The sequence below is a fragment of the Streptomyces sp. WG7 genome (assembly GCF_049975785.1).
Lineage (GTDB): Bacteria > Actinomycetota > Actinomycetes > Streptomycetales > Streptomycetaceae > Streptomyces.
In genome coordinates this window covers 1-57,076 of record NZ_JBNGGE010000009.1, presented here as the reverse complement: position 1 = coordinate 57,076, position 57,076 = coordinate 1, and the positions used below count along the sequence as shown (strand labels likewise).

The window sequence follows — 57,076 nt, the reverse complement described above, 5'->3', positions numbered from 1 at the left end:
CACGGCGATCTGCTTGATGTCGTCCCGGGAGCCGCGGAAGACGACGCGGCGGAAGACGGGGGCGGTGGCGTTGTACAGGTGGACGGTGGCCCGCCTGGCGCCCTGCAGGGACTCCACCGTGCGCTCGATCAGGTCCTCGCGGGCCTGGGTCAGTACGGAGATCGTCACGTCGTCCGGGATGGCGCCGGGCTCTTCGATGATGGAGCGCACGAAGTCGTAGTCGGTCTGGCCGGAGGCCGGGAAGCCGACTTCGATCTCCTTGTAGCCCATCTTGACCAGCAGGTCGAACATCGCGCGCTTGCGGGCGGGCGACATGGGGTCGATCAGCGCCTGGTTGCCGTCGCGCAGGTCGGTGGAGAGCCAGCGGGGGGCGGTGGTGATGCGCCGGCCCGGCCAGGTGCGGTCGGCGATGTCGACCTGCTCGTATCCGCGGTACTTGGCGGTCGGCATGGAACTGGGCTGCTGGCGGTTGGCCATGTTGCGTGGGCTCCTCGTGATGTCCGCGGTGTGCGGGACGTCCGCGACGTCCGCGTGTTCCGGAAGGACGGCCGACGGCACCACCAAGCTCCGCGGGGAGGGAGTCGGCCTCTTACAGGCCCTCGCCGCGGCAGCTAAGGAGAAGCAGCCCGAAACGCATGATGCCCAGCACCCTAGCCGAGCCACGCGGCGCGCGTGGGTCCGTATCAGTATGCGGGACCACGGAGGGAACCGGGACAAAAAGTGCCGTATACCACTCACCGGCGGCCGGGAGGGCTCCTTGGTGTCGCTTTTCACCAATCGTGGTTGCGGGGGGTGACAGTCGTGTCACGCAGTGCGATGGTTCCGGACATGACGACATCCGGGGGCTTCGAGCCCGTCTTCTGCACCATCGTGCCGCCCCACGTCCTCGACAAGCTCGCCCAGCACGACGACCCCGTGCTCGCCGGACCCGCCCGCCGGACCCTCCAGCGCGACGCCTTCGAGCGCACCCACCGCTCGCTGACCACGGTCATCGGCGCCCCCGCCGTCGCCCCGCGCGCCGACGCCGAGCCCGACAAGCCGCACCGCACGATCTACGACGCCCGGCACGGCACCGACCTGCCCGGCAGGAAGGTGCGCGGCGAGGGCGAGGAGCCCGGCCAGGACGCCACCGTGAACCGCGCCTACGCGGGACTCGGCGCCACCTTCGAGCACTTCCTCAAGATCTACGGACGCAACTCCATCGACGGCGGCGGGCTGCCGCTGGACGCGACCGTGCACTTCGACCGCGAGTACAACAACGCCTTCTGGAACGGCGAGCAGATGGTCTTCGGCGACGGGGACGGGGAGATCTTCCTCGACTTCACCATCCCCCTCGACGTGATCGGCCACGAGCTGACCCACGGCGTCACCCAGCACACCGCCAACCTGACCTACTACGGCCAGCCCGGCGCGCTCAACGAGTCGGTGTCCGACGTCTTCGGCGCCCTCATCAAGCAGTACTCGCTCGGCCAGACCGCCACCGAGGCCGACTGGCTGATCGGCGCCGGGCTGCTCGCCCCGCGCGTGACCGGGGTGGCGCTGCGCTCCATGAAGGCGCCGGGCACGGCGTACGACGACGACGTCCTCGGCAAGGACCCGCAGCCCGCGACGATGGACGACTACGTGCGCACCGGCCGCGACAACGGCGGCGTCCACATCAACTCCGGCATCCCCAACCACGCGTTCTACCTCGTCGCCACCGAGCTCGGCGGACACGCCTGGGAGCGGGCGGGGCAGGTCTGGTACGACGTGCTCACCGGTGGCGAGCTGGCGCAGGACGCGCTGTTCACGGACTTCGCGACGCTGACCGTGCGGGCCGCCCGGGAGCGCTACGGCGACGCCGACGAACTGGAGGCGGTGCGCAAGGCCTGGGAGCAGGTCGGGGTGCGCACGCTGTAGTTCCGTACTAGACACGGACCCATGCGGATTCAGGTGAGGCGCACAGGAGGCTTCGCGGGCATCGAACGCCACGCGGAGGTCGACACCACGGGACGCCCCGACGCGGCCGAGTGGCACGCCCTGGCGGAACGGGCGGTCGCCGACGGACGGGGCACGCCCCCCGTCGGGGTGCCGGACGGGTTCAGCTACCAGATCACCGTGGACGGGAGGACGGTGTACGCCGCCGATCCCCGGCTGACGGACGAACAGCGGAGGCTGATCTCGCGGGTGCTGAAGGAGGGGGCGTAACACCGCCCGGGCACGGGGGCGTTGACGTCCCTCACCGACGGTACGGATGATCCCCGGTCGCCGGACGGCTGCCTGTGGGGCGTGGGACGGACCACGGATCAGGGATCAAGGACCACGGATCACGGACGGTACGCGCGCCGGTTCGGGCCCGTGCACGTCGACTTCGGGACGCGCGGGCGCACGCCAAGGCGCCGTACCGCCGGTTCCGGGACGTGATCCGCGCGCAACGGTGAGTACCGGCCGGACGGGCGGGGAGTACCGGCCGGGCGGGCGGGAGGCACTGGCGGGGCGGGCGCGTGAGCATCGGCTGGGCAAGCGCGTCCGCACCGGCCGGGCAAGCGCGTCGGCACCGGTCGGATAAAAGGTCTCGGCGCTGTCGGCGGGGAGTCGTACGCTGGAGGAAGCAGACCACACCCGTCACGCGGCGCACGCCGCAGAGGAGGATGTGCAGGCCTCGAGCGCCGGCCCATGACTCAGACACCCTCAGCTCACACTCCCGCGCAGGGACAGGCGAGAGCACAGTTCACCGTCCCCGCCCAGCACCCCATGGTGACCGTGCTGGGATCAGGCGACTCCCTGTTGCGCGTGATCGAGAAGGCCTTCCCGGCGGCCGACATCCACGTCCGGGGAAACGAGATCAGCGCGGCCGGCGACAACCATGACGTCGCCCTCATACAGCGCGTGTTCGACGAGATGATGCTGGTGCTCCGCACCGGACAGCCGATGACGGAGGACGCAGTGGAACGCTCGATCGCCATGCTCAAGGCGAGCGAGAACGGGGAGAGCGACGGCCAGGAGACCCCGGCCGAGGTGCTCACGCAGAACATCCTGTCCTCGCGAGGCCGCACGATCCGCCCCAAGACGCTGAACCAGAAGCGGTACGTCGACGCGATCGACAAGCACACCATCGTCTTCGGCATCGGCCCCGCGGGCACCGGCAAGACCTACCTGGCGATGGCCAAGGCGGTGCAGGCCCTGCAGTCCAAGCAGGTCAACCGCATCATCCTGACCCGCCCGGCGGTCGAGGCCGGCGAGCGGCTCGGCTTCCTGCCGGGCACGCTCTACGAGAAGATCGACCCGTACCTGCGCCCGCTGTACGACGCGCTGCACGACATGCTCGACCCGGACTCGATCCCGCGGCTGATGGCGGCGGGGACGATCGAGGTGGCGCCGCTGGCGTACATGCGCGGCCGCACGCTGAACGATGCCTTCATCATCCTGGACGAGGCCCAGAACACCAGCCCCGAGCAGATGAAGATGTTCCTCACCCGCCTCGGCTTCGACTCGAAGATCGTGATCACGGGTGACGTGACGCAGGTCGACCTGCCCGGCGGCACGAAGTCCGGCCTGCGGCAGGTGCAGGACATCCTGGAGGGCGTCGACGACGTCCACTTCTCCCGGCTGTCGTCGCAGGACGTCGTCCGGCACAAGCTGGTGGGCCGTATCGTCGACGCGTACGAGCAGTACGACAGCAGGAACGGCACCGAGAACGGTGGTCACAAGGGCCACGGCAAACATGGTGCCAAGGCCAAGGGGAAGTAGACCAGCACGACCATGTCGATCGACGTCAACAACGAGTCCGGAACCGAGGTCGACGAGCAGGCGATCCTCGACATCGCCCGCTACGCGCTCGCGCGGATGCGCATCCACCCGCTCTCCGAGCTCTCGGTGATCGTCGTGGACGCCGACGCCATGGAGCAGCTCCACATCCAGTGGATGGACCTGCCGGGTCCGACGGACGTCATGTCCTTCCCGATGGACGAGCTGCGTCCGCCGGCGAAGGACGAGGACGAGCCGCCGCAGGGACTGCTCGGTGACATCGTGCTCTGCCCGGAGGTCGCCGCCAGGCAGGGCACCGAGGCACCGACGCGGCACTCCATGGACGAGGAGCTCCAGTTGCTCACCGTCCACGGGGTGCTGCACCTGCTCGGCTACGACCACGAGGAGCCGGACGAGAAGGCCGAGATGTTCGGCCTGCAGGCCGCCATCGTGGACGGCTGGCGTGCGGAGAAGGGCCTGACCGGCCCGTCCCCGGCCCCGACCGTCTCATGAGCCTCCCGCTCATCGCCGGCGCGGTCGCCCTGGTGGTGATCGCCTGGCTCGCCGCGTGCGCGGAGGCGGGGCTCGCGAGGGTCTCCAGCTTCCGCGCCGAGGAGGCCGTACGGTCCGGGCGGCGCGGCGCCGGGAAGCTGGCCAAGGTCGCCGCCGACCCGACGCGCTACCTCAACGTGGCGCTGCTGGTCCGCGTCGCCTGCGAGATGGCGGCCGCCGCGCTGGTCACGTACGCCTGTCTGAAGCAGTTCGACGGCACCGGCGAGGCGCTGGTGATCGCCATCGCGGTGATGGTGCTGCTGTCGTACGTGGCCGTCGGGGTCTCCCCGCGCACCATCGGACGCCAGCACCCGCTGAACACCGCGACCGCGGCGGCGTACGTCCTGGTGCCGCTGGACCGGATCATGGGCCCGATCCCGTCGCTGCTCATCCTCATCGGCAACGCCCTCACCCCCGGCAAGGGCTTCCGCCGCGGCCCCTTCGCCTCCGAGGCGGAGCTGCGCGCGCTGGTCGACTACGCCGAGAAGGAGTCCCTGATCGAGGCCGAGGAGCGCCGCATGGTGCACTCGGTGTTCGAACTGGGCGACACGCTCGTGAGGGAGGTCATGGTCCCGCGGACCGACCTCGTCGTCATCGAGCGCTACAAGACCATCCGGCAGGCGCTCACCCTCGCCCTGCGCTCCGGTTTCTCGCGGATACCGGTCACCGGTGACAGCGAGGACGACATCGTCGGCATCGTGTACCTGAAGGACCTGGTCCGCCGGACGCACATCAGCCGGGAGGCGGAGAGCGACCTCCTCTCCACGGCCATGCGGCCGGCGTTCTTCGTGCCCGACACCAAGAACGCCGGTGACCTGCTGCGCGAGATGCAGAAGGAGCGCAACCACGTCGCCGTCGTCATCGACGAGTACGGCGGCACCGCGGGCATCGTCACCATCGAGGACATCCTGGAGGAGATCGTCGGCGAGATCACCGACGAGTACGACCGGGAGCTCCCGCCGGTCGAGGAGCTGGGCGAGGACCGCTTCCGGGTCACCGCCCGCCTCGACATCGGCGACCTGGGTGAGCTGTACGGCCTGGAGGAGTTCGACGACGAGGACGTGGAGACCGTGGGCGGTCTGCTGGCGAAGGCGCTCGGCCGGGTGCCGATCGCCGGTGCCTCGTCGATCGTGGAACTGCCCGACGCCCGCGAACTGCGGCTGACGGCGGAGGCCGCGGCGGGCCGCCGGAACAAGATCGTGACGGTGCTGGTGGAGCCGGTGGGCACGGTGGAACCGGCGAAGGAGGCCGTGCCGGAATGACCCCCGGGCAGCTGCGCGACTTCTGCCTGTCCTTCAACGCCGCCGTGGAGGACTTCCCCTTCGGTCCGGAGATCTCGGTCTTCAAGGTGCTGGGCAAGATGTTCGCGCTGTCCTTCCTGGACGGGCGCCCGCTCACCGTCAATCTCAAGTGCGACCCGGACGACGCGATCCGGCTGCGCGCCGGCCACCCGGGACTGGTCGTCCCCGGCTGGCACATGAACAAGCGGCACTGGAACACGGTGACCGTGGACGGCGGGCTCCCGGACCGTGTCGTGCGGGAGCTGGTCGAGGACTCCTACGACCTGGTGGTCGCCGGACTGCCGCGCGCGGAACGGCTCCGGCTCGACCGGCCGTGACGGAGGCGCCGGGCCGGGAACGGGCGTCGTGCGCGGTGCCGGACGAGGGCCCCCGTGGCGGTGTCTCCCCGGCCCGGGGCGGGACCCCGTGGCGGTACGGGGGGCCGGCGGCTACGTATGCTCGGCCCATGACCGACACCAGCGCGCTCGACCCCGAGGACCGCAAGATCGTCACCCTGGCCCGTTCCGCGCGGGCCCGCAACGGCGTGCCCGAGGGGGCCGCCGTACGCGACGAGACCGGCCGTACCTACGTCGCCGGGACCGTCGACCTGGACTCCCTGAAGCTGAGCGCCCTGCGGACGGCGGTGGCGATGGCGGTGGCGTCCGGCGCGAAGTCACTGGAGGCGGCGGCCGTGGTGACGGAGGCGGAGTCGGCGTCGGCGGAGGACCTGGCGGCGGTACGGGACCTGGGTGGTTCCGGTACGCCGGTGCTGGTGGCCTCGCCCGACGGGACGGTGCGTGACACGGTGACCGCAGGCTGACCAAGGCCGTACACCTGCTTCTCGCGCCCGACGGACTGACCCGCTTTCCGGAGCGGGGCAGTCCGCGGTGTCGCGGTCAGTCCGCGATGTCGCGGTCGGTCCGGGACTCCGGCGTGACGAAACGCTGGTAGGCCAGAGCCCACACGCCGGTCTCGCGACGCACGGCCCTCATCGTGGAGAGCGGGTCATCGGCCCAGCCTTCGAGCAACGACTCGGTGGCCGCCTGGCACGACCGTTCGAAGGCCACGGCGCCCTGCGCACCGCCTGCTCCGGCTTCCAGGAAGCCGACCGTCTCCACGGCCCGTGCGGACATCTCCTCCCGGGACACGGCCTCGTGCCCGGCGAAACGGGCGAGCGCAGCGGCGGCGAGGGCGCGGTAGCCCCCGAGGAACCCCTCGGGGAGGCGGAGCGCCTGAGCCTGCTCGCCGAGCGCGCGGTTCGCGTCCTCGGCCTCCCGTACGACACCGGGATGGATGCCGGAACCGCGCAGGTGTCGCCACACGGCCCGCACGCCCCCGTCCACGCGGTAATGCAGGGACCGGATGCTGTCGTCCGGGCAGGCGGCGAAAACCGCGCCGCCGATCCTCAGGACGACGGAGGCGTCGAAGGCCAGGTCTGCGCCGCGGGCCGAACCCCGCACGTGCGTCTCCTTCCGTACGGCCGCGGTGGTGCGCGGCAGAGACGAAGCGTAGACGTCGGCTCCCCGACGCCCTGCCGTCGGCCCCGGCCACGGAGGTGGTACGGCGCGGCTCCGGGGATCAGGGACAATGGGCGCCATGAGCGTTCGTACCCAGTCATCCGAAGAGTCGGCCGAAGCTGTCCACAGGGCCGGTTTCGCCTGCTTCGTGGGCCGCCCCAACGCGGGCAAGTCCACCCTCACGAACGCTCTGGTCGGGCAGAAGGTGGCGATCACCTCGAACCGTCCGCAGACCACCCGGCACACCGTGCGGGGCATCGTGCACCGCCCGGAGGCGCAGCTGATCCTGGTGGACACCCCGGGGCTGCACAAGCCGCGCACGCTGCTGGGCGAGCGGCTCAACGACGTCGTGCGGACGACGTGGGCCGAGGTGGACGTCATCGGTTTCTGCCTGCCGGCGAACGAGAAGCTGGGCCCCGGTGACCGCTTCATCGCCAAGGAACTGGCCGGGATCAAGAAGACCCCGAAGGTCGCGATCGTCACCAAGACCGACCTGGTGGACTCCAAGACCCTGGCGGAGCAGCTGATCGCGATCGACCAGCTCGGCCAGGAGCTGGGGATCACCTGGGCGGAGATCGTCCCCGTGTCGGCCACCGGCAACCAGCAGGTGGACCTGCTCGCGGACCTGCTGACCCCGCTGCTGCCCGAGGGGCCCGCGCTCTACCCCGAGGGCGACCTGACCGACGAGCCCGAGCAGGTCATGGTCGCCGAGCTGATCCGGGAGGCCGCGCTGGAGGGCGTACGGGACGAGCTGCCGCACTCCATCGCGGTGGTCGTGGAGGAGATGCTCCCGCGCGAGGACCGCCCCGCCGACAAGCCGCTCCTGGACATCCACGCCAACGTCTTCATCGAGCGTCCCAGCCAGAAGGGCATCATCATCGGCCCCAAGGGCAAGCGCCTGAAGGACGTCGGCATCAAGTCCCGCAAGCAGATCGAGGCGCTGCTCGGCACGCCGGTCTTCCTGGACCTGCACGTGAAGGTCGCCAAGGACTGGCAGCGCGACCCGAAGCAGCTGCGGCGGCTCGGCTTCTGACCCGCCCCGGCAGCCCGGCCGAACGGACGGACACCCGGGGCCCCGCCCCGCACGCCTGCCACGCGGCGGCAGCCGCACACCGACACAGCCTGGACCTGCACGTGAAGGCCGCCAGGGACCGGCCGGGCGACCCGGAGCGACTTCGGCGGCTCGGGTTCTGACCCGGCCCGGCAGCCCGGCCGACCGGAGTACTCGGCTTCTGAGGGCCGCCCGCGGCCCGGCCGGTCAGGCCGGGGGGCGGAAGCCGATGGTCGGGACCGCGCGGCGCAGGGGCCACGAGCCGGGCAGGTCGTCCGGGACCAGGTCGGCCAGGAACGCGTAGCGGCTGAGGGCCGTCGGGTCCTGGCTATCGACCGACTGGACCTTGCGCCACCAGGTCGCGATCTCGCACCAGCCGGGCGCGGACAGGGAACCGCCGAACTCCTGGACCGAGAGGGCCGCGGTCAGACCGGCGAAGGCGAGGCGGTCGGCCAGCGGCCAGCCGGCCAGGGTGCCGGTGACGAAACCGGCGACGAAGACGTCCCCGGCGCCGGTCGGGTCCAGGGCCTCCACCTCGATGGCCGGGACCTCGGCGCTCTCCCCCGTACGCCGGTCCACCGCGTACGCGCCGTCCGCGCCGAGGGTGACCACGGCGAGCGGCACGTGCTCGGTCAGGGCGTGCGCGGCGGCGCGGGGGCAGCCGGCGCCCGTGTAGCGCATCGCCTCGGCCGCGTTCGGCAGGAAGGCCTCGCAGTGCGCGAGGTCGGGCAGCCCCGCCAGGTCCCAGGCGCCGGTGTCGTCCCAGCCGACGTCGGCGAAGACACGGGTGCCCCGCGCGGCGGCCTGGGCGATCCAGGGGGCGCGGACGCCGGGCGTGAGGGAGGCGACGGCGGCGCGGGCGCGGGGCGGGCAGGTGGGGGACGGTTCCTCCGGCGGCGGTTCGTGGCCGTGGGAGACCATCGTGCGCTCCCCCTCGTACGCCATCGAGACGGTCACCGGCGAGTGCCAGCCGGGCACGGTGCGCGAAGGGGTCAGGTCGATGCCCTCGCCCTGTGCGAGGGCGTCCCAGCAGTAGTCGCCGTAGTGGTCGTCGCCGAAGGCGGCCGCCAGCGAGGTGCGCAGGCCCAGGCGGGCCAGCGCGGTCGCCATGTTCGCCACGCCTCCCGGGCTCGACCCCATCCCGCGCGCCCAGGACTCGGTCCCGCGCACCGGGGCGGAGTCGAGCCCGGTGAAGACGACGTCGAGGAAGACGGTGCCGGTCAGGTACACGTCCCAGGGCGGGTCCTGCGGGGTGCGCAGGGCGGCGAGGGGATCGACGTGGGGGTGGTGGTGCGACGTCTCGTCCGGGACGTGGCGGTGTGTTCTCTCGTCGGCGGGCATGACGGGCATGGCCGGCACGCCGGAGTCGGTGGACGCGGCGGAGGCGGTGGACGCCGGTGCGGTGGGCGCGGTGGACGTCGGCGCGGTGGACGCGGTGGAGGCTGGCACGGTGCGCTCCCTGGCATGGTGCGGACCCCGCCAGTGTGCACCACGCCGCCGACCGTGCGACGGCGTTCGCACCGGGGTGCCAGGCGGCGGATCGTCGCGGGGACGCGGGAGATCAGGGCCGAGAGGGAGGCCGTGATTCCGGCCGGGGGCGGGCCGGTTCACTGGAAGTGGCGACTTCGGCTACCCAGGACTGAACCCAACAAACGCATATGTGATGTAGATCACATCTTCTCGTCTGTTTCGCGGCTCCCCGCGCTTGATACAAATTGCCCGCGCGTTCCGTTCGTCGACGGTCGTCGCCCCCTCCCCTCCCCACCCTCCTTCCGCATGCCCTGGGAACGCCCGTGTTCGCCCCCCGCACCGCACCCTGGCCCCTCGTCGCCCTTTTCACGGCCGGGTACCTTCCTCCGTATCTGCTGCCCACCACCGTCGGCAGACTCGACACCGGCCTCGCGCTGACCACCACACAGGCGGGTGCCGTCGGCAGTGCGCTGCTGCTGAGTTCGGCGACCGCGGGCCTGCTGCTCGCCTCCCGGGTGCAGCGGATCGGCGCCCGCACGCTGGCCCGGTTCGGCCTCGTCCTGGCCGCCCTCGGCTACGGCGCCGCCTCGCTGACCACCGCCGTGCCCGCCGTCGTCGCCGGCGCGGTCCTGGGCGGCTTCGGCTCCGGTACGGCCACCACGGTCGCCGCCACCCGGATCGCCGCCGAGCAGGATCCGCACCGCGCCTCCACGCTGGGGCTGCTGAGCGTGTCCGCGCTGGCCGGCGCGGTGTACCTGACGGTGCCGCAGCTCGGCCGGGCGCACGGACTGCCGCTGGCCGCGATCGCCCTGACCGCTCTCGCGGCATGGCCGCTGACCGGCCGGCTGCCGGGCGGGACCGCCACGTCACCGGCCGCGCCCGGCACCGGCACCACCGCCCCGCTCCCCCGCCGCCGCTCCGGGCTGGTCCTCGCCGCCACCGTGCTGTGCTGGTCCCTCGCGCAGAACTCCCTGTGGGGCGTCAGCGGCCGGATCGGGCTGACGCAGGCGCAGCTGGGCGACGCCGCCCTCGGGGTCGTCCTCGCCGCCGCGCTGGGCGCGGGACTCGTGGGCGTGCTGGTGGCGGGTGCGCTCGGGCCGCGGCTGGGGCGTGCGATGCCCATCGGGGCCGGGACCGTGGTCATCGCCGGCTGCATCGTCCTGACCGCGTCCGCGACCACCCCCACCGCCTTCGCGGCCGGGGAGATCGCCTGGAACACGCTGTACCCGGTGGTCCTGTCGTACCTGATCGGCCTCGCCGCCTCGCTCGACCCGCGCGGCCGCTGGGCGGTCCTCGTCGGGTCGGCGTCCTCGCTGGGCACGGCGGCCGGGCCGCTGACCGGCACCGCGCTGTCGGCGCAGGCCGGGTATCCGGTCATGGGCCTGGTCCTCGGCGCCGGTCTGCTGCTGGTCGCCGCGCCGATGACCGCCGTCGCCCTGCACACCGGCGGGCGTCCGCTGCTGCCCGGCGCGATCCGCCGCCGCGGTGGCGCCCCGGCCGCCCTGGTCGCCGCCGCCACCGGCACGCCCAGCGGTGCCGTACCCGAGGTCGGTGCCGCGGAGCAGCCGGTCGTGGAGATCCCCGTGGACGCGCAGGCAGTCCCCCTCCGGCGCGCCTACGGCACGGCGGGACCCCGGCAGGCGGCGGCCGCACCGGGGTCCGGGACGGGCTGAGTCAGGCGGAGGAGGGCCGCGTCACGCGGACGGGAACTCGTACGCCTCCACCTCGGCGAGGTACCGCGCGCGCAGTTCCTCGTCGTCCTCCAGGAAGGAGGCGAGGAAGGAGTTGCGGGCCAGCTCCCGCAGCCGCTCCTCGGTGAGGCCGAGGGCCTGGCGTACGGCGTCGAAGTTGTCGCCCGCGTAGCCGCCGAAGTAGGCCGGGTCGTCGGAGTTGACCGTGCACATGAGGCCCGCGTCGAGCATGGCGGGCAGCGGGTGGCCGGCGAGGGTGTCGACCGTGCGCAGCCGGACGTTGGACAGCGGGCAGAGGGTCAGCGGGACGCGCTCGCGCACCAGCCGCTCGACCAGTGCCGGGTCCTCCACCGAGCGCAGGCCGTGGTCGATCCGCTCGACGCCGAGGACGTCCAGGGCCTCGACGACGTACTCCGGCGGCCCCTCCTCGCCCGCGTGCGCGACCCTGCGCAGGCCGAGGGCGGCGGCGGCCTCGTACACCTCGCGGAACTTGACCGGCGGGTGGCCGACCTCGGCGGAGTCCAGGCCGACACCGGTGATGCGGTCGAGGTACGGCTTGGCCGCGTCGAGGGTCTCGAGCGCCGATTCGGCGGACTCGTCGCGCAGGAAGCACATGATCAGCCGGGTGGAGACGCCGTGGTTCTCCCGGCTGCGGCCGAGCGCCCGCCACAGCCCCTCCACGACCGTGCCCATCTCCACGCCCCGGGCGAGGTGCGCCTGCGGGTCGAAGAAGATCTCCGCGTGCCGCACGCCCTGCGCGGCGGCGCGGGCGAGGTAGGCGTTCGCGAGGTCCTCGAAGTCCCGCTCGGTGCGCAGGACGGCCATGAGCTCGTAGTACAGGTTCAGGAAGGACTGGAGGTCCTCGAACCGGTACGCCTCGCGCAGCGCGTCCGTGTCCGCGTAAGGCAGGGACACACTGTTGCGGGCGGCCAGCTCGAAGGCCAGCTCGGGCTCCAGGGTGCCTTCGATGTGGAGGTGCAGTTCAGCTTTGGGCAAAGACATCAGAGAATCGTACGACCGGTTTACCGCCGTTTCGGAACCGGGACTCTCAGTAGGTCGTGCGCCACGGTCAGCTCACCCTCGTAGCCGGCCGCCCGTGCCTGCCGCTCGAACTCCTCCGGGTCCGAGTAGCGCTGGCTGAAGTGGGTGAGGACCAGGTGCCGTACGCCCGCGTCCCGGGCGACCCGCGCGGCCTGGCCGGCGGTGAGGTGGCCGTGGTCGGTGGCGAGGGTCTCGTCCTCGTCGAGGAAGGTGGACTCGATGACCAGCAGGTCGCACCCCTCGGCGAGCGCGTGCACGCCCTCGCAGAGCCGGGTGTCCATGACGAACGCGAACCGCTGGCCGCGGCGGATCTCGCTGACGTCGTCGAGCGGGACTCCGTTCAGCGAGCCGTCGCGCTGGATGCGGCCCACGTCGGGGCCCTTGATGCCGTGCGCGGCCAGGCGTTCGGGCAGCATGCGGCGGCCGTCGGGCTCGGTGAGGCGGTAGCCGTACGACTCGACGGGGTGGGAGAGCCTGCGGGCGTCGAGCGTGTAGGCGGAGGTGACGGCCAGGACGCCGTCGGTGTCGGCCGGTGCCTCGGTGAGGGCGACCGTCTCGCGGTAGGCGGTGGCGTACCGCAGGCGGTCGAAGAAGCGCTGCCCGGAGCGCGGGTAGTGGGCGGTGACCTCGTGCGGCACCTGGTCGAGGTTGATGCGCTGGATGACGCCGGCGAGCCCGAGGCTGTGGTCGCCGTGGAAGTGCGTGACGCAGATCCGGTTCAGGTCGTGGGCGGCGACCCCGGCGCGCAGCATCTGGCGCTGCGTGCCCTCGCCGGGGTCGAACAGGATGCCCTCGCCGTCCCAGCGCAGCAGGTAGCCGTTGTGGTTGCGGTGCCGGGTCGGGACCTGGCTGGCGGTGCCGAGGACGACGAGTTCACGTACGGACATCGTGGCTCGTCCCGTTATCCGGGGGGCCACTCGAGGCCACGGCCGCCGAGGACGTGGGCGTGGGTGTGCCAGACGGTCTGGCCGGCGCCGCTGCCGGTGTTGAAGATGGTGCGGTAGCTGTCGAGCTTCTCCTGGTCCGCGACCGCCCGGGTCTCGCGCAGGACGTCCGCGGCGACCTCCGGGGCGCCGGCGGCGAGGGCGGCGGCGTCCCGGTAGTGGGCCTTCGGGATCACCAGGACGTGGGTGGGGGCCTGGGGGTTTATGTCCCGGAAAGCGACGGTCGTCTCGGTCTCGCGGACGATCGTGGCGGGGATGTGGCCTGCGACGATCTTGCAGAACAGGCAGTCGTCCTGTGGCTCGCCGGACATGGTCCGCTCCTTACGGGGTGATCTTCTGGGGGCATCGTAGCGAGCGCCGGTGCGCGGGGCGCCACGCGCCGGAGCGTACGCGGGGTGGGGCGTACGCGGGGTGGGGCGTACGCGGGGTGGGTGTGCTGCCCGCGCCGGCAGGGCGGACGCCGGGTGGACGTGCCATCCGCACCGACGGGACGGACGCCGGGTGGACGTGCCATCCGCACCGACGGGACGGACGCCGGGTGGACGTGCTGCCCGCGCCGGCTCCCCGGGTGCCCGGGACGGCCGGCCCGCGCCGGCGGGGTGCCGCCGCGCCCGCCCGAGCCGCCCCGCGGCACGAGTGGGCGCGGCCCCGCGGCTAGGGCAGGCCCGGTGGCGTCTTGGCAGGGGCTTCCTCCAGTGCCGCCAGCGCGAGCCGGATCGCCTCGTCCAGTTGCGGGTCGCGGCCCGCCGCGTGGTCCTGGGGGCGCTGCGGGACCTCCACATCCGGCTCGACGCCGTGGTTCTCCACGCCCCAGCCGTAACCCTCCATCCAGAACGCGTACTTGGGCTGGGTGATCAGCGTGCCGTCGACCAGGCGGTAACGGCTGTCGATGCCGATGACGCCGCCCCAGGTGCGGGTGCCGACGACCGGGCCGATGCCGAGCGCCTTGATCGCGGCGTTGACGATGTCGCCGTCGGAGCCGGAGAACTCGTTGGCGACGGCGACGACCGGGCCGCGGGGCGCGTCCAGCGGGTAGCTGGCGGGCCGCATGCCGCGCGGCAGGTCCCAGCCGACGATGCGCCGGGCGAGTTTCTCGACGACCAGCTGGGAGGTGTGCCCGCCGCGGTTCTCCCGGACGTCGACGACCAGGCCCTCGCGGGCCACCTCGATCCGCAGGTCGCGGTGGATCTGGGCCCAGCCGGGGGCCTGCATGTCGGGGACGTGGAGGTAACCGAGCCGTCCGCCGGACTTCTCGTGGACGTAGGCGCGGCGGTCGGCGACCCAGGCGTGGTAGCGCAGGGGCTCCTCGTCGGCGAGGGGGACGACGACGGCGTGCCGGAGTTCACCGCCGCCGGACGGGGCGATGGTCAGCTCGACCGGCTTGCCGGCGGTGCCGACCAGCAGCGGGCCGGGCCCGGTGACGGGATCGACGCCCTGCCCGGCGACCGCGACGATCGCGTCCCCGGCGCGCACGGCGACACCGGGCGCGGCGAGCGGGGAACGGGCGTCGGGGTCGGAGGTCTCCGAGGGCAGGACGCGGTCGATGCGCCAGGTGCCGTCCTCGTGGCGGGAGAGGTCGGCGCCGAGCAGGCCCTGCCGGGCGCCGCCGCCGTGGCCGCCGCGCGGGACGACGTAGGCGTGCGAGGTGCCGAGTTCGCCGTGCACCTCCCAGAGGAGGTCGACCAGGTCGTCGTGGGTGGCGAGGCGGTCGAGGACGGGGCGGTAGCGGTCGAGGACGGCGTCCCAGTCGACGCCGTTCATGTCGGGCCGCCAGAAGTGGTCCCGCATGACGCGGCCCGTCTCGTCGAACATCTGGCGCCACTCGGCGGCCGGGTCGACGGTCTGCCGTACGCGGCTCAGGTCGACGGTGATGTTGGTGTCGCTGTCCTCGTCGGCGGAGGCCCGCCGGTCGCTGGGGACGACCTTGAGGCGTCCGTCGGCCCACAGCAGCACCCGCTTGCCGTCGCCGCTGACCTCGAAGTGGTCGGCGTCGCCGGCGAGGTGCTCGACGCGCTGCTGGGCGAGGTCGTAGCGCTCCAGCTCGGTGTGCGGGTCGGGGTCGTCCGGGGTGGCGCGGGAGGCGCCGAGGACGCCGGTGACCGGGTGGCGCAGCCACAGGACGCCGTCCTTGGCGGCGCGCAGCCGGGAGTAGCGGGCGGCCTCCACCGGGAACGGCACGATGCGGTCGGCGAGGCCCTCGATGTCGATCCGGGTGGTCGGGGTGCCCTCGCTGTCGGGGGTCTCGTCCCGGTCCGGGGTCTCGAAGGGCCGTCCGTGGCGCTGCGGGCCGAAGGGCGACGGGGTGGTCGCGGCCAGCGTGATCAGGTACGGGCGGGCGCCCTCGACGAAGGCCAGGTCGAAGACGTGCTCGTCGTAGACCGGGTCGAAGGAGCGGGTGGAGAGGAAGGCGAGGTGCTTGCCGTCCAGGGTGAAGGCCGGCGAGTAGTCCTTGAAGCGCAGCGGGGTCGCCTCGCTCACCGACAGGTCGGTGGTGCCCGCGAGCTTGAGCTGGCGCAGCGGGCTCGGGCCCGGGTGGGACCAGGTGAGCCAGGCGGAGTCGGGTGAGAAGACCAGTCCGGAGGCGTCGCCGTCCTCGCTGCGGTCGACCTCGCGGACCTCGCCGGTCTCGCGCTCGACGAGCAGGACGCGTCCGTCGTGCGAGGCGACGGCGGCGCGGCTGCCGTCCGGTGCCATGGCGAGGCCCAGGACGCGGCCGAGCTGTCCGGCGGCGAGGCGCCGCGCAGTGGCGCCGGGCGCCAGTCCGGTGGCGGGCGCGAACTCCAGGGCGTCGTCGCCCTCCGCGTCCGTCACCCACACCACCCATTCCTCGCCGTCGGCGCGGAAGGTGCGCGGCAGCCGGGTGCGTACGCCGGGCGTCGCCGCGAGCGCGCGGGCCGGGCCGGCGCGGTGGGTGACCCAGTGCACGCCGCCGCGTACGGCGACGGCGCTGCCGCGCGCTGTGTGGTCGGGTGACGCGGAGCCGAACCAGCGGGCGGCGTTCACCGGGTACGCCTGGAGGTCGACGCGGGCGCCGCCGAGCCGGATGTCGAGCCGGCGCGGCTCTGCGCCGTCCAGGTCGTCCAGCGTCCACAGTTCACCGGCGCTGGAGTAGACGACGCGGGTGCCGTCGGTCGCGGCGTGCCGGGCGTAGAAGCCTCCCCCGCTCTCGGCTTCGCTCGAGCGGGAGGTGCTCCCGAGGGGGGTGTGCCGGCGCAGGTCGGAGCCGTCGGCGAGGGAGGAGTAGAGGGCGCCGGTGCCCTCGTGGTCGGAGAGGAACGCGATCCGGTCGCCGACCCAGAGGGGGTACTCGATGTTGCCGTCGAGGTCGCTGTGCAGCCGTACGAACTCGCCGGCCTCCCCGTCGCCGTCCCCGTCGATCCACAGCTTGCCCGCCGTGCCGCCCCGGTAGCGCTTCCACCAGGCGGCCTCGCGGCCCATCGAGACGGACAGCAGCACGGTGCGCGGCCCGTACGCGACGTCGCCGACGGGCCCGTACGGCAGGGTGGCGGCGGGTCCGCCGTCGAGCGGGACGGCGCGGGCCCAGCTGCGGCGCAGGCTGGCCTGCCCGTGGGCGCTGAGGGCGAGGACCTGACCTTGCGGGGTCCAGCCGCGCACCTGGGTCTTCGGGCTGCCCCAGTGGGTGAGTCTCTTGCCGGCGCCGCCGTCGACGGGGGCGATGTGCACCTCGGGGGCGCCGTCACGGGTGGACGTCCAGGCGACCGTGGTGCCGTCGGGCGAGATGCGCGGGTGGTTCACCGGCACGTTGTCGGCGCTGACCCGCCAGGCCCGGCCGCCGTCGAGCGGGGCGAGCCACACGTCGTCCTCGGCGGTGAAGGCGACCAACTCGCCGTGCGGGTGCGGAAAACGGAGGTAGGCAGTCGCTGCGGGCTGTGTCACCCCTTCACCCTATGCAGGGGCGGGGTCCGCCGACAGAGGTTCGGATCACTTACCGGCCACGGCACGCGCGCCGTGGCCGTTACTTGCCCCGCACCGGCCGGCAGTGCGGGTCGTCCGGACACCAGATGGTCCGGGTGACGGTCACCGTGGGCCCGGGCTGCTGCGGGGAGGGCCGGTTCGCGGGCGGGGCGCTCGTGGCGTCGCAGTTGCCCAGCCCCTGGACGCGGAACAGCTCCTTGCCGTCCACCTCGCCGGTCAGCACGCCGCGCACACAGGCGCCGTTGACGACCCGGGTCACCTCGCCGTCGACGGCGATGTCCTTCCCGTCGCCGGTCTCCCCCTCGCAGTCGACGGAGGCGACGGTGTCCTCGCCCGCCGAGGCGGTGGCGCCGTCGTCCCCGAAGGACGCGGTACAGGTGAGCCACCGCACGTCCGCCTTCCGCCGCTCCAGTTCGCGTGTCGCCGTCTGGTCGGTCGTGTACGCCACCGACGCGGAGCTGAGTCCGCCCGGTTCACACGCGGTGGCACCGCCGACGGCGACGATCACGCCGACGACGACCGGAGCCACCCGCCAAATCCGCCTCGATGCCCCCATGAAGGGCAGCCTGCCACCGGTGCGGTGCGGACGGTAGGGCGCATACGGCCACTCCTCACTACCGTGGGCGCATGCACAGCGGACGTCGGCGCAGAAGGCTCGTCGTGGACGAAACGACCGCCTACGTGTGGTCGGTGCGTCACCGTCACAGCCGCACGGGACCCTGCCAGGAGGTACTCAGCCTCTCCCGGGACGGGACGACGACCCGTCTGCTGTTCCCGGGCGGCGAGGGACGGTTCGTCCCCGACGGCTTCCTGCCCTCGGGCTGCGTGGCCATGGGGGACGCGTCGCTCAACCTGCACGAACCCGGTGTCGTACGGGGTTTCGTCGACGAGGCGGCGCGGCGCGGACTGCTCGGCCGGTCCGCGGACCTGGACGGCTGGGAACTGTTCCCGGCGGTCGCCGCGGCCCGCGCCGGAGACGGCTGACGGCTGACGGCCCGCAACGCGGGCGACTGCCCCGACCGTCGGGGCCGACAGCCCGCACGGCGGACGGCTGACCCACCCGGCGGGGGCGACAGCCCGCACGGCGGACGACTGACCGGCACCGCCGGCGGCCGACACCATCAGGACCAGCAGTCGGCGTCTCAGGACCAACGGCCGGCACCGTCACGACCAGCAGCCGCCGCTCAGGCCGACGGCCGGTGTCTCAGGACCAGCGGCCGGTGCGGGCCAGCAGGACGGCGGTCGCGGCGGTACCCGCGGTGGAGGTGCGCAGGACGCTGCGGCCCAGGCGGTAGGGCTTGGCACCGGCCTGCGCGAAGAGCGCCAACTCCTCCGGTGAGACCCCGCCTTCGGGGCCGACGACGAGCACGATGTCGCCGGTGGTGGGGAGTTCGACGGCGGCCAGGGGCTCGTCGCCGCTCTCGTGGAGTACGGCGGCGAAGTCGGCGTCGGCCAGAAGTGAGGCAACCTGCTTGCTCGTCGCCGCGTCCGCGACGTCGGGGAAGCGGACCCGGCGGGACTGCTTGCCGGCCTCCCGGGCCGTCGCCCGCCACTTGCCGAGCGCCTTCAGGCCGCGGTCGCCCTTCCACTGCGTGATGCAGCGCGACGCCGCCCAGGGCACGATCGCGTCGACGCCGACCTCGGTCATCGTCTCGACGGCCAGCTCTCCGCGGTCACCCTTGGGCAGGGCCTGGACGACGGTGATACGGGGCTGCTCCGGCGGCTCCTCGTGGACGCTCTCCAGGCCGGTGACGACCAGGCGGTCCTTGCCCTCGGCTGCCTTCACCACGCCCTCGGCCCAGCGTCCGCGTCCGTCGGTGAGGACGACGTCCTCGCCGGTCCGCAGCCGCTTCACGGAGACGGCGTGCCGTCCTTCGGGGCCGTCCAGGACGTACTCGCCTCCGGTCAGGTCCCCCGGCTGGAGGGAGTCGACCACGAACACCGGTGCCGTCATCGGCCCGTACCTCCCGTCGCGAACGCCGACAACGCCGTCCCCGCGGCGGCGAGTTCGGCGGCCAGCACCTCCACCAGCTGCCCGGCGGGCAGTTCCCGGGCCATCCGGTGGCCCTGTCCCGCCCAGAGCGCCATGCCCTGCGCGTCGCCCGCCTTCGCCGCCGCCTTCCGCAGCGGCGCGGTGAGGTGGTGCACCTCCGGGTAGGCGGCGGGGGCGTAGGGGCCGTGCTCGCGCAGGAAGCGGTTGACCAGACCGCGGGCGGGGCGGCCGGAGAAGGCCCGGGTCAGTTCGGTGCGGACGAACAGCGGGTTGGTCAGTGCCTGCTTGTGCAGGGCGTGCGCCCCGGACTCGGGGGTGGCGAGGAAGGCGGTGCCGAGCTGGGCGGCGCTCGCGCCGGCCGCGAGGACGGCGGCGATCTGGCTGCCGCGCATGATGCCGCCGGCCGCGACGATCGGCAGGCTCACCGCCTCCCGGACCTGGGCGACCAGCGACAGCAGCCCGGTGCCGGCGGTGCCGCCCGTCTCCGGGTGGTCCCGGTGGGTGCCCTGGTGGCCGCCCGCCTCGACGCCCTGCGCGATCACCGCGTCCGCGCCGGACCGCTCGACGGCCCGGGCCTCCTCCGCGGTGGTCGCGGCGGCCAGGGCGAAGGTGCCGACGCGGTGCAGTGAGTCGACGACCTCACGGCTCGGGACGCCGAAGTGGAACGACACCACCGGCACCGGGTCGTCCAGCAGCACGGCGAGTTTGGCGTCGTAGCCGTCGTCCCGGCCGCATTCGGGATCGCCGAGTTCCGTCTCGTACCAGGCGGCCTCACCGGCCAGCTGGTGGGCGTAGACGCCGACGGCGGAGGCGTTGAAGGGCGCGGCGCCGGTCCCTCCGGTGCCCGCACCGGGCGTCTCCGGCTGCGGCACGAAGAGGTTGACGCCGAAGGGGCGGTTCGTCAGTCCCCGCAGCTGCTTGATCTCCTGGTACATCCCGTCCGCGGTCTTGTACCCGGCGGCGAGGAATCCCAGCCCGCCCGCATCGCAGACCGCGGCGGCGAGCTGCGGCACGGAGACGCCGCCCGCCATGGGTGCCTGCACGATCGGGTAGGGGAAGAGATCGGTCAGTGCGGAGGACATGACCGCATGTTTTCACGTCCTGTGAGCAAGTCCGAATCCGGGCTTCCGTCGGCATACGCCAGGAGCATCCCCATCGGGAGGCTCCTGGCGGTGGCCCGTGTCAGCGCCCGTTGAAGGCGTCCTTCAGCCGCGAGAACAGTCCTTGCTGCCCGGGCTGGAACTGCCCCTGCGGGCGCTCCTCGCCGCGCAGCTTGGCCAGCTCGCGCAGCAGGCGTTCCTGCTCGGGGTCGAGCTTGCTCGGGGTCAGGACCTCGACGTGGACGATGAGGTCGCCCCGGCCGCCGCCGCGCAGGTGGGTGACGCCGCGGCCGTGCAGCGGGACCGACTGGCCGGACTGGGTGCCCGGGCGGATGTCGATCTCCTCCATGCCGTCGAGCGTCTCCAGCGGCACCTTCGTGCCGAGGGCCGCCGCCGTCATCGGGATGGTGACCGTGCAGTGCAGGTCGTCGCCGCGGCGCTGGAAGGTCGAGTGCGGCAGCTCGTGGATCTCGACGTACAGGTCGCCGGCGGGGCCGCCGCCGGGGCCGACCTCGCCCTCGCCCGCGAGCTGGATCCGGGTGCCGTTGTCGACGCCGGCCGGGATCTTGACGGTCAGGGTGCGCCGGGAGCGGACCCGGCCGTCGCCCGCGCACTCGGGGCACGGGGTCGGGACCACGGTGCCGAAGCCCTGGCACTGCGGGCAGGGGCGGGAGGTCATGACCTGGCCCAGGAAGGACCGGGTGACCTGCGACACCTCGCCGCGGCCGCGGCACATATCGCACGTCTGGGCAGACGTGCCGGGCGCCGCGCCCTCGCCGTTGCAGGTGTTGCAGACGACCGCGGTGTCGACCTGGATGTCCTTGGTCGTACCGAACGCGGCCTCGTCCAGCTCGACCTCGATGCGGATCATGGCGTCCTGGCCGCGGCGGGTGCGCGAGCGCGGCCCGCGCTGCGACGCCGTGCCGAAGAACGCGTCCATGATGTCCGAGAAGTTCCCGAAGCCACCCGCGCCGAAGCCGCCCGCGCCACCGCCGCCCGCCTGCGAGAGGGGGTCGCCGCCGAGGTCGTAGACCTGCTTCTTCTGCGGGTCCGACAGCACCTCGTAGGCGGCGTTGATCTCCTTGAACCGCTCCTGGGTCTTCGGATCGGGGTTGACGTCCGGGTGCAGCTCGCGGGCGAGCCTCCGGAACGCCTTCTTGATCTCGTCCTGGGACGCGTCGCGGCGTACGCCGAGTACGGCGTAGTAGTCCGTGGCCACCTACGACTCCGCCAGGATCTGTCCGACGTACCGTGCCACTGCGCGTACCGCTCCCATCGTTCCCGGGTAGTCCATGCGGGTCGGTCCGACCACGCCGAGCTTGGCAACCGCCTCGCCGCCCGAACCGTAACCGACCGACACGACGGACGTTGAGTTGAGTCCTTCGTGGGCGTTCTCATGACCGATCCGTACGGTCACGCCCGGATCCTTCGCCTCGCCGAGCAGCTTGAGGAGCACGACCTGCTCCTCCAGCGCCTCGAGGACGGGTCGGATCACCAAGGGGAAGTCGTGCCCGAAGCGGGTCAGATTGGCGGTGCCGCCGATCATGAGCCGCTCCTCGTTCTCCTCGACCAGCGTCTCCAGGAGAGTGGAGAGCACGGTGGAGACCGTACCCCGGTCCTCGGCCTCGAAGGCCTCCGCCAGGTCCTCCACCAGGCTCGGCACGTCCGAGAAACGGCGCCCGGCGACGCGGCTGTTGAGCCGTGCGCGCAGGTCCGCCAGGGACGCCTCGCCGAACGGCGCCGGGCAGTCGACCATCCGCTGCTCGACCCGGCCGGTGTCCGTGATCAGCACGAGCATCAGCCGCGCGGGCGCCAGGGAGAGCAACTCCACGTGCCGCACGGTCGAGCGGGTCAGCGACGGGTACTGCACGACGGCGACCTGCCGGGTCAGCTGCGCGAGCAGCCGCACCGTGCGGGCCACCACGTCGTCGAGGTCGACGGCGCCCTCCAGGAAGTTCTGGATGGCGCGCCGCTCGGGCGCGGTCATCGGCTTGACGCCGGCCAGCTTGTCGACGAAGAGCCGGTAGCCCTTGTCGGTCGGGATGCGCCCGGCGCTGGTGTGCGGCTGGGCGATGAACCCCTCGTCCTCCAGGGCCGCCATGTCGTTGCGCACGGTGGCCGGGGAGACGCCGAGGTTGTGCCGCTCGGTGAGGGCCTTGGAGCCGACCGGCTCCTCGGTGCCGACGTAGTCCTGGACGATGGCGCGCAGCACCTGGAGCCTGCGTTCGCTGAGCACTCGCGCACACCTCCTGAATTCGTCGCCCACCCGGCGTCTTGCCTGTCTCACTGTCTGTCCCTGGCACTCACGGTGCGCGAGTGCCAGACTTCCCCGGCCCAGTGTACGGCCGTGGGGTACACACCCGGCAAGGCCGGGGGCACGCCGCCGTGCGGGCGGGTGCCGTACCGCTAGCGTCGTCGCCGTGACGGTGACTTGGGAAGACCTGGGGTGGGAGAGGGTGGCGGCCGGGGTGGGACGGCGCCGGCTGCCGGTGTGGGACTGCACGGCGGGGCTGGTCGTCGGCGTGGGCGCGGCGCTGATGGTGGACGCGGGGTCGAGCCTCGGCGAGGGCGCCCGGTTGCGTTCGGAGGCGCGGGAGCTCGCCGGTCACCGTGTGACACATCTCGCGCTGACCCACCCGCACTTCGACCACGTCTTCGGCGCCGCGGCGTTCGCGGGCGCGGCGGCCGAGGAGGTCGCGGAGGTCTACGGCGCGGCGGGTATGGACGCCGTGTTCGCGCGGGGCGGACAGGGGCGGGAGGCGCTGCGGTCGGACGCGGTGGCCGAGGGGCTGGACGCGCGGCGGGCCCAGGAGGCGGCCGACGCGCTCGTCCGCGTCCGCCACGAGGTCCGCGGCGAGTGGACGCTCGACCTGGGCGGCGGCCGGCGGGTGCTGCTCGCCGACGTGGGCCCGGGGCACACCGGCCACGACCTCGCGGTGCTGGTGCCGGGCGACCCGGCGGTCGTCTTCTGCGGCGATCTGGTCGAGGAGTCGGGGGAACCGCAGGCGGGCCCGGACGCCGTACCGGCACGCTGGCCGGCCGCGCTGGACCGACTGCTGGACCTGGGCGGCGAGGACGCTCTGTACGTTCCCGGTCACGGAGCGGTGGTGGACGCGGCTTTCGTGCGGGCCCAACGGGACGCGCTGGCCGCCCGGTTCGGCGTGCCGCGCTGATCATGGCGCATGGTGTTCGGCGTCGCACCGGGTTCGGCGTGTCGTGTCGATCACGGCGCGCCCGCTCCTCGTATCGTCATCAGAATGCGCCAGTACTCCGCCGACCTGACCCCTCCGTGGAAGAAACCGCAGCCGGTTCCGGAGGTCCCGGCCGATCCCGGCCTGGTGGTCGAGGAGCCCGGCACCGGTTTCTGCGGCGCGGTGACCGGCTGCGAGGCGGGCACGGTGACCCTGGAGGACCGCTTCGGCAAGCGCCGGGTCTTCCCGATGGAGCCGCGCGGCTTCCTCCTTGAGGGGCGGGTGGTGACGCTGGTCCGCCCCTCCTCCGGTCCGACGCGACCCTCCCGTACGGCGTCCGGGTCGGTCGCCGTCCCCGGCGCACGGGCACGGGTCGCGCGCGCCGGGCGCATCTACGTCGAGGGGCGGCACGACGCCGAGCTGGTCGAGAAGGTGTGGGGCGACGACCTGCGTATCGAGGGGGTCGTCGTGGAGTACCTGGGCGGCGTGGACGATCTCCCGTCGATCGTCGCCGAGTTCGCCCCCGGTCCGGACGCGCGGCTCGGGGTCCTGGTGGACCACCTGGTGCCGGGTTCCAAGGAGTGGCGGATCGCGGAGGCGGTGACCAGCGAGCACGCGCTGGTCGTGGGGCACCCGTACATCGACATCTGGGAGGCGGTGAAGCCGTCGTCCCTGGGGATTCCCGGCTGGCCGCGGGTGCCGCGCGGGCAGGACTGGAAGACGGGGGTGTGCCGGGCGCTGGGGTGGCCGCCGGAGAACACGGGCGCGGTGTGGCAGGCGATCCTGGCGCGGGTGGGGTCTTACAAGGACCTGGAGCCGCAGCTGCTGGGGCGGGTGGAGGAGCTGATCGATTTCGTCACGGGTAGCGGTGGGGCCTGACGCCGGGGAAGGTGCCGAAACCACTGGTGTCCAGCTCGATTCCCAGGACGTCCAGCGCAACCGGTTCACCGAACTTCGCGATGTGCTGCGTCCGGTAGTCGGCTTGCTCCCCCTTTCCGTCGGGATCCGTCAACAGGACGCACTGCGCCATGATCGGATCAACAATGAGGTAGGCGGACACTTCACCCGCGGCGTAGATCGAGCGCTTCACACCGTAATCCCGGTGAACACTGGTCTTGGAAACCACCTCGACGACCATGGTGATCAGCTGGGACGGAATCAGCCGGCCCGCCTCGGGCAAGGCATCAGGTGCCACGACGACCAGGTCTGGCACGGGCACGCCGGCCTCGTCCAGGATATCGATGTCCTGTGTCTGGAGGCCGTACCAGCGTTCGAGGGGAATCTGCCTGCTCATCAGCAAAACGATGATGTTGTGCACCAGATCAGGACTGGCCGTCATCACGATTTCCCCCCGGAGAAGCTCAGCTGTGAGGCCCTCCGGAGGTTCGAAATCCTCGAGGAACTTGGCCATCCCGTACTCGTCCACAGCGGTCATCTCCGTGGCCCTCCACATCCGCCGCGTCCTTTTGGCGGCAGCCTACGAATCAGACTAGGGACCGAACCTTCCGATCCGCACCGATCCACTCACCCGAGTGATCAGTCCACCAGGTCCCGCACCACCGCATCGGCCAGCAACCGCCCGCGCAGCGTCAGCACCGCGCGCCCGGCCTCGTAGGGCCCTTCCTGCAGCAGCCCCTCGCCCAGCGCCCGGCGCGACGCCGCGAGCCCCGCCTCCCGCAGCAGCGACAGCGGGACGCCTTCCCTCAGCCGCAGCTCCAGCAGGACGCGTTCCACGCGCCGGTCCTCGTCCGTGAGGACCTCCCGCCCGGCCCCCGGCGACTTCCCGGCCGCCAGCGCTCCCGCGTACGCCCCCGGATGCTTCACGTTCCACCAGCGCACCCCGCCCACGTGCGAGTGCGCGCCCGGTCCCGCGCCCCACCAGTCGGCGCCCCGCCAGTACAGCTCGTTGTGCAGGCAGCGGCCCGCGTCGGAGGTGGCCCAGTTCGACACCTCGTACCAGTCGAAGCCCGCCGCCGACAGCGTCTCCTCGGCGATCAGGTACCGGTCGGCATGGACGTCGTCGTCGGTCATGGGGACCTCGCCGCGCCGGATGCGGCGGGCGAGCTGGGTGCCCTCCTCGACGATCAGGGCGTACGCCGAGACGTGGTCGGGTCCGGCCCCGAGCGCCGCGTCGAGGGAGGCGCGCCAGTCGTCGTCGGTCTCGCCGGGGGTGCCGTAGATCAGGTCGAGGTTGACGTGGTCGAAGCCGGCCGCGCGGGCCTCGGCGACGCAGGCCTCCGGACGGCCCGGGGTGTGGGTGCGGTCCAGGATCTTCAGGACGTGCTGCTTCGCGCTCTGCATGCCGAAGGAGATCCGGTTGAAGCCGCCCTCGCGGAGGGTGGCCAGGTACGCCGGGTCGACGGACTCCGGGTTGGCCTCCGTCGTGATCTCCGCGTCCGGCGCGAGACCGAACTCGTCGCGGATCGCGTGCAGCATCCGTACCAGGTCGCCGGCGGCCAGCAGGGTGGGCGTACCACCGCCGACGAAGACCGTACGGACCTCGCGGGGGTCGTCACCGAGGACCTTGCGGGCCAGGCGGACCTCGTCGGTGAGCGTCTCGGCGTAGTTGTCGCGGGAGGCGAGGACGCCGCCGGTACCGCGCAGCTCGGTCGCGGTGTAGGTGTTGAAGTCGCAGTATCCGCAGCGGGTCGCGCAGTACGGCACGTGCAGGTAGAAGCCGAGGGGGCGGTCGGCGGCGCCGGCGAGCGCGGACGCCGGGAGGGCGCCGTCGGCGGGGACGGGTTCGCCGTCGGGGAGTGCGGAGGGCATGCGTTCCATTGTCCCGTACGGCGACAGCTACTCGGCCTGGAGCACCAGCAGGGCCAGATCGTCCTCCGGGGGCCGGGGCCCGAACTCGTGCACCAGCCGCCTGATGCGCTCGGCGACCAGCCCGGCGTCCAGCCCCGCGCATCCGGCGAGCGCGGTGGCGAGACCGTCCCCGTCGTCGAACTGGCGGGACCCGCTGCGCCGCTCGGTCACCCCGTCCGTGACGCAGAGCAGGGTGTCGCCGGACCCCAGCTCGAAGGTCTCGCTGGTGTACGTCGCGTCCTCGACGACCCCGAGCAGGGTCTGCGGCTGAGCGACCGTGCGCACCGTGCCGTCGGGGCCGAGGAGCAGCGGCAGCGGGTGCCCGGCGGAGGCGAGGGTGCAGCGGACGCCGCCGTCGAACGGGACCAGTTCGCCGTAGAGCAGGGACAGGAAGCGGGTCTGCGGTCCGTCGCCCGGGGCAACCGGAGGGCCGGTGGCGACCAGGGCGCGGGCGGCGGCGTCCGCGGCTTCCGTGGCGTCGTCGAGGAGGAGCTGGTTGAGGCGGTCGAGGACGTCCGGGACGTCGTACTCCTCGCGGGCCAGCAGGCGCAGCCAGGGCCGGGCGAGGCCGATGACGACGGCGGCCTCGGGGCCTTTGCCCTGGACGTCGCCGACGGCGAAGCACCAGCGGCCCTCGCCGGCCGGGAAGAGGTCGTAGAAGTCGCCGCTGGGGCCGCCCTTGTCGCACGGTTCGTAGACGAGGGCGCTGCGCACGCCGGGGATCTCGGCGACGGCGCCGGGCAGCAGGCCGCGCTGGAGGACGGCGCTGATCGTGGCCTGCCGGGCGTACTGGCGGGCGGCGCCGATGGCGAGCGCCACCCGGCGGCTGAGGTCCTCGACGAGGCCGGTGATCTCGTCGGGGAAGCCGGCGGTGCCGGCCCGCCCGATGACCAGGGTGCCCAGCGGCCGCCCGCCGGCGACCAGGCGGTAGGCGAGCGCGGCGCCGTGCCTGTCGTCCGGGCCGAGCGCCTCACCGGGCCAGGGGTGGGCGACGGGGCCGGAGCGCCACGGGTCGCGGGAGCGGGGCGGGTCCTTCTCCAGGGCCAGGCGCAGTTCCTCGATGCGGCTCTCGCCGGCATGCCAGACGCGGGCCAGCCGCGCCCCCACGGCCGCCCCCGGCTCGTCGCTCCAGGCTCCCCGGCCCAGGGACTCGTCCTCCAGCCACACACCGCACCAGTCGGCGAGCCGCGGCACGATCAGCTGTCCGGTGAGGGAGGCGACCAGGTCCTCGTCGAGCTGCCCGGCGAGGAGGTCGGAGGCCTCGGCGAGGAAGGAGAGGGCGCCGCGGCCCAGCCACTCCCGGTCCCGGAGACCGCGCCGCCGGCCGGCGAGGGCCGCACCGTCGTGCCAGTCCGGCCACCGCGTGGAGCCCGAGCGGTCGGGATCCTCGGTGAGACCGGGGGTGTGCCCGGGCTGGGGACGTTTCCTTCGCCGGGGACGCTGGGGGGCTCCTCCACCGCGGGGGGTTTCTTCACCGCGGGAGGCTTCTCCACCGCGGGAGGCTTCTCCACCGCGGGGGCCTTCCGCACGGCCGGGGTCTCCCCCGCGCTCGGGGCCGCCTCCCCCGCGCTCGGATCCGCCTCCCCCGTGCTCGGGATCTGCCGAACCACCGTCTCCCGGGGCTCCCGGGGCTCCCGGGCCGCCGTCTTCCGGGACTCCCGAGCCGCCCGAGCTTCGATGGTCTCCGAAGCCGCCGTGGTCTCCCGAGCCGCCACGGTCTGCCGAGCCGCCGTGGGGCATGGGCGGCGTCCGGCCGCCGGGGGCCTCCGCCGGCGGGCCCGCGGCCGGGAACTCGGTGCGCAGCAGGCCGCTGCCCCCGGTGTACGCCTCGGTCTGCTCGGCAGCCTCGGAGCCCGCGGCCGGCAGCCGCGCCCACACCGTCTTGGTGCCCGGACGGTACGTGATCCCCCAGGCCTCCGAGAGCGCGGCGACGAGCCGCAGACCGCGTCCGTACTCCGGGAGCTCGTGCGGCGTCTCGTCGCCGCCGCCCCTCGGCGCGCGGGCGGGGTGGTGGTCCGTGGCCTCGACGACGAGGGTGCCCGTCTCCTCGAGGCGGCAGACCACCTCGACGTCGGTGCCGGCGTGCACCACGGCGTTGGTGACCAGCTCGCTGACGACCACCAGGGCGTCGGCGGCGAGATGCCCGGTCAGCTGTTCCGTGCCGGGCAGACCGAGCGCGGACCAGTCGGCGAGCGCGGCCCGTACCATCTCGCGGGCCGCGCCCGGCGCCAGGGAGCTCCCGAGCAGGGTCACGTGCGCCCGCGCGCACTCCTGGGCGGATGCGTCAACAGCGTGCGCGAGCACCCCGCTGGCGCGGGAAACGGTCTCCCGTTGCGTCGGAATGGCCCCCATGGACGGCTCCCCGGGCAGTTCGTGCGAATAACTTCGCGTCGATGCCGACAGAGTGACAGACCGACCCCGTCCATAAGCGTGGAGTTACCGAAGTGGGCCGCCATGAGTGAGAACCGTGCCGGGCGAACGCTCGAAGACAGCCGGAAGCCGAACAGTTTCGGACATCAGGCGTGCGGGCTGTGACACCCGCATGCTCTACGCGCCTCACGCGCCCGCGCCATGCCCCGCTCCGCCCGTGTCAACACCGCGCCCCGCCCGCGTTACGCCCGCGTCACGCCCGCGTCACGCCTCCCGGGAGCCGTCGTACATCTCCTCGATCAGGTGCTTGTACTCCCGCTCCACCACCGGCCGCTTGAGCTTCAGGCTCGGTGTGATCTCCCCGTGCTCGACGTCGAGGTCGCGGGGCAGCAGGCGGAACTTCTTGATGGTCTGCCAGCGCTGGAGGCCCTCGTTGAGCTGCTTGACGTAGCCGTCGATCATCTCCACGGTCGCGGGCGCCGCGACGATCTCCGCGTACGGCTTGCCCTCCAGGCCGTTCTCGTTCGCCCACTGGGTGATCGCGATCTCGTCGAGGGCGATGAGGGCGGTGCAGAAGTTCCGGTCGGCGCCGTGCACCAGGATGTTGGAGACGTACGGGCAGACCGCCTTGAACTTGCCCTCGACCTCGGCGGGCGCGATGTACTTGCCGCCCGAGGTCTTGATGAGGTCCTTCTTGCGGTCGGTGATGCGCAGGTAGCCGTCGGGCGAGAGCTCGCCGATGTCGCCGGTGTGGAACCAGCCGTCGGACTCCAGCACCTCGGCGGTCTTCTCGGGCAGCTTGTGGTAGCCCTCCATGATGCCGGGGCCGCGCAGCAGGATCTCGCCGTCGTCCGCGATGCGCACCTCGGTGCCGGGCAGCGGCTTGCCGACCGTGCCGGTGCGGTAGGCCTCGCCGGGGTTGACGAAGGACGCGGCGGAGGACTCGGTGAGGCCGTAGCCCTCCAGGATGTGGATGCCGGCGCCGGAGAAGAAGTAGCCGATCTCGGGTGCGAGGGCCGCCGAGCCGGAGACGCAGGCACGCAGGCGGCCGCCGAAGGCCTCGCGGATCTTGGCGTAGACGAGCCTGTCGGCGATGCCGTGCTTGGCGGACAGGCCGAAGGGAGCGCTCGCGGTGCCGGTGCGCTTGAAGTTGTCCTGGGTGACCTTGGCGTACTCGCGGGCGACGCCGGCGGCCCACTGGAAGATCTTGTACTTGGCTCCGCCGCCCGCCCGGGCCTTGGCGGCGACGCCGTTGTAGACCTTCTCGAAGATGCGCGGCACGGCCGCCATGTAGGTCGGCCGGACCACCGGCAGGTTCTCGATGATCTTGTCGACGCGGCCGTCGACGGCGGTGACGTGACCGACCTCGATCTGGCCGGAGGTCAGCACCTTGCCGAAGACGTGCGCGAGCGGCAGCCACAGGTACTGCACGTCGTCGCCGGTCACCAGGCCGGTCGCGGCGATCGCCTTCGCCATGTAGGACCAGCAGTCGTGCGGGAGGCGGACGCCCTTGGGCCGGCCGGTGGTGCCGGAGGTGTAGATGAGGGTGGCGAGCTGGTCCTTGGTGAGCGCGCCGACCCGCTCCTTGACCAGCTCCGGCTCCTTCTCCAGGCGGGCCGTGCCGAGCGCCTCCAGTGCGCCGAGGGTGAGGATCCAGTCCTCGGTGGTGTCGGCGCCGGTCGCGTCGATCACCACCACGTGGGTGAGCTCGGGCAGCTCCGCCTTCTTCTCCCTGGCCTTGGCCAGCTGCGCGGCGTCCTCCGCGATGAGCACCCGGCTCCCGGAGTCGGAGAGGATGTACGCGGACTCGTCGACGTTGGTCTGCGGGTAGACCGTGGTCGTCGCCGCGCCCGCGCACATGATGCCGAGGTCGGCGAGGATCCACTCCAGCCGCGTGGCGGAGGCGAGTGCCACGCGCTGCTGCGGCCGGACGCCCAGCTCGATCAGGCCGGCCGCGATCGCGTAGACCCGTTCGGCCGCCTGCGCCCAGGTCAGCGACTTCCAGTCGTCCGGACCCTCGCCCGCGGCCGACGGCACCGGGTAGCGGTACGCCTCGGCGTCCGGCGTGGCCGTCACCCGTTCCAGGAAGAGTCCCGCCACGGAGGGCGGACGGTTCTCGATCAGTGTCTGTGTGTCGCTCACGACATCCTCCGTGGGCCCGCGACGCTGCGGCCTGCTCGATACGGCCGGCTCGGATGCGGCTGGTTCAGGTGTGACTGGTTCAGGTGTGACTGGTTCGCTCTCGGGCGGTTCTTCAGACGTTGTTTAACTCACGAGTAACTAACGGGCAGGCATCAGCGTAAAGGGCGACCGGCCCGTGCGTAAGTCTCCGCGCCCTGTCACTTCGTACGAAGGCCACCACGAAGGCCACCCGTGACATGCGAAGGGGCCCGTCGCGCTTTCGCACGACGAGCCCCTTCGTGTCCGTTTCGCCCGGGCGGGCGGGACGCGCCGCGAGGACGGTCGCTGTTACTTCTTGCCCTTGCCCGACCCCGCGCTGTCATCACTGGACAGGACCGCGATGAAGGCCTCCTGCGGGACCTCCACGGAACCCACCATCTTCATCCGCTTCTTGCCCTCCTTCTGCTTCTCCAGCAGCTTCCGCTTACGCGAGATGTCACCGCCGTAGCACTTGGCGAGGACGTCCTTGCGGATGGCGCGGATGGTCTCGCGGGCGATCACCCGGGAGCCGATGGCGGCCTGGATGGGCACCTCGAAGGCCTGGCGCGGGATGAGCTCGCGCAGCTTGGCGACGAGCCGCACCCCGTACGCGTACGCCGCGTCCTTGTGGGTGATCGCCGAGAAGGCGTCCACCTTGTCGCCGTGCAGCAGGATGTCGACCTTGACCAGGCTGGAGGTCTGCTCGCCGGTGGGCTCGTAGTCGAGGGAGGCGTAACCGCGGGTCTTCGACTTCAGCTGGTCGAAGAAGTCGAAGACGATCTCCGCGAGGGGGAGGGTGTAGCGGATCTCCACCCGGTCCTCGGACAGGTAGTCCATGCCGAGCAGGGTTCCGCGCCGGGTCTGGCACAGCTCCATGATCGCGCCGATGAACTCGGTCGGCGCCAGGATCGTGGCGCGCACGACCGGCTCGTAGACCTCGTTGATCTTGCCCTCGGGGAACTCGCTCGGGTTGGTGACGGTGTGCTCGGTGCCGTCCTCCATGATCACGCGGTAGACCACGTTGGGCGCGGTGGCGATCAGGTCGAGGCCGAACTCGCGCTCCAGCCGCTCGCGGATCACGTCGAGGTGCAGCAGGCCCAGGAAGCCGACGCGGAAGCCGAAACCGAGTGCCGCGGAGGTCTCCGGCTCGTAGACCAGGGCGGCGTCGTTGAGCAGGAGCTTGTCCAGGGCCTCGCGCAGCAGGGGGTAGTCCGAGCCGTCCAGCGGATACAGGCCGGAGAAGACCATGGGCCTGGGGTCCTTGTAGCCGCCGAGCGCCTCCTCGGCGCCCTTGTGCATGCTGGTGACGGTGTCACCGACCTTGGACTGGCGGACGTCCTTCACGCCGGTGATCAGGTATCCCACCTCGCCGACGCCGAGGCCGTCGGCGGCGAGCATCTCCGGCGAGTTGGTGCCGATCTCCAGCAGCTCGTGCGTGGCGCCGGTGGACATCATCCGGATCCGCTCGCGCTTGTTGAGCTGGCCGTCGATGACACGGACGTACGTCACGACACCGCGGTAGGAGTCGTAGACGGAGTCGAAGATCATCGCGCGGGCGGGGGCGTCCTTGACGCCGACCGGGGGCGGAACGTCGGCGACGACCTTGTCCAGCAGCGCCTCGACCCCGAGGCCGGTCTTGGCGGAGACCTTGAGCACGTCGGCGGGGTCGCAGCCGATCAGGTTGGCGAGTTCCTCGGCGAACTTCTCGGGCTGCGCGGCCGGCAGGTCGATCTTGTTCAGCACGGGGACGATCGTGAGGTCGTTCTCCATCGCCAGGTAGAGGTTGGCGAGGGTCTGGGCCTCGATGCCCTGGGCGGCGTCGACGAGGAGGATGGTGCCCTCGCACGCGGCCAGCGACCGCGAGACCTCGTAGGTGAAGTCGACGTGCCCCGGCGTGTCGATCATGTTGAGGATGTGCGTGCTGCTCTTGTCGTGGGTGGGGGCCCACGGCAATCGCACCGCCTGGGACTTGATCGTGATGCCGCGCTCGCGCTCGATGTCCATGCGGTCGAGGTACTGGGCGCGCATCTGCCGCTGCTCCACCACACCGGTCAGCTGGAGCATCCGGTCGGCGAGCGTGGACTTGCCGTGGTCGATGTGCGCGATGATGCAGAAGTTGCGGATCAGCGCCGGGTCGGTACGGCTCGGCTCGGGCACATGGCTGGGGATCGCGGGCACGCAGGGTCCTGATTCTTGAGGCGTCCGCAGTGTCTGCGGTCTCGGGTCGGATCGATACGTAGCTTCCATCGTCCCACGGGTGGGGAGCTGGGATGGGTTTGGGACGGGTTGAGGTCGGGGGGAGGCCTGATCGGGGGCCGGGTCGGGGCCTGATCAGGGCCTGATCGGGACCGGGTCGGGACCGGGTCGGGACCGGGTCGGGACCGGGATTGGGCTGCTCGACGGGCCGCTGGTAGTGTGGGTGGCTGTGTCTCTTGCCCTCTCAGCACGAGGCGCACCTTCAAGAAATCATCGGCACGTGACCCTCGCGGCCCCGTGCCTGAACCTGCAAAGGCTCATTCGTGGCGAACATCAAGTCCCAGATCAAGCGGAACAAGACCAACGAGAAGGCCCGGCTGCGCAACAAGGCCGTCAAGTCCTCTCTGAAGACCGCGATCCGCAAGGCCCGTGAGGCCGCTGCCGCGGGTGACGTCGAGAAGGCCACCGAGTACCAGCGCGTCGCTTCGCGCCAGCTCGACAAGGCCGTCTCCAAGGGCGTCATCCACAAGAACCAGGCCGCCAACAAGAAGTCGGCGCTGGCGACGAAGGTCGGCGCTCTCAAGGGCTGAACCCCTTATCTGGTCTGATCGCCGGAAGGACCCAGAGCGGGCCCTCTCTCATCCGCTCCCGTCCGGCACCAAAGGATCCATGCGCGGCCTGCGTTCGCCACGCGGGCATGGATCCGCAGAGCTTGATCCGAAGGCCCCGGTGGCCGTCCTTCCCCAGGACGGCCACCGGGGCCTTCGGTCTGCCGGGGTTCGGGACCGACGGGGGCGGGGCTCACCGGGACGGGCGGGGCAGGCCACAGCGGGCGAGGCAGAACTGGACGGACAAGGCAGACCGATGCGGACGAGGCTGAACTGGACGGACAAGGCAGACCACGGCGAGCGGCGCTGACCAGGCGGGCCGGCTGCCCAAGGCATGCGAGGCTGAACGGGACGCTGGGCTGAGCCGGGCTGAGCCGGCCAGGGCTGACCGAGGCTGACCGGGCTGACCTGGGCGACTTACGCCCGGCCTCGCGACCGCGCCGCCCGCGCGATGGTCACCACTGCCTTCTCCAGGGCGTACTCGGGATCCTCCCCGGCGCCCTTCACCCCTGCGTCCGCCTCGGCCACCGCGCGCAGGGCCACGGAGACGCCGTCCGGTGTCCAGCCGCGCATCTGCTGCCGGACGCGGTCGATCTTCCACGGCGGCATACCCAGCTCGCGGGCGAGGTCGGCGGAGCGTCCACCGCGGGCGGAGGACACCTTGCCGATCGCCCGCACGCCCTGCGCCAGCGCGCTGGTGATCAGCACCGGGGCCACTCCGGTCGCCAGCGACCAGCGCAGCGCCTCCAGTGCCTCCGCCGCACGTCCCTCGACCGCCCGGTCGGCGACCGTGAAGCTGGAGGCCTCGGCCCGTCCGGTGTAGTACTGCCCGACGACCGCCTCGTCGATCGTGCCCTCGATGTCCGCGGTCAGCTGGGACACCGCGGAGGCCAGCTCCCGCAGGTCGCTGCCGATCGAGTCGACCAGCGCCTGGCACGCCTCGGGGGTGGCCGACCGCCCGATGGTACGGAACTCCGCCCGTACGAACGCCAGCCGGTCGGCGGGCTTCGTCATCTTCGGGCAGGCCACCTCGCGCGCCCCCGCCTTGCGGGCGGCGTCCAGCAGGCCCTTGCCCTTGGCGCCGCCCGCGTGCAGCAGCACGAGGGTGATCTCCTCGGCGGGTGCGCCGAGGTAGGCCTTCACGTCCTTGACCGTGTCGGCGGACAGGTCTTGCGCATTGCGTACGACCACGACCTTGCGCTCGGCGAAGAGCGAGGGGCTGGTGAGCTCGGCGAGCGTGCCGGGCTGCAACTGGTCGGGGGTCAGGTCGCGTACGTCCGTGTCGGCGTCGGCGGCCTTCGCGGCGGCCACCACCTCCTGCACGGCACGGTCGAGCAGGAGGTCCTCCTGGCCCACGGCAAGGGTCACCGGGGCGAGAGGGTCGTCATTCGCAGTCTTCCTGGCCATCGCGACAAGCATCGCACGCACCACTGACAGCGCGTGCCGGCCCGACGGGACTCCCCTGGCTGCGCCGGCCAGGAGCTAGGGCTCCTCGCGCCAGCCCTCCCACTCCCCCGCGAACTCGTCGAGCTCGCCGGGGTCCAGCCGCTCCCGCTCGTCACGCAGGACGACGAGCCACTGGGCGTCCTCGGCGTCGTCCTCGCCGGCCAGGGCGTCCCGGACGATCCGGGGCTCCTCGTCGACCCCGAACCGCTCCCCGAGCGCCTGGGCCGCCTCCTCCGCGGCATCGCGGTCGGGCAGCACCAGCACATGTCTCACATCGCTCACGGGTGCCATTGTCCGACACCGCGTGGCGGCCGGGCAGTCGGGCGGGACTGCGGGCGCCGCTCGCCCCTCGGGCACGAGCTGGTCCAGCCTTTGGGCACGAGCTGGTTCAGCTCTTGGGCACGAGCTGGTTCAGCTCTTGGGCACGAGCTGGTTCAGCTCTTGGGCACGAGCTGGTTCAGCCCTCGGGCGCGATCCGGTTCAGCTCTTGGGCACGATCTGCACGTCGAGATCGATCCTGATGCTGGGGCCGACCACGGCGATGCCGCGCGCCAGCATCGTCTGCCAGCTCACCGTGAAGTCGTCGCGGTGCAGCTCGGTGGTGGCACGGCAGGCCGCCCGCACCTCGCCCTCCATCCCGTTGCCGAGACCGAGGTACTCGGCGTCCAGGGTGACGGTGCGCGTCACGCCGTGCAGGGACAGCGCCCCCGAGACGGCCCACCGGTTGCCGCCCCGGTGCGTGAACCGGTCGCTGTAGAACTCCAGGGTCGGATACCGCTGGACGTCCAGGAAGTCCCCCGACCGCAGGTGGTCGTCACGCATCTGCACGTTGGTGTCGATGGACGCCGCGTCGATGACCACGTGCATCGCCGACTGCTCCATGTCGTCGGCGATCCGCACCGCGCCCGCGAACGAGTTGAACCGGCCGTGGATCCGGGCCAGCCCGATGTGCCGGGCGGTGAACGCGATCGACGAGTGTGCCGGCTCGATCTCCCAGTCGCCCGGCGCGGGCAGCTCCGGGGGCTGGGCCACCTGCAGGGTCACGTCGCCGAGCGAGGCCAGCGCGTCCTCGGTGACGGTCGCGGACGCCCGGTACGGCGTGTAGCCCTCGGCGGACACCGCGAGCCGGTACTCCCCCGCGGGCACCGTCGCCACGAACGAACCGAAGGGGTCCGTCCCACCGCTGACCACCTTGCGTCCCATGGTGTCGCTGACCGCGAACTCCGCGTTGGGCACCGGCTCGTTGACGGGATCGAGAACCCGGCAACTCAGCACTCCGGCGTTCGGCGGGGTCCGCACCGCCGCCAGAGGACCCGTCCGTTGCATCCGCTTCGTTCGGCTTCCCAGCCAACGGCCGATCATCTACGACACCCTCTGCACGACGTGAGAAATTGTTGACGAAGTAACATTCGATCACCGATGAGGCTTTCGAGGCAACACGGGGTCACATCACAGGAAACCGGCGCATGTGCCGGGAGTACTCACGAGTAGCCCCCTCTGTGGCCCGAAGCGGCCGCCCCGGGCGGCATGCCGCACAGCCGGCGCGGAGTCGCCTCGCGGCGGGCGTCGGGGCGCGTCCCGGTCGGCACCGGTCGCCTCACAACCGGCGCACGGCCGGCACCCGGTCGAGGGCGATACCGAAGCGGTCCCGGTACGCCGCGAGCACCTCCTCGTCCGTGTCCAGCTCACGCTCCTCCCGTCTGCCGTCGGCCGCCGTGGTCATGAGCCTGCGGCCGCTGAGCGTGACCCTCCCTCCGTCCTCCGTGACCCGCGAACAGACCGGCGACTGGAGGAAGTGCGACTGGGGCGAGGTGCTGTGCCACCACGCGCCGGACACGAAGTCGCCGAGCACCCGCGGGCGCAGCTCCACCCGGTACACGGGTTTCCCGTCCCGCAGCACGTCCAGGTCGGCGGCCCGTGCGGAGTCGTGCCCGCCGCGCACCCCGGCCTCGTCCGGGCCCGCCTCGACGACCTGGAACGTCCCGCCGGGGTCCTCCTGCTCACCCCGCTCCCCGAACGCCAGGGGACCGTGGCTGTGCGCCCCGAACCCGACGTCCGCCAGCCAGTCGCCCCCGTCCACGGTCCGCACCCGCAGCGCCAGGTGGTCGTAGGGGATCCCGAGCCGCCCCCCGTCCCCGTACACCCGCGCCGCCAGCAGGGTGACCTCGTACCCGAGCGCCGCGAGCAACGCGCCGAAGAGGCCGTTGAGTTCGTAGCAGAACCCGCCCCTGCGTGCGCCCACCACCTTGTCCAGCAGCCGCTCCTCCTCCAGCGCGATCTCCTCTCCCAGATGGACGGACAGGTTCTCGAAGGGCACGCTGCGCAGATGACACAGGTGCAGGTCACGCAGGGCCTCGACGGTGGGCCACGCCGCGTACTCGGCTCCGAGGCGGGCTAGGTAGGCATCGACCTGGGCTTGATCCATGCCCTCAGTCTCCCGCCACCCGCAACACCCTGCCCGTGCCGGTGACCGCCAGGGCCCCGTCCCGGTCCGTCCGCAGCACCATCGCCCCCTGGGCCCGCAGCGCCTCGACCGTGCCGGGAGCCGGGTGGCCGTAGGTGTTGTCCTCTCCGCAGCTGATGAGTGCCAGCCGTGGGGCCACCTTCCGTATGAGGTCCGGGTCCTGGTGGGCGGAGCCGTGATGGGCCACTTTCAGCACGTCGACCCCTTCCAGCGCCGCTGCCGCCGGTGATCTCGCCAGCTCCTGCTGTGCAGGGGGTTCCAAGTCGCCGAGGAGCAGCAGACGCAGGCCCGCCGTCCGCACCAGGAGGGTGACGCTGGCGTCGTTGGGGCTTTCCGTGGTCGTCGGGGAGCCCGGCGCCCTGGTCGTCGGTGGGCTCGGTGGTGGCCACACCACCTGCCAGGACAGCGGGCCGGACCGCCGCTGCTCCCCGGCGGCGGCGTGCCGCAGGGGAATCCGCCGTGCCGCAGCCTGTCTGCGGACGGACTCGGCCTGGTCCGCGGGCTCCTGGAGCACGGTCGTCTCGATCGCACCCACCGAACGCCCCCGCAACACCCCGGGCAGGCCCGCCACATGGTCCGCGTGGAAGTGGGTCAGCACCACGAGCGGGACGCGGGTGATGCCGAGCGAGCGCAGACACTGGTCGACCAGTGCGGGGTCGGGCCCGGTGTCCACCACCACGCCCGCACCCTCACCCGCCGCGAGCACCATGGCGTCGCCCTGGCCCACATCGCACATCACCATCCGCCAGCCCGGCGGAGGCCACCCGGTGATCACCCGGGCCAGTGGCGGCGGCCGCACCACCACCAGCACGAGCAGCACCGCGCAGACACCGCACCACCAGGGGTGTCTCAGCAATCGCCGGCCGACGATCAGCACGCCCACCGTGGCAAGGGCGAGCAGCGCCGCCCCGGCCCAGTTGCCCGGCCAGTCCACACCCGCGCCGGGCAGCGCGGCCCCGGTGCGGGCGATCCCCGCGATCCACTCGGCCGGCCAGCCTCCGCACCAGGCCAGCCCCTTGGCCACCGGCATCGCCACCGGTGCCGTCGCCAGCGCCGCGAAGCCGAGCACCGTGGCCGGGGCGACCACGAACTCGGTGAGCAGGTTGCACGGCACCCCCACCAGGCTCACCCGTGCCGACAGCACGGCGACGACCGGCGCACACAGGGCCTGCGCCGCGCCCGCGGCGGCCAGCGCCTCGGCGAGCCGAGGCGGAACCCGGCGCCGGCGCAACGCCACGCTCCACCTCGGGGCCAGCGTGAGCAGCGCCCCGGTGGCCAGCACGGAGAGCAGGAAGCCGTAACTGCGGGCCAGCCACGGGTCGTACAGCACCAGCAGCAGTACGGCCGTCGCCAGCGCGGGGAGCAGCGACCTGCGGCGTCCGGTGGCCAGGGCAAGCAGGGCTACGGACCCGCAGGCGGCGGCCCGCAGCACGCTCGGGTCGGGCCGGCACACGACGACGAAGCCGAGTGCGAGCACGCCGCCGAGCAGCGCGGTCGTCCGCAGGGAGAGTCCGAGTCGGGGCGCCAGCCCCCGGCGCTCGCTGCGCTGGGCCAGTCCGGGCGGTCCGAGCAGCAGGGCGAGCACGATCGTGAAGTTGGCGCCGGACACCGCCAGCGTGTGCGCGAGGTCGGTCTCCTTGAACGCCTCCTCCAGCTCCGGCGTGATGCGCGAGGTGTCCCCGACGACCAGGCCCGGCAGCAGCGCCCGCGCGTCCGTCGGCAGACCGTCGGTGGCCTCCCGCAACCCGGCCCGCAGCCGTCCCGCCAGCCGCTGTGCCCCCGACGGCTCGGCCACCACCTCCGGCCCCTCCCGGCCGTCCCGCACCCGCAGCACGGCGGCGATCCGGTCCCCGGTCGCCCTCGGGGGCGCCGTCCGGGCGGTGACGCGGAGCCGCGCGGTCGGCAGCAGTCCCAGCCAGCGCGCGGTGCCGGGCCCGGCACGGGTGAGCCGCGAGTCCTCCGGGTCGCCCGGGTGGCCCGGGTGGCCCGGGTGGCCTGCGGAAGCGGGTCCCGGTGTCTCCTCGCCGTCCCCCGCATCGATGAGCATCAGCACCGGCGTCCGTGTCATCACCTCCGTGCCTCCGGCATCCGTCACCCGCCGCACGTCGGCCTCGATCAGGACGGTGGGCGGCACGGCACGGTTTCCCCGGACGCGGGACCGGGTGAGGCGGGGGTCGGCGGTGACCTCCACCTCGGCAGTCACGGTGGCGTACTGCCGCGCCAGCGCCGGCACGGGCCCACGGCGCAGGTCCGCGCCGTGCAGCGCGGCCGAGACGGCGGACGCGGCGACGCAGAGGAGCAGCGCGGCGACCGACGCGTGACGCCGTCCGCGCGTCGTGCGCCGCCTCCGCGCCCTCGGCAGCAGTACTCCGGCCAGGATCAGCCCGGCGGTGGCGACTCCCACGGCCCACCCTGGCGGCGCGTCCAGCATCAGCGCCGCCGTCGCCCAGGCTGCGAGCGCCGGCGGGACCAACCGCAGGTCCGTAGGCCCCTCCTGTCGGGGATGGGCCGCGCCGAGCCGGTGCCCGGAAGCGGCGTGCACGGCCGCGCGCGGGGACGCCGTCCGGTCGTGGGGTTCCCCCGGCCCGCTCGGCCGACTCGTGTCCGGGCCCAGGTCCGGGCCCAGGTCCGGGCCCAGGTCCGGGCTCGTGTCCGGGCCCAGGTCCGGGCTCATGGCCGCACGAGATTCCGCAGGTCGGCGAAGCGGCGCTCACCGATGCCGTTGACCTCGCGCAACTCGTCCACCGAGCGGAAACCGCCGTGCTGGGTGCGGTAGTCGATGATGTGCCGGGCCAGCACGGGACCGACGCCCGGCAGGGTGTCGAGCTGATCGGCGGTAGCCGTGTTGAGGGAGACCGGCCCCGCGGGTGCCCCTCCCTCCGCCGGACCGCCCGGCCCGCCGAGCCCGCCCGGGGCGGTGCCGCCCGGGGCGGACCCCGTGACCGGCGCGGGGGCGCCGACGATCACCTGCTCTCCGTCCACCAGGAAGCGTGCCTGGTTCAGCCCGTCGGTCCTGGTGCCGGATCGCACGCCTCCGGCGGCACGCAGGGCGTCCGCTACGCGTGAGCCCGCCGGAAGGCGGTGGATTCCGGGCTTGCGGACCTTGCCGCCGACATCCACCACGATCTCGGCCCCGACCGTGGCGGTGGCCGTACCTGTGCCCATGGCCGTGCCCTTGCGCGATCCGGGCGCGGAGTCTCCTCCCGCACCCTCTCCCACTCCCTGCGCGCCGTATGCCGCCGCTTCCCGCACCACCTCAGGTGCCGCCACGGGCTGGGTGCGGCCGGTCCAGAAGTGCTGCACGGCGAAGACCGCGGCGACGACGAGCAGCACCGTGAGCGCGGCCACACTGCGCCGCTCCAGCCCGCACCGTGTCTGCAGCCACACCGGCATCCGCTCCCGCAGCGCCTGTCCTGCCCGCTCCCGCCAGACCGTCATGGCGGCGTCCGCTGGCGTCCCTTCTTCTCGCGCCGCTTGCTCCGTCCTCCGCGACGGCGGCCCCTTCCCCGATCCGCCCCGCCGGCCGACGTGTTCGGCGTGTTCGGTGCGTTCGGTGTGCCCGGCCCGCCCTACACGTTCGGCATGCTCGGTGTGTCCGGTGTATCCGATGTGTTCGGCATAGTTGGCTTGTTCGGCTTGTTCGGCTTGTTCGGCACGTTCGTCGAAGAGTGCCGCCGCCCGCCGCCGGAGTTCCTCCTCCGGTGCATGACGGCGCCCGTGCCGTGCCCGGCCGAGGGAGCGGGAAGGGGACGAGTGGCGTTGGCGGAGCCGGCCGTCGGAAGCCGGTGCGCGGCCCGGGCCGCTGGTCGCGGCCGCTGTGCGTGAGCGTGATCGAAGAGCCATGCGACGAGGATCGGACACCGCGCCACAACTGCGATGATCATGCTCAATTCCCGGGGACTACCGACAGGTTGTGGACAACTCCGGTACCCCACACGGGTGATACAACGACTCCCCCTCCACGTCGACGAGACCCACACGGCCTCTCGCCGCTCCCTCACCGCGACGAGACGACAACCCCGAGCAGCCCGGGCCCCGTGTGCGCCCCGATCACCGCGCCGACCTCGCTCACGTGGAGGTCGGCCAGCCCGGGCACCCGGTCCCGCAGGCGGTCCGCCAGAGCCGACGCCCGGTCCGGGGCGGCGAGATGGTGGACGGCGATGTCGACGGGTGCGCTGCCCGCCCGGTCGGCGACGATCTCCTCCAGCCGGGCGATGGCCCTGGACGCCGTCCGGACCTTCTCCAAGGGCTCGATCCGGCCGCCGTCCAGTTGCAGCAGCGGTTTCACGGCGAGCGCGGAACCGAACAGCGCCTGGGCCGCCCCGATCCGGCCGCCGCGGCGCAGATAGTCGAGGGTGTCGACGTAGAAGTAGGCGGAGGTGCCCGCGGCGCGCTTCTCGGCGGCCGTGACGGCCTCGTCCACCGTGCCGCCCGCCTCCGCCGACTCGGCCGCGGCGAGCGCGCAGAATCCGAGGGCCATCGCGATCATCCCGGTGTCCACGACCCGCACGGGGATCGCCGCCTCGCGCGCGGCGACGACGGCCGCGTCGTGCGTGCCGGAGAGCTCGGCGGAAAGGTGCAGGGAGATGATGCCCTCGGCGCCGGACTCGGCGATCCTGCGGTAGGTCTCGGCGAAGAGTTCGGGGCTGGGGCGGGAGGTGGTGACCGGCCGCCGCTTCTGCAGGGCCTGGGCCAGCGAACGGGTCGAGATCTCGGTGCCCTCTTCCAGGGCCCGGTCGCCCAGGACGACGGTCAGGGGTACCGCGGTGATGCCGTGCCGCTCCATCGTCCGGGCCGGGAGGTAGGCCGTTGAATCCGTGACGATAGCGACATGGCGGGACATGAGCTGGAGGCTACCTGGCGCAGCCCCCGTACGGCAGCCCGGCCTCGACGACCGGGCGTTCACAGGGCTGTGATCAGGTCGTGTTCTCCGGACGGGCCTTCTTCTGCCAGGGATAGACGGGGCGCGCGGCGGGCGGGGTGATGGCAGGCCTGGCGGGCTCCTCCGTCGGCTCCTGCCTCGAGGCCGGCGATGCCTGCGGGGTCTCCGGCCGGCTCTGCCGGGCGGTGGGGGCGTCGGTGGCGGGAGCCTCGGGCCAGGACGGCGGCGCGGCGGCGGGACCCGTCTCCGTCTCCGTCCAGTGCCGCAGGGCGCCGGCCTCGACGTCGATCTGTGCGCTCAACGAGTCCAGGTCGTCGTCCGCGAAGCGGCGGGCCCGGTCACGGGCCGCCCAGCGCAGGGACTCCGCCGACCGGGTGATCCGCTCGGTGCGCTCGCGCAGCGCGGGAAGGAGCCCCCCGAGCGTGGCGCGATCCGGGTCCGACTCCAGCCGCCTGAGCTCGGCGTCGAGTTCGAATCCGTGCGCGCTGAGCCGATCGAAGAGGGCGAGGGATTCCTTGAGGGACTCGTCCTCGGCCACGCCCGCGTGCAGCGCGTCCTGAGTGGCCCGCATCGACGTGCGCAGCGTCAGCCGCAGCTGGGCGAGCTCGCCCGCCGGCCCCGGCTGGACCAGGGACTTGGCCCGCAGTGTGTGGTCCTCGACCGTGCGGCGGGCCTGGGTGATGCCACGGTCCACGCTGCGCTTGGCGGCGCCGACGGCCTTCACCGTGGCGTAGGCGCCCAGTACGAGGGCGAGCACGAAGAGCAGGGCGAATACCGTGATCACTGCTTCCACGAAGCTCCTCCTCCGAGCGTCCGGCCCGCGCACCGGCAGGCCGCGGCGCTCTCCGCGCCGCTCTTCCACGGTAAACGCAGCGGGCAGGCCCAGGGTTCCGATCAGAACCCCGAACCTGCCCGCATTCAACCCTGAACCGGCCCGCACCCGACCCCGAGCCTGCCCTGAGGGGACCCCGGACCCCCGGACCCCAGCCTCACCCCAGCCCCAGCCCCAGGACCACCCGGACCACCGGGACCACCCGGACCACCCGGACCCCGCGAAACACCGGCCCTCAGAAGCACCCGGAACACCGGCCCCCGAAGAGCCCGGTCCAGAGGCCCTGCCCCTCCGAGCGCTCCTCCCGCCTACGCGGGAACGATGTTCACCAGCTTCGGCGCCCGCACGATCACCTTGCGGATCCCGGCCCCGTCCAGCGCGGCCACGACCTTCTCGTCGGCCAGCGCCGCCTTCTCCAGGTCCTCCTCGGAGATGGACGGGGAGACCTCCAGCCGCGCCTTGACCTTGCCCTTGATCTGCACGACGCAGGTCACGGTCTCGTCGACGACGTAGGCCGGGTCGGCGACGGGGAAGTCCTGGTGGACGACCGAGTCCGTGTGCCCCAGCTTGCGCCACAGCTCCTCGGCGACGTGCGGGGCCAGCGGCGCGACCAGCAGCACCAGGCGCTCGGCGACCGTGCGCGGGACCGTGCCCCCCACCTTCGTCAGGTGGTTGTTCAGCTCGGTGACCTTGGCGATGGCGGTGTTGAACCGCATGCCCTCCAGGTCCTGCCGTACGCCGTCGATGGCCTTGTGCAGGGCGCGCAGGGTGTCCGCGTCGATGTCGGCCTCGGCGACGTCCGCGACCGTCACCTCACCGGTGTTCTCGTCGACGACGTTGCGCCACAGCCGCTGCAGCAGCCGGAACTGGCCCACCACCGCGCGCGTGTCCCACGGCCGGGAGACGTCCAGCGGACCCATCGCCATCTCGTACAGGCGCAGGGTGTCGGCACCGTACTCGGCGCAGATCTCGTCGGGGGTGACCGCGTTCTTCAGGGACTTGCCCATCTTGCCCAGCAGCCGGGAGACCTTCTCGCCCTGGTAGTAGTAGGCGCCGTCGCGCTCCTCCACCTCGGCGGCCGGCACGGCGATGCCGCGGCTGTCGCGGTAGACGTAGGCCTGGATCATGCCCTGGTTGAACAGCTTGTGGAACGGCTCGGCCGAGGAGACGTGCCCCAGGTCGAACAGGACCTTGGACCAGAAGCGGGCGTACAGCAGGTGCAGCACGGCGTGCTCGGCGCCGCCGACGTACAGGTCGACGCCGCCGTGCGGCAGGCCCTCGCGCGGGCCCATCCAGTACTGCTCGATCTCCGGGTCGACCAGCCGCTCGCCGTTGTGCGGGTCCAGGTAGCGCAGCTCGTACCAGCAGGAGCCGGCCCAGTTGGGCATGGTGTTGGTCTCGCGCCGGTACCTGCGCGGGCCGCGGCCGTCGCCCAGGTCCAGGGTGACGTTGACCCAGTCCTCGTTGCGGGACAGCGGGGTCTCGGGCTTGGTGTCGGCGTCGTCCGGGTCGAAGGTGCGCGGGGAGTAGTCCTCGACCTCGGGCAGCTCCAGCGGCAGCATCGACTCGGGCAGGGCGTGCGCGACGCCGTCCTCGTCGTAGACGATCGGGAAGGGCTCGCCCCAGTAGCGCTGGCGGCTGAACAGCCAGTCGCGCAGCCGGAAGTTGACGGTGCCCTCTCCGGCGCCGGTGCGCTCCAGCCACTCGGTGATGCGCTCCTTGGCCTCGACGACGGGCAGGCCGTCCAGGCTGATCTCGTCGTTGGACGAGTTCATGATCTTCGCGTCGTACGACCCGAAGGCGTCCTCCCACGTGGCCGGGTCGGTGCCCCGGCCGTCGGTCGGCTCGGCGATGCAGCGGATCGGCAGCTCGAAGGCGCGCGCGAACTCGAAGTCGCGCTGGTCGCCCGCCGGGACGGCCATGATCGCGCCGGTGCCGTAGCCCATCAGCACGTAGTCGGCGATGAAGACGGGGACCTGTTCGCCGTTGACCGGGTTGGTCGCGTAGGCGCCGATGAAGACACCGGTCTTGTCCTTGGCCTCGGCCTGCCGCTCGACGTCGGACTTGGACGCGGCCTGCGCGCGGTACGCGGCGACGGCCTCGGTCGGGGTCGCGTGACCGCCGGTCCACACGTCGTGCGTGCCCTCGGGCCAGGCGGCCGGGGTGAACTTCTCGACCAGCGGGTGCTCGGGCGCCAGCACCATGTAGGTCGCGCCGAACAGGGTGTCCTGGCGGGTGGTGAAGACGGTGATGCGCTCGCCGTCGACGGGGAAGTCGACGCGGGCGCCCTCGGAGCGGCCGATCCAGTTGCGCTGCTGCAGCTTGATGGCCTCGGGCCAGTCCAGCTCGTCCAGGTCGTCCAGCAGCCGGTCGGCGTAGGCGGTGATGCGCATGTTCCACTGGCGCAGCTTGGACTTGAAGACGGGGAAGTTGCCGCGCTCGGAGCGGCCGTCGGCGGTGACCTCCTCGTTGGCCAGTACGGTGCCCAGGCCGGGGCACCAGTTGACGGGCGCGTCGGAGGCGTAGGCCAGACGGAAGCCGCCCAGCACGTCGGCGCGCTCGGCGTCGCTCAGCGCGCTCCACGCGCGCCCGGGGTGGCCCGGGACCGCCCGCTCACCCGACTCGAACTGGGCGACCAGCTCGGTGATCGGCCGTGCCTTGCGCGCCTCCTGGTCGTACCAGGAGTTGAAGATCTGCAGGAAGATCCACTGGGTCCACTTGTAGTACTCGGGGTCGATCGTGGCGAACGACCGGCGCTTGTCGTGGCCCAGGCCCAGCCGGCGCAGCTGGCTCTGCATGTTCTTCATGTTGGCCTCGGTGGACACGCGCGGGTGCGTGCCGGTCTGCACCGCGTACTGCTCGGCGGGCAGGCCGAAAGCGTCGAAGCCCAGGGTGTGCAGGACGTTGTGGCCGGTCATCCGCTGGAAGCGGGCGAAGACGTCGGTGGCGATGTAGCCCAGGGGGTGACCGACGTGCAGGCCCGCACCGGAGGGGTACGGGAACATGTCCATGATGAACTTCTTGGGCCTGGCGACCAGCTCCGCGTCGCCCGCCAGGTCACCCTTGGGGTTCGGCGCGGCGTACGTCCCCTCGGCGTCCCAGAAGTCCTGCCAGCGTGCCTCGATCTCGGCGGCCATGGCAGCCGTGTAGCGGTGCGGCGCGGCGTCCGCCGTCACGGGGGCGGTCGCCGCGGGGTTCGTCTCGCTCATGATCCTCAAAGCTCCATCGATCGTCTCTGCCAGCGGCTGCGACATTCAAGACCAGCGGCTGTGAATGCCGGGAAATGAAAAATCCCCTCGCACAGGAGGGGACGCCGCGCCGATTCCGGCCACCGGACTACGACCGGGGTCGGGACTGATCAGCGCGGCTCGCTAAGCAGAAGGCGTACGGCACGCATGGCGTCAGGGTACCGCAGTCGTCGATCGGGTCGCGAGGTGCTTCCGGCGGTCCGCACCTCGCCTCCCGCCACACCTCCCCGCCACACCTCCCCGCCGCCTCACGGCCGCCTCACGGCCGGTGATCGTGAACCGGGGCCAATGGTTACTTCGCGTAACGACCACTATGGGGACATCACTACGAGCGCATTGTCATTTGATAACAACGCAATAACTCAAACCTCGTACCCGCGGGTATGGCGCCACTTAGAGTGCGGCAGCGGGACCGCTACCCCGAACCGCTCCGGAGTTGCCCCATGAACCCTCCACACGCTCCACACCCTTCACGCCCTCCCGCCCTTCCCCTGAGCCACCCCCTCGGCAGCCGCTCGCACCCGCACCCTCCCCGCGCGTCCGTGACGTGGGGAGGCCTGCCGTGGTGACGAACGACAGCACGGCGGACGACACCTTCGCGGAGTTCCTCGACTTCGGCGCCGGCGTCCTCTCCCTCGTCCTCCTCAGCTGCTCGGTGATCTGGGGACTCGTCGCCCAGGACCGGATCGTCCTCGACGCCCGCCGGCGGATCCTGGCCCAGGCGGTACACCGGACCACCGCGGTCGCCTCGCTCGTCTTCCTGCTGTTGCACATCGGGGTCAAGCTGGCACGGGAGCACACCACCTGGGTCGCCGCCGTGGTCCCGTTCGGGCTGCTCGCCACGGACGACGAGTCGTTCGGGGGGCGAGGCGTGCTCATCGGCTTCGGCACCCTGGCCAGCATGCTCATGCTCTTCGTGGGCATCACCGGCGCCCTGCGCAACCGCTTCGCGTCCCCGGCGCCCGCGGCCGCCCGCTGGCGGGCCATGCACATGCTGGCCTACCCGGCGTGGTGCCTGGCGCTGCTGCACGGGCTCTACGCGGGGCGCGCGGCGAAGCCGGTCTTCCTGATCCTGTACGGCCTGTCCATGCTCGGCGTCATGGCGGCCCTGGCACTGCGCGCGGCGCCCCGCCCGGTCAAACGCAAGGTCGCCGACCGGATCGCGGGCCTCCTGGGGGCCGGGGAGCGGCCGGTCCGCGAGGAGCCCGCGGAGGGCCGGGGCCGGGGGACGGACACCGCCGCGCTGCCGGGCTACGAGCCTGCCGGGGCACCGCGAGCGGGCGGGGTCTCCGCACCGCTGTACGCGCCCGCCGAGCGCCTGACCCCGCGGGAACCGGCGGGCGGGTTCGCGGCGGCCTACCGGGCCGTGTCCGGCCCCTCGGGCGCACACCGGCGGCCGCTGACGGCCGACACGACCGCGTCCGCCCCACCGCCGGACATGCGGCCCACCGAGGCGATGCCCTTCGCGGACGGCGCCGGCAGTATCTCGGGCAGCTGGCCCGTACCGTCCCCGCCGCCGGTCGGCGAGGCACCCCGGTCGGTCTACGACCCGCTCGACGACACGGGACACACCATCCCGGTCTACGGCGATACGGACACCTCGGGCCACGGCTCGAGTGACGTGCGCGACACCCGTGAGGCGAACGCGGTCCACGACACGTATTACCCGGGCGACACGTACAACAGCGGTCCCGCCACCGAACCGGTCCCCGGTGCGCCGTCGTCGTCCCACGACTTCGACGCACCGGGTTCCGGCGAACCTTGGAACACGCCTTCCGCCGGAGGCCTCAACTGACCCCTCTGACCCCTCACCCTCTGACCCCTCACCCTCTGCCCCCGCTGACCCCTCACCTTGTGCCCCCTGTGCCCCCTCTGATCCTTCTGCTTCCTCTGCCCCATCCGTCTCCTCTGCCCCATCCGCCTCCTCTGCCAGCCGACAGGAGATTCCTGGCTCACGCCGCCTGCGGGTCAGCGACCCAGCAGGTCTTCCACGACCGACACCAGCCGGGTCGCAACCAGCCCGGTCTGATCCGGCCCGAAGGCCGGGGCACCTCCGGAGGAACGTGGTGAACGAGGCCCTGCCCGACGTCCCAGAAGTCCGTGTGGTCGGGCTTCCCCAGCTCACGTCGGGCTTCGACCTTGTCGAGCGCCTGGACCTGCCGATGCACCTCAAGGTGCACGGCCCGCTCGAACCGATGGGCGGGGAGCAGCTCGCGCAGCTCTCCGAACGCATCAACCTGAAGGGCCGCGGCGGCGCGGGCTTCCCCTTCCACAGGAAGCTGCGCTCGGTCGCCGAAGCCGCGATCAAGCGCGGCGTGCGGCCGGTCGTGGTCGTCAACGGCAGTGAGGACGAGCCGGCCTGCCGCAAGGACACGGTGCTCATCAACCGCGCCCCGCACCTGATCCTGGACGGCGCGCTGCTGTGCGCCGAGGCCATGGGCGCCCGCACCCTCGTCATCGGGGTCACCCGTGAGTCCACGCAGCGCTCCATGGAGGCCGCCCTCGCCGAACGCGGACTGAACAACGGACGCCGCTCCGCCCTCCGCGCGCGCGTGCAGCGCAATCCGGTACGGATGGTCACCGGCGCGGCGGCCTCGCTGATCCGCTCCATCGACGGCGGCCCGGCGATCCCGCCCGGCCGCAAGGTCAGCGCGTCCCGCAGCGGCGTCGGCGGCGCGCCGACCCTGCTGTCCAACGCCGAGACGTTCGCCCAGCTGGCGATCGCCGCCCGCATCGGCCCGGAGCGCTACGGCAACACCGGCCTGTACGACGAGCCGGGCACCGTCATGCTCACCGTCTCCGGGGCGGTGGCCCGCCCCATGGTCGTCGAGGTGCCGACGGGCGTGCCGCTGCGCTACGTCCTCCAGCTGGCCGGCGCCCCGCCGGTGCCGCAGGGCGTGCTGACCGGCGGCTACCACGGCAAGTGGATCGACGCGGCGACCGTCGGCGAGGCGATCGTCTCCCGCGACTCCCTGCACCAGGTGGGCGGCTCGCTCGGCGCGGGCGCGATCCTGCCGATCGGTCAGGACACCTGCCCGCTGGGCGAGTCGCTGCGGGTGGCGCAGTGGCTGGCACAGGAGAGCGCGGGCCAGTGCGGCCCCTGCTACCTGGGCCTGCCGGCCGCCGCGCGCGGCCTGGAGGACATCCTGAACGGCGGCGGCCCGGCCGCCCTGGAGGCGGTCAAGCAGGTCGCGAGGAACGTGAAGCGGCGCGGCGCCTGCTCGCACCCGGACGGCTCGGCGATGTTCCTGGAGTCGACCGTCAAGGCGTTCACGGACGATCTCGCCGCCCATGTCCTCGGCAACGGCTGCGGGCGGCCCGTGGAGGGCGTCCTGCCGCTCTTCGAGGGCGGCAGGACCCCGGCGGGCGGCCCGGGAGGCGGTGGGGAGGAGGGCGGGCCCAGCCGCCAGAAGATCTACGTCGACTGGACGCTGTGCCGGGGCCACGGTCTGTGCGCGGACATCCTCCCGGAGGTCTTCCAGCTCGGCGCCGACGGCTTTCCGACCGTCGCGCAGGCCGACGTGCCGCGCTTCGCGGAGGCCAAGGCGGTCCGCGCGGTGCGCCGCTGTCCGGCGCTCGCCCTGCGCATCGAGGAGGACGGCCGCGGACAGGCCCCGTCCTCGCGGACCAGCCTGCCGGTCCTGTCCCCGGGGCGCGGCCGCCGGGCACTCGGCCGCTGACGCGGGAGGCGGCGCGGAAGGGGCACATGAAGAAACCCCCCGGATCAGTGATCCGGGGGGTTTCTCCCTCTTCCTGTGGAGCTAAGGAGAATTGAACTCCTGACCTCCTGCATGCCATGCAGGCGCTCTACCAACTGAGCTATAGCCCCTTGCAGTCTGCCGCCCGGTTTCCCCGGCGGCGACGCCAACATTACACGGTCGACCGGGCACAACACCAAATCGTTTCCACTATGCCCGTTTTGCCCTCTTGCTCTACTCTCCTGCGTGGACCGCCGGGCCGTACCGCTACGCCGTGACGAACGAATAGAACCGCTTGAGCGTGCAGTGCTCCTCGAGGAGCCGGCCGTAGATCGGCTCGCCCTCGAGTTCGCGGTACGTCTCGATCGGGTCGCCTTTTATGATCAGCGCCCGCGCGCACTCCTCGCACCAGTACTGGTAGTCCGGGTTGACCGGCTCCATGTCCCGCACGATCGGGGTGCCGCTGCCGCACCAGTCGCACTTCCGCCTGTGTGCACCCATCGATCAGCTCCAGCTGTGGCCGCAGGCCGTGCACACGTAGGAGATTCCGCCGTTGTCGCCGAGGACTTGGGCCACGTGCGCGGAACCGCAGGAAGGGCAGCGCAGACGGGTCGACGTGTCGCGTGTCACCGCTGAGCCGAGGAGGTGACCGACCTCCTCGCGGATGCTCGCAGGCATCGCCACTCCCTCCCGTCGGGTCGCGGTCCCCTTCCGGCCGTTTGATTCTGCCACGACCGGGCCAACACGGTCAGCGACGCCTCAGTACCAGTCCGGACACGGAGTCCCACCGGGGTATACGCCTGTGGGACTCCTGTTGCTCAAGCGGACGGATACGAAAAATCCCGTCCCCCGAAGGGGACGGGATTCGTCCGTGGGCTGTGGAGCTAAGGAGAATTGAACTCCTGACCTCCTGCATGCCATGCAGGCGCTCTACCAACTGAGCTATAGCCCCTGGTGCCACGCGGCTGAGCCACATGGTCTTTCGCTCCGCTCGGCGGGGCGAACAAGAAGAACTTTAGCCTGCGACCTGCCGGAAAGTGAAATCCGGGTCCCGGGCCCGCCGAGCGGGGCTCAGTCGTCGTCGCCGAGCACCGGTTCCGGCAGCGTGCCGGCGTTGTGCTCCAGCAGACGCCAGCCGCGGGCGCCTTCGCCCAGCACGGACCAGCAGCAGTTGGTCAGGCCGCCGAGGCTCTCCCAGCTGTGCGGTTCCAGACCCAGCAGCCGGCCGATGGTGGTGCGGATCGTGCCGCCGTGGCTGACCACGACGAGGGTGCCGTCCTCGGAGAGCTTCTCGGCGTGCCGGAGCACCACGGGGGCGGCGCGGTCGGCCACCTCCGTCTCCAGCTCACCGCCGCCGCGGCGGACCGGCTCGCCGCGTTTCCACGCCGCGTACTCCTCGCCGTGCCGGGCGATGATCTCGTCGTGGGTCAGCCCCTGCCAGACGCCCGCGTAGGTCTCCCGCAGGCCCTCCTCCAAGGTCACCTCCAGGCCGGTCAGCGCGGCGAGCTCGGCGGCCGTGCTCGCGGCCCGGCTGAGGTCGGAGGCGACGATCGCGTCCGGCCTCAGGCCGACCAGCAGCCGGGCGGCGCGGCGGGCCTGGGCGACGCCGGTCTCGGTGAGGCCGACGTCCGTGGTGCCCTGGAAGCGGCGCTCCACGTTCCACGAGGTCTGGCCGTGCCGCCAGAGGATGACACGGCGGCCGCGGCCCGGCTGTCCGGCCGTCACCTCGCCGGTGGCGCTCATCGCCAGTCCCCGTCGGTCTCCGTCGCCTCCTCGGCGGCCCGGAGCCTGGCGTGCTCCTCGGCCTTGCCGCGGGTCGCCTTGGCGTCGGCGGGCAGCTCCAGCTCGGGGCAGTCCTTCCACAGCCGCTCGAGGGCGTAGAAGACGCGCTCCTCGCTGTGCTGGACGTGGACGACGATGTCGACGTAGTCGAGCAGGACCCAGCGGGCCTCCCGGTCGCCCTCGCGGCGTACCGGCTTGGTGCCGAGTTCCTTGCTGAGCCGTTCCTCGATCTCGTCGACGATCGACTTGACCTGGCGGTCGTTGGGCGCGGAGGCCAGCAGGAAGGCGTCCGTGATCGACAGCACGTCGCTGACGTCGTAGGCGATGATGTCGTGCGCGAGCTTGTCGGCTGCCGCCTGCGCGGCGGTGTTGATGAGTTCGATGGAGCGGTCGGTCGCGGTCACTGCCTGGCTTTCGGGTCGGCGGTCGGTTGACCTCAAGGGTCTCACGACCGCCGACGGCAGCCCACGTGATAATCACCCGCCGCCTACGACGCCGGTTCGTAGTCCTGACCGAGGACCACCGACACCCTCGCGTTCGCGGAGACCTCGCCCTGGGTGACGGAGGCGGTGGGCAGGCCCAGGGTCTTGGCGACCTGGACGGCGTTCTCCTTGTCGGCGGCATCGGCGTAGACGACCTTCGACGACACCTCGGTGCCGGACGCGGTGCCGCCCTCCAGGAAGGTGAAGCCGCCGTTGAGGAGGACGACGCGGGCCTTGCCGGCGCTGTCCTCGACGCCGGTGGCGTTGCGGACGGAGACGCTGACGGCCGCGTCCTTGTCGGGGCTCTTGGCGGTACCGCCCAGGACGTCCTTGACGATGCCGTCACCGGCTTCGGCGCTGAGCCTGCCGTCGTCCTGTACGGGCAGCAGCGCGGTCTCGAAGTCGCCGCCCTTGGCGAGGTCGGAGAGCCCGGCGAGGAAGGAGCCGAGGTCCTTCTCGGTCAGCGGCGGGTCGAGGATCAGCCCGAGGGTCTGGATGGTGGTCGTCGCGGCCGTGGGGTCCGAGGACAGCTTGCGCAGCACTCCCTGCATGACCTGCCCGAACCGCCGCAGTTCGGCGTCGGCCGCTTCGCCGGAGCCGCGGTGGGTGGCGTAGGCGACGGCCATCCTGCCGCTGAGGGTCTGCCCCTCGCCCTTGCGCACGAGGGGTGTGGCGCCCTTGTCCTTGGCCTCCGGGTCGGGGACGTCGGTGTCGGTGTCGATCTCGATGTTGCCGACCAGGTCGACGAGGATCTGGAGGTACGGCGTGTCCAGGCGCCAGGTGCCCTCGATGTCGGTGCCGAGGACCGAGTCGAGCGCGGTGCGGGTGGCGTCGGGGCCGGCGTCGTCGACGGACTCGGCGAGCGTGGTGGTGGTGCCGTCGTCGCCGGTCAGGGCGAGGGAGTTGGGCAGCAGCACGGCGGTACCCCGCTTGGTGGTGGTGTTGTCCACGAGCAGCGCGGTGGAGGTGCCGCCGCCGCTGGTGTCGTGCAGGTGGACGGCGATCACGTCGCGCTTCTGGGCGCCGGCCGCCGTCGTACCGCCCGCCGTGTCGTCCGAGGAGGACGTTCCGGGGAGCTTTCCGGCGTACCAGAGGTAGCCGACACCGCCGACCGCGACCAGTGCCAGGACGACGGCCAGGGCGACGACGCGCGTGCGTGCGCGCCGCCGGGCCTCCTCGCGGCGCTCGGTGCGGTTCTCCGTGAACTTCATCCAGTCGATGACGTCCTCGGAGTCGTCGGTCGGCTCCTCGACGAAGGCGAACTGCTCGGTGCGGTACTCCCGGTCCCCGTCGGCTTCGGCGGTCTCCGCGGGGGCTTCCTCCGCGGGCTCCCCGGGCGGGCCCGCCTGCTGCGGGATGTAGGCGGTCTGCTCGGCGACCCGGGACTGCCCGCCGCCGGCCGCCGCCTGGCCGTAGGGGTCGTACGGGTCGTACTGCGGCGGCGTCGCCCGGCCGCCCTGCGGCCCGCCGGACGCGTAGCCGTCGTAGCCGGCGGAGGCGTCGGAGGCGTCGGAGGCGGAGGGCTGCCGACCGGTGTCGTAGCCGGGGACGGAGGACTGCCCGCCGGCCTCGTGGCCGGTCCGGGAGTCGTACGGGTCATAGGGGTCGTAGGGGTCGTAGCCGGGGGCGGGTTGCTGCCCGCCCCCGGCGTACGGGTCGTAGCCCTGGCCGTAGCCGTACGCCTGCTGCCCGTACTGCTGGTCCCGCTGGTCCTGCTGTCGCGCGTACGCGTCGTACGGCTGCTGACCGCCCGGCCGGGCCGGGGCCTCGCCCTGGGCCTGGCGGTACACGGGTCGGCCGTACTCGTCGTATCCGACGAGTTCGTACGGGCCGCCGTCGTCGTACCCCGCGTCGTATCCGTCGTTCACCGGTGCCCCCTCTCGACTCACTCGCCGCGGTACAGCTCGCGCTTGTCGATGTAGCGCACGACTCCGTCGGGCACCAGGTACCAGACGGGGTCGCCCTTGGCGACTCTCGCACGGCAGTCCGTGGAGGAGATGGCGAGGGCGGGGACCTCGACGAGCGAGACGCCGCCCTTGGGGAGTCCGTCGTCCGTCAGGTGGTGGCCCGGCCGGGTGACGCCGATGAAGTGCGCGAGGGAGAACAGCTCCTCGCTGTCGCGCCAGGTGAGGATCTGGGCGAGGGCGTCGGCGCCGGTGATGAAGAACAGGTCCGCGTCCGGGTTGAGCGCGCGCAGGTCGCGCAGGGTGTCCACGGTGTAGGTGGGGCCGCCGCGGTCGATGTCGATGCGGCTCACCGAGAACTGCGGGTTCTCGACGGTCGCGACGACCGTCATCAGATAACGGTCCTCGGCCGCGGACACCGTGCGGTGGCTCTTCTGCCACGGCTGGCCGGTGGGTACGAACACCACCTCGTCGAGGTGGAACTGCGCGGCGACCTCGCTGGCCGCCACGAGGTGTCCGTGGTGGATCGGGTCGAAGGTGCCGCCCATGACGCCGAGACGGCGCTTGCCCGACGGCGTCGGTCCACTGCCCCGGCCGGTGGCGCGGGCGGGCACCGCGCGGCTGTGTGTGTCACGCGCCGGCGTGTTCGACGTGTCGTGCGCCGGACCGGTAGGCATGTCCTGCTCTCCCATGCGTGCAGACCCTACCGGCCCGACCCGAGAGCTCCTGCCGCCCCCACGACCCCGCGCTCAGCGGTCGCGGTTGAACCGGGTGGTGATCCACAGCAGGAGCATCAGCGCGACGAACGCGCCGATGCCGGTGACGTAGGGGTTCAGGCTCTGATGGTTGCCGCTGTGCTCTGCGCCGCCCTCGGAGGCGAGGGTGACAAACTGGGCAGCGGTGCTGTGGAAGCTCATCTTCGGCAGGACCTATCCGGTGTGGGCGGGATAAAGACGTCCGCTCATCGTATGCGGGCACCTCGCGGACGATCACGCCGACTCCGCCGTTGGGACCGGGCCGGGGGGAACCTTCGGGTCGCCTCAGTCGTCCTTCCGCTTGTACCCCCGCAGCAGGAACCACGCGGTCAGCACACAACCCACCACCATCACGATCAGCACGACCCGCAGCAGATTCCCCGGACCTTGCTGCTCGGCCGCGGTCACCGCCGAGGCGAGCCAGTCGGTGTGGGGGGTGTACTCCATGACGTGGACTCCTTCGTTGCACTGCCCGTCCACGGTATCTCCGCCTAGGCTGGGCTCGGCTTCGGGGGAGCAAAGGGCCATACAAGGGTTCGTAAAGGCCCAGACATACGCACAGGCCTCACACACGCACATGGGGGAAGACATGTCCGACGGCCACCAGCACAACGGGCACGAGAAGGTGCCGAGCAGGCAGCGCAGGCGCTTCCCCGGGATCTCCTCGCGTGCGTACGAGCATCCGGCCGACCGCAGCGCCCTGGTGGCGCTGCGCAAGCTGAGCGGCTTCGACACGGTCTTCAAGGCGCTGAGCGGCCTGTTGCCCGAGCGCAGCCTGAGGCTGCTGTTCCTGTCCGACTCGGTACGCGTCTCGGACCGGCAGTTCGCCCATCTGAACGTCATGCTGCGCGACGCCTGCTACATCCTGGACCTGGAGAAGGTCCCGGCGATGTACGTCAACCAGGACCCGAAGCCGAACGCGATGTGCATCGGCCTGGACGAGCCGATCATCGTCGTCACCACGGGCCTCGTCGAGCTGCTGGACGAGGAGGAGATGCGGGCGGTCATCGGGCACGAGGTCGGGCACGCGCTGTCGGGGCACTCGGTCTACCGGACCGTCCTGCTCTTCCTGACGTCCCTCGCCGTCCGGGTCGCGTGGATCCCGCTGGGCAACCTGGCGATCATGGCGATCGTGACCGCGCTGCGCGAGTGGTTCCGCAAGTCGGAGCTGTCCGCGGACCGCGCGGGTCTGCTGGTCGGTCAGGACCTGCAGGCCTCCATGCGGGGCCTGATGAAGATCGCGGGCGGCAACCACCTGCACGAGATGAACGTGGACGCGTTCCTGGAGCAGGCCGACGAGTACGAGGCCGGGGGCGACCTGCGCGACTCCGTGCTGAAGATCCTGAACGTGCTGCCCCGCTCCCACCCCTTCACCACGGTGCGGGCCGCCGAGCTGAAGAAGTGGGCGGCGTCCCGGGACCACCAGCGGATCATGGACGGTCACTACCCGCGGCGCGACGAGGACAAGGACACCTCGGTCCGGGACTCCTTCCGCGAGTCGGCGTCCAGCTACGCCACGCACGTGCGCGGCTCCAAGGACCCGCTGATGAAGCTGGTGAACGACATCGCGGGCGGCGCCGGCGACCTCGGCGACCGGATGCGCCGGGGCTTCGGCGGCTTCACGGCCTCCCAGCCGAGGCCGCCCAAGGACACGGACGGGCCGGCCGAGGGCCCGGAGGGGACCGGCGGCCCCGACGGCCCGAGCGGCCCGAAGGGCCCGGACGACCGCCCGCCGCGCGACGGCGCCTGAGCCCGGGGCGGGCGGGGAGGACCCGCCCGGCCCTGGAGGTGCGGGTGCCGCCCTGGAGGTGCGGGTGCCGCCCTGGAGGTGCGGGTGCCGCCCTGGAGGTGGGGGGGGGGCCCGGCACCCCCCCCCCACCCCGGGACCCCCCCCACCGCGCCCCGCGGCCGCGCGGGGCCCCCGGGGGAGCCCCCCGGGGGGGGGGGCA

50 protein-coding genes and 2 tRNA genes (1 of these 52 cut by a window edge) are annotated in these 57,076 nt (G+C 72.3%); 16 read left to right on the top strand and 36 right to left on the bottom strand.

Translation table 11 applies throughout. The features are described from left to right. Nucleotides 1-477, bottom strand: partial view of a 2-isopropylmalate synthase gene (leuA, locus tag ACP4J0_RS12430; RefSeq protein WP_426598699.1) — the start only. 1,245 nt of this gene lie to the left of the window's left edge; only the first 477 of its 1,722 coding nucleotides appear in the window; the start codon lies at nt 475-477; the stop codon falls past the left edge of the window. Nucleotides 478-828: 351 nt separating this feature from the next. On the opposite strand from leuA, the gene ACP4J0_RS12425 reads away from it, so the two are divergent. From ACP4J0_RS12425 to ACP4J0_RS12395, 7 genes are all read left to right on the top strand, one after another. Then, nucleotides 829-1,899, top strand: coding sequence for a M4 family metallopeptidase (locus ACP4J0_RS12425; RefSeq protein ID WP_426598698.1), 1,071 nt, complete (start codon nt 829-831; stop codon nt 1,897-1,899). Nucleotides 1,900-1,920: 21 nt separating this feature from the next. Then, complete coding sequence (locus ACP4J0_RS12420) at nt 1,921-2,187, top strand: protealysin inhibitor emfourin (protein ID WP_426598697.1); 267 nt, start codon at nt 1,921-1,923, stop codon at nt 2,185-2,187. A gap of 468 nt (nt 2,188-2,655) precedes the next feature. Continuing rightward, the gene (locus ACP4J0_RS12415; protein ID WP_426598696.1) at nt 2,656-3,729 is read left to right on the top strand and encodes a PhoH family protein; all 1,074 of its coding nucleotides are present in this window, start codon (nt 2,656-2,658) and stop codon (nt 3,727-3,729) included. Between the two features lie 12 nt (nt 3,730-3,741). Beyond that, nucleotides 3,742-4,239, top strand: a complete 498-nt coding sequence (gene ybeY / locus ACP4J0_RS12410) for an rRNA maturation RNase YbeY (protein WP_426598695.1) — start codon at nt 3,742-3,744, stop codon at nt 4,237-4,239. Then, nucleotides 4,236-5,540, top strand: coding sequence for a hemolysin family protein (locus ACP4J0_RS12405; protein WP_426598694.1), 1,305 nt, complete (start codon nt 4,236-4,238; stop codon nt 5,538-5,540). The genes ybeY and ACP4J0_RS12405 overlap by 4 nt, the downstream gene beginning before the upstream one ends. Further along, nucleotides 5,537-5,896 (top strand): MmcQ/YjbR family DNA-binding protein, encoded by a 360-nt coding sequence (locus ACP4J0_RS12400; protein WP_426598693.1) that lies wholly within the window; start codon nt 5,537-5,539, stop codon nt 5,894-5,896. Before ACP4J0_RS12405 ends, ACP4J0_RS12400 begins: the two co-directional genes overlap by 4 nt. Nucleotides 5,897-6,024: 128 nt before the next feature. Beyond that, entirely contained in the window at nt 6,025-6,378 is a 354-nt protein-coding gene (locus ACP4J0_RS12395; RefSeq protein WP_426598692.1) for a cytidine deaminase, read from the top strand. A gap of 76 nt (nt 6,379-6,454) precedes the next feature. Here ACP4J0_RS12395 and ACP4J0_RS12390 read toward each other — a convergent pair whose 3' ends face one another. Next, a complete protein-coding gene (locus ACP4J0_RS12390; RefSeq protein ID WP_426598691.1) occupies nt 6,455-7,018 on the bottom strand; it encodes a hypothetical protein in 564 nt (187 codons plus the stop codon). Nucleotides 7,019-7,154: 136 nt separating this feature from the next. On the opposite strand from ACP4J0_RS12390, the gene era reads away from it, so the two are divergent. Continuing rightward, nucleotides 7,155-8,108, top strand: a complete 954-nt coding sequence (era, locus tag ACP4J0_RS12385; RefSeq protein ID WP_345625763.1) for a GTPase Era — start codon at nt 7,155-7,157, stop codon at nt 8,106-8,108. A gap of 225 nt (nt 8,109-8,333) precedes the next feature. On the opposite strand, the gene ACP4J0_RS12380 is transcribed toward era, so the two are convergent. Next, entirely contained in the window at nt 8,334-9,467 is a 1,134-nt protein-coding gene (locus ACP4J0_RS12380) for a carbohydrate kinase family protein (RefSeq protein ID WP_426598825.1), read from the bottom strand. A gap of 452 nt (nt 9,468-9,919) precedes the next feature. Here ACP4J0_RS12380 and ACP4J0_RS12375 point away from each other — a divergent pair, with 452 nt between their 5' ends. Next, nucleotides 9,920-11,269, top strand: coding sequence for an MFS transporter (locus tag ACP4J0_RS12375; protein WP_426598690.1), 1,350 nt, complete (start codon nt 9,920-9,922; stop codon nt 11,267-11,269). A 21-nt stretch (nt 11,270-11,290) separates the two neighbouring features. Here the strand turns inward: ACP4J0_RS12375 and ACP4J0_RS12370 are convergent, their stop codons facing one another. The 5 genes from ACP4J0_RS12370 to ACP4J0_RS12350 form a co-directional block, all read right to left on the bottom strand. Next, nucleotides 11,291-12,289 (bottom strand): adenosine deaminase, encoded by a 999-nt coding sequence (locus ACP4J0_RS12370; RefSeq protein WP_426598689.1) that lies wholly within the window; start codon nt 12,287-12,289, stop codon nt 11,291-11,293. A gap of 20 nt (nt 12,290-12,309) precedes the next feature. Then, nucleotides 12,310-13,215, bottom strand: coding sequence for a ribonuclease Z (locus ACP4J0_RS12365; protein ID WP_426598688.1), 906 nt, complete (start codon nt 13,213-13,215; stop codon nt 12,310-12,312). 14 nt (nt 13,216-13,229) lie between these two features. Beyond that, nucleotides 13,230-13,583: a histidine triad nucleotide-binding protein gene (locus ACP4J0_RS12360; RefSeq protein WP_426519766.1), complete on the bottom strand. Its 354-nt coding sequence runs from the start codon at nt 13,581-13,583 to the stop codon at nt 13,230-13,232. Between the two features lie 343 nt (nt 13,584-13,926). Then, nucleotides 13,927-17,169: a S41 family peptidase gene (locus tag ACP4J0_RS12355; RefSeq protein WP_426598687.1), complete on the bottom strand. Its 3,243-nt coding sequence runs from the start codon at nt 17,167-17,169 to the stop codon at nt 13,927-13,929. 79 nt (nt 17,170-17,248) lie between these two features. After that, nucleotides 17,249-17,764, bottom strand: a complete 516-nt coding sequence (locus ACP4J0_RS12350; protein ID WP_426598686.1) for a hypothetical protein — start codon at nt 17,762-17,764, stop codon at nt 17,249-17,251. A gap of 71 nt (nt 17,765-17,835) precedes the next feature. On the opposite strand from ACP4J0_RS12350, the gene ACP4J0_RS12345 reads away from it, so the two are divergent. Continuing rightward, nucleotides 17,836-18,192 carry a hypothetical protein gene (locus ACP4J0_RS12345; protein ID WP_426598685.1) on the top strand — a complete coding sequence of 119 codons (357 nt, stop codon included), beginning with the start codon at nt 17,836-17,838 and terminating at the stop codon, nt 18,190-18,192. Between the two features lie 220 nt (nt 18,193-18,412). On the opposite strand, the gene ACP4J0_RS12340 is transcribed toward ACP4J0_RS12345, so the two are convergent. The 4 genes from ACP4J0_RS12340 to hrcA form a co-directional block, all read right to left on the bottom strand. Beyond that, nucleotides 18,413-19,162 (bottom strand): 16S rRNA (uracil(1498)-N(3))-methyltransferase, encoded by a 750-nt coding sequence (locus ACP4J0_RS12340; protein ID WP_426598684.1) that lies wholly within the window; start codon nt 19,160-19,162, stop codon nt 18,413-18,415. Further along, a complete protein-coding gene (locus ACP4J0_RS12335; protein WP_426598683.1) occupies nt 19,159-20,283 on the bottom strand; it encodes a nitronate monooxygenase in 1,125 nt (374 codons plus the stop codon). Before ACP4J0_RS12335 ends, ACP4J0_RS12340 begins: the two co-directional genes overlap by 4 nt. Before the next feature lie 100 nt (nt 20,284-20,383). Beyond that, a complete protein-coding gene (gene dnaJ, locus ACP4J0_RS12330; RefSeq protein ID WP_279559335.1) occupies nt 20,384-21,520 on the bottom strand; it encodes a molecular chaperone DnaJ in 1,137 nt (378 codons plus the stop codon). Then, nucleotides 21,521-22,537 carry a heat-inducible transcriptional repressor HrcA gene (gene hrcA / locus ACP4J0_RS12325; protein ID WP_398130541.1) on the bottom strand — a complete coding sequence of 339 codons (1,017 nt, stop codon included), beginning with the start codon at nt 22,535-22,537 and terminating at the stop codon, nt 21,521-21,523. Between the two features lie 184 nt (nt 22,538-22,721). Between hrcA and ACP4J0_RS12320 the strand changes: the two genes are divergently transcribed. Continuing rightward, the gene (locus ACP4J0_RS12320; protein WP_426598682.1) at nt 22,722-23,474 is read left to right on the top strand and encodes an MBL fold metallo-hydrolase; all 753 of its coding nucleotides are present in this window, start codon (nt 22,722-22,724) and stop codon (nt 23,472-23,474) included. Nucleotides 23,475-23,558: 84 nt separating this feature from the next. Further along, nucleotides 23,559-24,371, top strand: coding sequence for a DUF3097 domain-containing protein (locus ACP4J0_RS12315; RefSeq protein WP_426598681.1), 813 nt, complete (start codon nt 23,559-23,561; stop codon nt 24,369-24,371). Here ACP4J0_RS12315 and ACP4J0_RS12310 read toward each other — a convergent pair. From ACP4J0_RS12310 to lepA, 5 genes are all read right to left on the bottom strand, one after another. Next, entirely contained in the window at nt 24,349-24,927 is a 579-nt protein-coding gene (locus tag ACP4J0_RS12310) for a Uma2 family endonuclease (protein WP_426598680.1), read from the bottom strand. The two genes, ACP4J0_RS12315 and ACP4J0_RS12310, sit on opposite strands and share 23 nt — an antisense overlap. Nucleotides 24,928-25,028: 101 nt before the next feature. Next, complete coding sequence (hemW, locus tag ACP4J0_RS12305) at nt 25,029-26,261, bottom strand: radical SAM family heme chaperone HemW (protein WP_426598679.1); 1,233 nt, start codon at nt 26,259-26,261, stop codon at nt 25,029-25,031. 27 nt (nt 26,262-26,288) lie between these two features. Continuing rightward, the gene (locus ACP4J0_RS12300; protein WP_426598678.1) at nt 26,289-28,652 is read right to left on the bottom strand and encodes a SpoIIE family protein phosphatase; all 2,364 of its coding nucleotides are present in this window, start codon (nt 28,650-28,652) and stop codon (nt 26,289-26,291) included. 282 nt (nt 28,653-28,934) lie between these two features. After that, nucleotides 28,935-30,812, bottom strand: a complete 1,878-nt coding sequence (locus tag ACP4J0_RS12295) for an AMP-dependent synthetase/ligase (protein ID WP_426598677.1) — start codon at nt 30,810-30,812, stop codon at nt 28,935-28,937. A 327-nt stretch (nt 30,813-31,139) separates the two neighbouring features. Then, nucleotides 31,140-33,008, bottom strand: coding sequence for a translation elongation factor 4 (gene lepA / locus ACP4J0_RS12290; RefSeq protein WP_426598676.1), 1,869 nt, complete (start codon nt 33,006-33,008; stop codon nt 31,140-31,142). Between the two features lie 341 nt (nt 33,009-33,349). Between lepA and rpsT the strand changes: the two genes are divergently transcribed. Beyond that, nucleotides 33,350-33,616: a 30S ribosomal protein S20 gene (gene rpsT, locus ACP4J0_RS12285; RefSeq protein WP_055416861.1), complete on the top strand. Its 267-nt coding sequence runs from the start codon at nt 33,350-33,352 to the stop codon at nt 33,614-33,616. Between the two features lie 435 nt (nt 33,617-34,051). On the opposite strand, the gene holA is transcribed toward rpsT, so the two are convergent. From holA to leuS, 9 genes are all read right to left on the bottom strand, one after another. Continuing rightward, nucleotides 34,052-35,041: a DNA polymerase III subunit delta gene (holA, locus tag ACP4J0_RS12280; protein WP_426598675.1), complete on the bottom strand. Its 990-nt coding sequence runs from the start codon at nt 35,039-35,041 to the stop codon at nt 34,052-34,054. 75 nt (nt 35,042-35,116) lie between these two features. Then, complete coding sequence (locus tag ACP4J0_RS12275) at nt 35,117-35,362, bottom strand: hypothetical protein (RefSeq protein ID WP_426519800.1); 246 nt, start codon at nt 35,360-35,362, stop codon at nt 35,117-35,119. A 198-nt stretch (nt 35,363-35,560) separates the two neighbouring features. After that, nucleotides 35,561-36,442, bottom strand: coding sequence for a YceI family protein (locus ACP4J0_RS12270; protein WP_426598674.1), 882 nt, complete (start codon nt 36,440-36,442; stop codon nt 35,561-35,563). 235 nt (nt 36,443-36,677) lie between these two features. After that, entirely contained in the window at nt 36,678-37,505 is an 828-nt protein-coding gene (locus tag ACP4J0_RS12265) for an arylamine N-acetyltransferase family protein (RefSeq protein WP_426598673.1), read from the bottom strand. 4 nt (nt 37,506-37,509) lie between these two features. Beyond that, entirely contained in the window at nt 37,510-40,086 is a 2,577-nt protein-coding gene (locus ACP4J0_RS12260) for a ComEC/Rec2 family competence protein (protein WP_426598824.1), read from the bottom strand. Between the two features lie 128 nt (nt 40,087-40,214). Beyond that, nucleotides 40,215-41,387: a helix-hairpin-helix domain-containing protein gene (locus ACP4J0_RS12255; RefSeq protein WP_426598672.1), complete on the bottom strand. Its 1,173-nt coding sequence runs from the start codon at nt 41,385-41,387 to the stop codon at nt 40,215-40,217. 154 nt (nt 41,388-41,541) lie between these two features. Continuing rightward, nucleotides 41,542-42,387, bottom strand: coding sequence for a DegV family protein (locus ACP4J0_RS12250; protein WP_426598671.1), 846 nt, complete (start codon nt 42,385-42,387; stop codon nt 41,542-41,544). A 73-nt stretch (nt 42,388-42,460) separates the two neighbouring features. Continuing rightward, nucleotides 42,461-43,219, bottom strand: a complete 759-nt coding sequence (locus ACP4J0_RS12245) for a hypothetical protein (protein ID WP_426598670.1) — start codon at nt 43,217-43,219, stop codon at nt 42,461-42,463. A 347-nt stretch (nt 43,220-43,566) separates the two neighbouring features. Beyond that, nucleotides 43,567-46,467 carry a leucine--tRNA ligase gene (gene leuS, locus ACP4J0_RS12240; RefSeq protein ID WP_426598669.1) on the bottom strand — a complete coding sequence of 967 codons (2,901 nt, stop codon included), beginning with the start codon at nt 46,465-46,467 and terminating at the stop codon, nt 43,567-43,569. A 601-nt stretch (nt 46,468-47,068) separates the two neighbouring features. On the opposite strand from leuS, the gene ACP4J0_RS12235 reads away from it, so the two are divergent. Both ACP4J0_RS12235 and ACP4J0_RS12230 read left to right on the top strand, forming a co-directional pair. After that, nucleotides 47,069-48,301: a cytochrome b/b6 domain-containing protein gene (locus tag ACP4J0_RS12235; RefSeq protein WP_426598668.1), complete on the top strand. Its 1,233-nt coding sequence runs from the start codon at nt 47,069-47,071 to the stop codon at nt 48,299-48,301. 271 nt (nt 48,302-48,572) lie between these two features. Continuing rightward, entirely contained in the window at nt 48,573-50,186 is a 1,614-nt protein-coding gene (locus tag ACP4J0_RS12230; protein WP_426598667.1) for an NADH-ubiquinone oxidoreductase-F iron-sulfur binding region domain-containing protein, read from the top strand. A gap of 76 nt (nt 50,187-50,262) precedes the next feature. On the opposite strand, the gene ACP4J0_RS12225 is transcribed toward ACP4J0_RS12230, so the two are convergent. From ACP4J0_RS12225 to ACP4J0_RS12180, 10 genes are all read right to left on the bottom strand, one after another. Beyond that, nucleotides 50,263-50,335, bottom strand: a tRNA-Ala gene (locus tag ACP4J0_RS12225). Between the two features lie 136 nt (nt 50,336-50,471). Beyond that, nucleotides 50,472-50,705, bottom strand: a complete 234-nt coding sequence (locus ACP4J0_RS12220; RefSeq protein ID WP_003976229.1) for a hypothetical protein — start codon at nt 50,703-50,705, stop codon at nt 50,472-50,474. A 3-nt stretch (nt 50,706-50,708) separates the two neighbouring features. Further along, the gene (locus tag ACP4J0_RS12215; RefSeq protein WP_426598666.1) at nt 50,709-50,882 is read right to left on the bottom strand and encodes a hypothetical protein; all 174 of its coding nucleotides are present in this window, start codon (nt 50,880-50,882) and stop codon (nt 50,709-50,711) included. Between the two features lie 201 nt (nt 50,883-51,083). Continuing rightward, nucleotides 51,084-51,156, bottom strand: a tRNA-Ala gene (locus tag ACP4J0_RS12210). Between the two features lie 119 nt (nt 51,157-51,275). Next, nucleotides 51,276-51,947 carry a histidine phosphatase family protein gene (locus tag ACP4J0_RS12205; protein WP_426598665.1) on the bottom strand — a complete coding sequence of 224 codons (672 nt, stop codon included), beginning with the start codon at nt 51,945-51,947 and terminating at the stop codon, nt 51,276-51,278. After that, complete coding sequence (gene rsfS / locus ACP4J0_RS12200) at nt 51,944-52,390, bottom strand: ribosome silencing factor (RefSeq protein WP_398130560.1); 447 nt, start codon at nt 52,388-52,390, stop codon at nt 51,944-51,946. The genes ACP4J0_RS12205 and rsfS overlap by 4 nt, the downstream gene beginning before the upstream one ends. Nucleotides 52,391-52,473: 83 nt before the next feature. After that, a complete protein-coding gene (locus ACP4J0_RS12195) occupies nt 52,474-54,336 on the bottom strand; it encodes an LCP family protein (RefSeq protein ID WP_426598664.1) in 1,863 nt (620 codons plus the stop codon). Between the two features lie 17 nt (nt 54,337-54,353). Beyond that, nucleotides 54,354-55,064 (bottom strand): nicotinate-nucleotide adenylyltransferase, encoded by a 711-nt coding sequence (gene nadD / locus ACP4J0_RS12190; RefSeq protein ID WP_426598663.1) that lies wholly within the window; start codon nt 55,062-55,064, stop codon nt 54,354-54,356. Between the two features lie 57 nt (nt 55,065-55,121). Beyond that, complete coding sequence (locus ACP4J0_RS12185) at nt 55,122-55,289, bottom strand: hypothetical protein (protein WP_426519830.1); 168 nt, start codon at nt 55,287-55,289, stop codon at nt 55,122-55,124. Between the two features lie 123 nt (nt 55,290-55,412). Continuing rightward, the gene (locus ACP4J0_RS12180; protein ID WP_426598662.1) at nt 55,413-55,574 is read right to left on the bottom strand and encodes a hypothetical protein; all 162 of its coding nucleotides are present in this window, start codon (nt 55,572-55,574) and stop codon (nt 55,413-55,415) included. Between the two features lie 142 nt (nt 55,575-55,716). Between ACP4J0_RS12180 and ACP4J0_RS12175 the strand changes: the two genes are divergently transcribed. Continuing rightward, on the top strand, nt 55,717-56,877 hold the full coding sequence (locus ACP4J0_RS12175) for a M48 family metalloprotease (RefSeq protein WP_426598661.1): 1,161 nt from the start codon (nt 55,717-55,719) through the stop codon (nt 56,875-56,877). Nucleotides 56,878-57,076 lie beyond the last annotated feature (199 nt).

Excerpts from the sequence above, each read along its gene's own strand:
- ACP4J0_RS12425 (WP_426598698.1), top strand. The coding sequence starts at position 829 with ATGACGACATCCGGGGGCTTCGAGCCCGTCTTCTGCACCATCGTGCCG.
- ACP4J0_RS12420 (WP_426598697.1), top strand. The coding sequence starts at position 1,921 with ATGCGGATTCAGGTGAGGCGCACAGGAGGCTTCGCGGGCATCGAACGC.
- ACP4J0_RS12415 (WP_426598696.1), top strand. The coding sequence starts at position 2,656 with ATGACTCAGACACCCTCAGCTCACACTCCCGCGCAGGGACAGGCGAGA.
- ybeY (WP_426598695.1), top strand. The coding sequence starts at position 3,742 with ATGTCGATCGACGTCAACAACGAGTCCGGAACCGAGGTCGACGAGCAG.
- ACP4J0_RS12405 (WP_426598694.1), top strand. The coding sequence starts at position 4,236 with ATGAGCCTCCCGCTCATCGCCGGCGCGGTCGCCCTGGTGGTGATCGCC.
- ACP4J0_RS12400 (WP_426598693.1), top strand. The coding sequence starts at position 5,537 with ATGACCCCCGGGCAGCTGCGCGACTTCTGCCTGTCCTTCAACGCCGCC.
- ACP4J0_RS12395 (WP_426598692.1), top strand. The coding sequence starts at position 6,025 with ATGACCGACACCAGCGCGCTCGACCCCGAGGACCGCAAGATCGTCACC.
- era (WP_345625763.1), top strand. The coding sequence starts at position 7,155 with ATGAGCGTTCGTACCCAGTCATCCGAAGAGTCGGCCGAAGCTGTCCAC.
- ACP4J0_RS12380 (WP_426598825.1), bottom strand. The coding sequence starts at position 9,467 with ATGCCCGCCGACGAGAGAACACACCGCCACGTCCCGGACGAGACGTCG.
- ACP4J0_RS12370 (WP_426598689.1), bottom strand. The coding sequence starts at position 12,289 with ATGTCTTTGCCCAAAGCTGAACTGCACCTCCACATCGAAGGCACCCTG.
- ACP4J0_RS12365 (WP_426598688.1), bottom strand. The coding sequence starts at position 13,215 with ATGTCCGTACGTGAACTCGTCGTCCTCGGCACCGCCAGCCAGGTCCCG.
- ACP4J0_RS12360 (WP_426519766.1), bottom strand. The coding sequence starts at position 13,583 with ATGTCCGGCGAGCCACAGGACGACTGCCTGTTCTGCAAGATCGTCGCA.
- ACP4J0_RS12350 (WP_426598686.1), bottom strand. The coding sequence starts at position 17,764 with ATGGGGGCATCGAGGCGGATTTGGCGGGTGGCTCCGGTCGTCGTCGGC.
- ACP4J0_RS12345 (WP_426598685.1), top strand. The coding sequence starts at position 17,836 with ATGCACAGCGGACGTCGGCGCAGAAGGCTCGTCGTGGACGAAACGACC.
- ACP4J0_RS12340 (WP_426598684.1), bottom strand. The coding sequence starts at position 19,162 with ATGACGGCACCGGTGTTCGTGGTCGACTCCCTCCAGCCGGGGGACCTG.
- ACP4J0_RS12335 (WP_426598683.1), bottom strand. The coding sequence starts at position 20,283 with ATGTCCTCCGCACTGACCGATCTCTTCCCCTACCCGATCGTGCAGGCA.
- ACP4J0_RS12315 (WP_426598681.1), top strand. The coding sequence starts at position 23,559 with ATGCGCCAGTACTCCGCCGACCTGACCCCTCCGTGGAAGAAACCGCAG.
- ACP4J0_RS12310 (WP_426598680.1), bottom strand. The coding sequence starts at position 24,927 with ATGACCGCTGTGGACGAGTACGGGATGGCCAAGTTCCTCGAGGATTTC.
- hemW (WP_426598679.1), bottom strand. The coding sequence starts at position 26,261 with ATGCCCTCCGCACTCCCCGACGGCGAACCCGTCCCCGCCGACGGCGCC.
- ACP4J0_RS12300 (WP_426598678.1), bottom strand. The coding sequence starts at position 28,652 with ATGGGGGCCATTCCGACGCAACGGGAGACCGTTTCCCGCGCCAGCGGG.
- holA (WP_426598675.1), bottom strand. The coding sequence starts at position 35,041 with ATGGCCAGGAAGACTGCGAATGACGACCCTCTCGCCCCGGTGACCCTT.
- ACP4J0_RS12270 (WP_426598674.1), bottom strand. The coding sequence starts at position 36,442 with ATGATCGGCCGTTGGCTGGGAAGCCGAACGAAGCGGATGCAACGGACG.
- ACP4J0_RS12265 (WP_426598673.1), bottom strand. The coding sequence starts at position 37,505 with ATGGATCAAGCCCAGGTCGATGCCTACCTAGCCCGCCTCGGAGCCGAG.
- ACP4J0_RS12255 (WP_426598672.1), bottom strand. The coding sequence starts at position 41,387 with ATGGCTCTTCGATCACGCTCACGCACAGCGGCCGCGACCAGCGGCCCG.
- ACP4J0_RS12250 (WP_426598671.1), bottom strand. The coding sequence starts at position 42,387 with ATGTCCCGCCATGTCGCTATCGTCACGGATTCAACGGCCTACCTCCCG.
- leuS (WP_426598669.1), bottom strand. The coding sequence starts at position 46,467 with ATGAGCGAGACGAACCCCGCGGCGACCGCCCCCGTGACGGCGGACGCC.
- ACP4J0_RS12220 (WP_003976229.1), bottom strand. The coding sequence starts at position 50,705 with ATGGGTGCACACAGGCGGAAGTGCGACTGGTGCGGCAGCGGCACCCCG.
- ACP4J0_RS12215 (WP_426598666.1), bottom strand. The coding sequence starts at position 50,882 with ATGCCTGCGAGCATCCGCGAGGAGGTCGGTCACCTCCTCGGCTCAGCG.
- ACP4J0_RS12205 (WP_426598665.1), bottom strand. The coding sequence starts at position 51,947 with ATGAGCGCCACCGGCGAGGTGACGGCCGGACAGCCGGGCCGCGGCCGC.
- nadD (WP_426598663.1), bottom strand. The coding sequence starts at position 55,064 with ATGGGAGAGCAGGACATGCCTACCGGTCCGGCGCACGACACGTCGAAC.
- ACP4J0_RS12185 (WP_426519830.1), bottom strand. The coding sequence starts at position 55,289 with ATGAGCTTCCACAGCACCGCTGCCCAGTTTGTCACCCTCGCCTCCGAG.
- ACP4J0_RS12180 (WP_426598662.1), bottom strand. The coding sequence starts at position 55,574 with ATGGAGTACACCCCCCACACCGACTGGCTCGCCTCGGCGGTGACCGCG.
- ACP4J0_RS12175 (WP_426598661.1), top strand. The coding sequence starts at position 55,717 with ATGTCCGACGGCCACCAGCACAACGGGCACGAGAAGGTGCCGAGCAGG.